Source organism: Streptomyces iranensis (assembly GCF_017874715.1).
Taxonomy (GTDB): Bacteria; Actinomycetota; Actinomycetes; order Streptomycetales; family Streptomycetaceae; genus Streptomyces; species Streptomyces iranensis.
Genome location: NZ_JAGGLR010000045.1, coordinates 1 through 55,265, shown reverse-complemented (window position 1 = coordinate 55,265; position 55,265 = coordinate 1). Strand labels below are relative to the sequence as shown.

At 71.1% G+C, this 55,265-nt stretch carries 10 protein-coding genes and 2 pseudogenes; 9 read left to right on the top strand and 3 right to left on the bottom strand.

Going from position 1 to position 55,265, the window contains the following annotated elements; all coding sequences use genetic code 11:
- Positions 1–18 precede the first annotated feature (18 nt).
- From J2Z30_RS52210 to J2Z30_RS47910, 8 genes and pseudogenes are all read left to right on the top strand, one after another.
- Positions 19–1,590: pseudogene (locus J2Z30_RS52210) on the top strand (acyltransferase domain-containing protein); the annotation flags it as partial.
- Positions 1,591–1,671: 81 nt separating this feature from the next.
- The gene (locus J2Z30_RS50585; protein ID WP_443732401.1) at positions 1,672–22,995 is read left to right on the top strand and encodes a type I polyketide synthase; all 21,324 of its coding nucleotides are present in this window, start codon (positions 1,672–1,674) and stop codon (positions 22,993–22,995) included.
- A gap of 17 nt (positions 22,996–23,012) precedes the next feature.
- Positions 23,013–40,037 (top strand): annotated as a pseudogene (locus J2Z30_RS50580) (SDR family NAD(P)-dependent oxidoreductase); the annotation flags it as partial.
- A 168-nt stretch (positions 40,038–40,205) separates the two neighbouring features.
- Entirely contained in the window at positions 40,206–46,115 is a 5,910-nt protein-coding gene (locus J2Z30_RS47930; protein ID WP_044566409.1) for a type I polyketide synthase, read from the top strand.
- Positions 46,116–46,146: 31 nt separating this feature from the next.
- Positions 46,147–46,956 (top strand): SAM-dependent methyltransferase, encoded by an 810-nt coding sequence (locus J2Z30_RS47925; protein WP_052701067.1) that lies wholly within the window; start codon positions 46,147–46,149, stop codon positions 46,954–46,956.
- The gene (gene ccrA, locus J2Z30_RS47920; protein WP_044566407.1) at positions 46,953–48,188 is read left to right on the top strand and encodes a crotonyl-CoA carboxylase/reductase; all 1,236 of its coding nucleotides are present in this window, start codon (positions 46,953–46,955) and stop codon (positions 48,186–48,188) included. The genes J2Z30_RS47925 and ccrA overlap by 4 nt, the downstream gene beginning before the upstream one ends.
- 35 nt (positions 48,189–48,223) lie before the next feature.
- Entirely contained in the window at positions 48,224–50,188 is a 1,965-nt protein-coding gene (locus tag J2Z30_RS47915; protein ID WP_209469159.1) for a hypothetical protein, read from the top strand.
- An 86-nt stretch (positions 50,189–50,274) separates the two neighbouring features.
- On the top strand, positions 50,275–51,291 hold the full coding sequence (locus J2Z30_RS47910) for a UbiD family decarboxylase (protein WP_044566403.1): 1,017 nt from the start codon (positions 50,275–50,277) through the stop codon (positions 51,289–51,291).
- A gap of 98 nt (positions 51,292–51,389) precedes the next feature.
- Here J2Z30_RS47910 and J2Z30_RS47905 read toward each other — a convergent pair whose 3' ends face one another.
- On the bottom strand, positions 51,390–52,574 hold the full coding sequence (locus J2Z30_RS47905) for a cytochrome P450 family protein (protein ID WP_044566401.1): 1,185 nt from the start codon (positions 52,572–52,574) through the stop codon (positions 51,390–51,392).
- A 421-nt stretch (positions 52,575–52,995) separates the two neighbouring features.
- Here J2Z30_RS47905 and J2Z30_RS47900 point away from each other — a divergent pair, with 421 nt between their 5' ends.
- Entirely contained in the window at positions 52,996–53,334 is a 339-nt protein-coding gene (locus J2Z30_RS47900; RefSeq protein WP_044566399.1) for a hypothetical protein, read from the top strand.
- 139 nt (positions 53,335–53,473) lie between these two features.
- Here the strand turns inward: J2Z30_RS47900 and J2Z30_RS47895 are convergent, their stop codons facing one another.
- Together J2Z30_RS47895 and J2Z30_RS47890 are read right to left on the bottom strand one after the other, a co-directional pair.
- Positions 53,474–54,700, bottom strand: a complete 1,227-nt coding sequence (locus J2Z30_RS47895; protein ID WP_044566398.1) for a cytochrome P450 — start codon at positions 54,698–54,700, stop codon at positions 53,474–53,476.
- Between the two features lie 75 nt (positions 54,701–54,775).
- Positions 54,776–55,102 carry a hypothetical protein gene (locus J2Z30_RS47890; protein WP_209469158.1) on the bottom strand — a complete coding sequence of 109 codons (327 nt, stop codon included), beginning with the start codon at positions 55,100–55,102 and terminating at the stop codon, positions 54,776–54,778.
- Positions 55,103–55,265: the final 163 nt, after the last annotated feature.

The following is a 55,265-nucleotide window of genomic DNA, read 5'->3' as shown; positions in this document are numbered from 1 at the left end:
GGGCCTGGCGAATCGGAAATGTTCGGCGAGCGGGATGGGTCGGTGGTGCCGTGGGTGGTGTCGGCGAAGACGGCGGCGGGGGTGCGGGCGCAGGCCGATCGGTTGAGGGCGTTTGTGGAGGAGCGGCCGGGGTTGGAGCCGGTGGATGTGGGGTGGTCGCTGGTGTCCCGGACTGCGTTCGATTATCGCGCGGTGGTGGTGGGCGCTGATCGGGAGTCGTTGCTGGCGGCCTTGGAAAGCGTGGATGTCGCGGTGGTCGTGCGTGGTGGGCTGGCGTTGATGTTTACCGGTCAGGGCAGTCAGATCTCGGGTATGGGCCGGGAGTTGTATGCGGCGTTTCCGGTGTTCGCGGCGGCGTTTGATGAGGTGTGTGCGGTCTTCGAGCCGGGTCTTGTGCGGGTCGATGGAGAGTCGCTGGATCAGACCGGGTTCGCGCAGCCGGCGTTGTTCGCGGTGGAGGTGGCGCTTTTCCGGCTTCTTGAGTCGTGGGGTGTGCAGCCGGATTACTTGCTGGGTCATTCCATCGGTGAGGTGGCGGCGGCGCATGTGGCCGGGGTGTTGTCTCTTGAGGACGCGGCGAAGCTGGTGTCCGCGAGGGGCCGGTTGATGCAGGCCCTTCCTTCGGGTGGGGCGATGGTGTCGATTCAGGCGTCTGAAGCCGAAGTCAGGCCGTGGTTGACGGATCGGGTGGGACTGGCGGCGGTCAATGGTCCGGCGTCGGTGGTGGTGTCCGGGGATGAGGACGCGGTGGTCGAGATCGCCGCACGGTTTGAGAAGTCGCGGCGTTTGCGGGTGAGTCACGCGTTCCATTCGCCGTTGATGGAGCCGATGTTGGGTGAGTTCCGGGAAGTGGTGTCCTCGCTGAGGTTCCACGCCCCGCAGATCCCGGTCGTGTCGACGGTGACCGGCGGGCTGCTGACTGCGGACGCCGAGTACTGGGTGGAGCAGGTGCGGGCGACGGTGCGGTTCGCGGATGGGGTGCGGGAGCTGGGTGAGAGGGGTGTGCGGACGTTTCTGGAGGTGGGGCCGGGCGGGGTGTTGGCGGCGATGGCCCAGGAGAGTTTGGGCGATGACGCGGCGGCGTTCGCGACCTTGCGCAAGGACGGTTCGGAGCCGTTGGCGGTGGTTGGGGCGGTGGGGAAGGCGTACGCGCGTGGTGTCGGGGTTGATTGGAAAGCGTTGCTGGCGGGCGGGCGCAGGGTCGAGCTGCCGACGTACGCGTTCCAACGGGAACGGTACTGGGTGGACGATGCACCCGCCGTGGGTGACGTCGGCTCGGCCGGGCTGGGGGCGGCCAACCATCCGTTGCTCGGGGCGGCGGTCTCCCTGGCCGACGCGGAAGGCATGCTGCTGACCGGCCGGGTGTCTCAGCGCACCCACCCGTGGCTGACCGGCAACGTGGCCGGCGGTCAGGTGGTCATGCCCGCCGCGGCCCTCGTCGAGCTGGCCTTGCGGGCGGGCGACGAGGTCGGGTACGAGCGCGTGGAAGAGCTTGCGGTCGAGGCGCCGCTGGTGGTGCCCGAGCGGGCGGGCGTGCAGGTTCAGGTCGCGGTCGGGGGGCCGGACGGGTCGGGGCATCGGGCTTTCAGTGTGCACGCCAGGGTCGAGGACGAGGAGTGGGTCCGGTACGCCGCCGGGGTGCTCGTCCGGGACGCGGCCCCGGAGCCGCCGATGATGGTCGCGTGGCCGCCTGCGGGGGCCGTGCCGATCGAGGTCGAGGGGTTGTACGACGAGCTCGCCGAGGCGGGGTACTCCCCGGGACCTGCGTTTCGAGGGCTGACCGGGGCCTGGCAGAGCGGGGACACGCTGTACGCCGAGGCCGCCCTGCCCGAGCCGACGACGAACGATGCCGCCGCATTCGGCCTGCATCCCGCGCTGTTCGAAGCGGCCCTGCACGTGCTCGGGGCCCGAGCGGCACAGTCGTTCGCGGGCGTCACGTTGCACGCCGCCGGCGCGACAGCGGTCCGCGTACGGATCAGGCCGCTGGACCCGGACACGGTGGCGCTCGACGTGGCCGACGGGCTCGGGCAGCCGGTCGCGTCGGTTGAACGAGTGGTGCTGGGCCCGGTGGCCGAACTGCTCGCGCCCGGTCGGCGGGACTCGGTCTTCCGGGTCGACTGGGTCCCTGCACCGGCCGGCCGGACCGCCGCGATGGCCGAACCAGAGATCACGACGGTACGGGCGGGCGACGGCCGGTCGGCCGAAGCCGTACACGATGCGGTCGCCGAAGGGCTGGAGACCCTGCAGTCCTGGCTGGCGGAGCCCCGGTCGGCCGGATCGCGCCTCGTGTTCGTGACTCGCGGGGCCGTGGCGACCGGCGCCGACGAGGACATCACCGACCTGGCCGCCGCCGCGGTCTGGGGCCTGGTCCGGTCCGCGCAGGCGGAGAACCCGGGCCGGTTCGTCCTGGTCGACCTCGACGGGGACGACACCTCGGCGCTCCCGACCGCGTTGGCGAGCGGCGAGCAGCAAGTGGCCGTCCGCGCTGGTTCCGTGCTCGTACCCCGACTCGTACGGCTCGGTACGGACGGAGCGGCCCCGCCGTTGCTCGAACCCGGGGGCACGGTGCTCGTCACCGGGGGCACGGGCACGCTCGGCGCCCTGATCGCGCGGCACCTGGTCGCCGAGCACGGCGCGCGGCACCTGCTGCTGACCAGCCGCCGGGGATCGGTGGCGGACGGCGCCTCCGAGCTGGTCGCCGAGCTGGCCGGGATGGGGGCCGAAGCCACGGTGGTGGCGTGCGACGCGGCCGACCGGGAAGCGCTCGCCGAGGTCCTGAGCGGCATCCCGGCCGAACACCCGCTGACCGCCGTCATCCACACCGCCGGCGTCGCCGACGACGGCCTGCTCACCTCGATGACCAGGCAGCGCGTGGACGCCGTCCTGCGCCCGAAGGTGGACGCGGTCCTCAACCTGCACGAGCTCACCGCCGGCGACGACCTCACATCCTTCGTGGTGTTCTCCTCGGCGGCCGCGGTCTTCGGCGGCGCCGGGCAAGCCAACTACGCGGCCGCCAACGCGTTCGCGGACGCCTTCGCTCAGCATCGGAAGGCTTCGGGGCGGCCCGCGTCCGCGCTGAGCTGGGGCCTGTGGGCGCAACGCAGCGGTGTGACCGGACACCTGGCGGACACGGACCTGAACCGGATGGCCCGGGCCGGTCTGGTACCCCTGAGCAACGACGAAGGTCTGGCGCTGTTCGACTCCGCCCGGTCCTCCGCGTACGCCCACACCGTCCCGATCCGCCTGAACGTTGCCGCCCTGCGCCGGGGCGGGGACGACGTGCCGCCACTGCTGAGCACCCTGGTCGGCCGTGCCCGTCGCTCCCGCACCGGCACCGGAACCCTGGCGCACCTGCCGGCCGCCGAGCGCGCCGAGTTCCTGATCGGCCTGGTCCGTTCGCACGCCGCGGTAGTGCTCGGACGGCCCGGATCCGGCCCGATCGATTCCGGAAAAGCCTTCCGGGACCTGGGGTTCGACTCGCTGACCGCGGTCGAACTGCGCAACCGATTGAGTACGGCCACCGGCCTGCCGTTGCCCGCCACGGTGGTGTTCGACTACCCGACGGCGCAGGCGCTGGCCGACCATCTCGAAACCGAACTGCTCGGCGTCCAGCCCGCCGCTCCGGTCGCCGCGGCCACGGCAACCGACACCGATCCGATCGTCGTCGTGTCGATGAGTTGCCGTTTCCCCGGCGGTGTGACGACCCCCGAGGAACTATGGCAGCTCCTCGAATCCGACGGCGACGTCATCTCCACGTTCCCTGTCGATCGCGGCTGGGAAATCGAAGGACTCTACGATCCAGATCCCGACGCAGTGGGCAAGACGTACTCGATCGCGGGTGGCTTTCTCGAGGCCGTGAGCGATTTCGACGCCGGTTTCTTCGGGATCAGCCCGCGCGAGGCTGTGGCGATGGATCCGCAGCAGCGTCTGCTGTTGGAGACGGCGTGGGAGGCGTTCGAGCAAGCGGGAATCGACCCGGAATCGTTGCGGGGGAGCCGAACCGGGGTTTTCGTCGGCAGCAACGGACAGGACTACGCGTTGCGGCTCGGCCGGGTGGCGTCGGGCGTCGAAGGCTATCTGGCCAGTGGCAGCTCGGCCAGCGTCGCATCGGGCCGCGTCTCGTACACGTTCGGCCTGGAGGGCCCGGCGGTGACGGTGGACACGGCCTGCTCGTCATCGCTGGTGGCGCTGCATCTGGCCGCCCAGGCGTTGCGGCAGGGCGAGTGTTCGATGGCGCTCGCGGGCGGGGTGACGGTGATGTCGTCGCCGTATTCGTTCGTGGAGTTCAGTCGTCAGCGCGGCCTCGCGGCCGATGGCCGGTGCAAATCCTTTTCGGGTGCGGCCGATGGGACGGGCTGGTCGGAGGGCGTCGGCTGGCTGTTGTTGGAGCGCCTGTCCGATGCGGAACGGCTCGGGCATGAAGTGCTTGCTGTGGTGCGGGGTTCGGCGGTGAATCAGGATGGTGCGTCGAATGGTTTGACGGCGCCGAATGGTCCTGCTCAGCAGCGGGTGATTCGTCAGGCGCTGGCCAATGCGGGGTTGTCTCCGGCTGATGTTGATGTGGTCGAGGCGCATGGCACGGGGACGCGTTTGGGTGACCCGATCGAGGCGCAGGCTTTGCTCGCGACCTATGGCCAGGATCGGGATCAGCCGCTGTTGCTCGGGTCGATCAAGTCGAATATCGGTCATACGCAGGCGGCTGCTGGTGTGGCTGGTGTGATCAAGATGGTGCTGGCGATGCGGCATGGGGTGGTGCCGCGGACGTTGCACGTGGATGAGCCGTCGCCGGAGGTGGACTGGTCTTCGGGTGCGGTGTCTTTGGCGACTTCGCAGGTTGCTTGGCCCGTTGTTGGTCGGGTGTGTCGGTCGGCGGTGTCGTCGTTCGGTGTGAGCGGTACCAATGCGCATGTGGTGCTCGAGGCTGCTCCGGGTAAGACGGATGAGTCGGAAGCGCGTCTCAGGGTGCCGGTGGTGCCGTGGGTGGTGTCGGCGAAGACGGCGGCGGGGGTGCGGGCGCAGGCGTTGCGGTTGAGGGCGTTTGTGGAGGAGCGGCCGGGGTTGGAGCCGGTGGATGTGGGTTGGTCGCTGGTGTCCCGGACTGCGTTCGATTATCGCGCGGTGGTGGTGGGTGAAGACCGGGAGTCGTTGCTGGCGGCCTTGGAAAACGTGGATGTCGCGGCGGTCGCGCGTGGTGGGCTGGCGTTGATGTTTACCGGTCAGGGCAGTCAGATCTCGGGTATGGGCCGGGAGTTGTATGCGGCGTTTCCGGTGTTCGCGGCGGCTTTTGATGAGGTGTGTGCGGTCTTCGAGCCGGGTCTTGTGCGGGTCGATGGAGAGTCGCTGGATCAGACCGGGTTCGCGCAGCCGGCGTTGTTCGCGGTGGAGGTGGCGCTTTTCCGGCTTCTTGAGTCGTGGGGTGTGCAGCCGGACTACCTCCTTGGCCATTCCATCGGTGAGGTGGCGGCGGCTCATGTGGCCGGGGTGTTGTCTCTTGAGGACGCGGCGAAGCTGGTGTCCGCGAGGGGCCGGTTGATGCAGGCCCTTCCTTCGGGTGGGGCGATGGTGTCGATTCAGGCGTCTGAAGCCGAAGTCAGGCCGTGGTTGACGGATCGGGTGGGACTGGCGGCGGTCAATGGTCCGGCGTCGGTGGTGGTGTCCGGGGATGAGGACGCGGTGGTCGAGATCGCCGCACGGTTTGAGAAGTCGCGGCGTTTGCGGGTGAGCCATGCGTTCCACTCGCCGTTGATGGAGCCGATGCTGGCGGAGTTGCGGGAAGTGGTGTCGTCGCTGACCTTCCGCACGCCCGAGATTCCCATCGTGTCGACGGTGACGGGCGGGCTGCTGACTGCGGATGCCGAGTACTGGGTGGAGCAGGTGCGGGCGACGGTGCGGTTCGCGGATGGGGTGCGGGAGCTGGGCAATCGGGGTGTGCGGACGTTGTTGGAGGTGGGGCCGGGCGGTGTGCTGGCGGCGATGGCCCAGGAGAGCCTGGACGATGACGCGGCGGCGTTCGCGATGTTGAGGAAGGACGTTGCCGAGCCCCGGGCGGCGGTCGCCGCGCTCGGGCGGCTCTACGAGCGTGGCGTACCGGTGGACGTGAAGGCGCTGGTGTCGGGCGGCCGCAGGGTTGAGCTGCCGACGTACGCGTTCCAACGGGAACGGTACTGGCTAGACGCGGCACCGCAGGCGAGCGAGGGTGAGGTCGGCCATCCGTTGCTGGCGACCGTCGTGTCGCTGCCGGATGCGGGTGGGGTGATCCTGACCGGGAAGGTGTCGACGCGGAGCCCTTCCTGGGCGGCGGATCACGTCGTACTCGGTATGCGGCTGCTGCCCTCGACGGCGTTCGTCGAGCTGGTGTTGCGGGCGGCGGACGAGGTCGGCTGCGAGCGAGTCGAGGAGCTGATCCTGCACCGGCCACTGGTCTTGCCCGAGCGGAGTGCGTGCCAGGTGCAGGTCGCCGTCACGGGAGCGGACGCCGCGGGTGGCCGGACGTTCACCGTGCACGCCCGTACGGATGAAGGCGAGTGGGCGCGGCACGCTTCCGGTGCCCTCACGACGGGTGCGTCGGCCGAGCCGAGCGGAATGGCCGAATGGCCGCCGGCCGGTGCGGTGCGCCTCGACGTCGACGAGTTGTCTGCGGAGTTGGTCGGCGCGGGACACGAATACGGACCGGCCGGGCAAGGTCTGAGCGGGGCCTGGCAGCGCGAGGACACGCTGTACGCGGAGGTCCGACTGCCGGGTGAGGACGCTTCTGGGTACGGCCTCCACCCGATGTTGTTCGACACCGCGCTGCAGGTGCTCGGGGCCGATGGGGGATTGCCGCATTCCTTCAGCGGAATCAGGCTGCACGCCGGTGAGGCGGCGGTGGGCCGGGTACGGCTGACCCGGCTCGGCCCGGACACGGTCACGGTGGAGTTCGCCGACGGGGCGGGTCGGCCGGTCGCCTCGGTGGAGCGTGTGACGGTACGACCGGTCTCCGAAGTCGAGTTCGGCGGCGGTCGGCCGGATTCGCTGTTCGAGGTGAGCTGGGTGCCCGTGTCGGCGGCTCCGGTGGACGGTGGGAAGACGGTTGTGCTCGGGGCGGGCGGCTTTGCCGATCTGGTGGACGCCGAGCCGGACGTGGTGCTGGTCGAGCGCTCCTGGGACACGTCCGACGGGGTCGCCGGGGTTGTACACGCGGCGGTACGCGAGGCGCTCGATCTGATCCAGGCGTGGCTGGCCGAACCGGGGTTGAGTGCGGCCCGGCTGGTGTTCGTGACCCGGGGCGCGGTGGCGGTCGGCGGCGGCGAGGAGGTCTCGGATCTGGCCGGTGCGGCCGTGTGGGGGCTGGTCCGGTCGGCTCAGTCCGAGCACCCGGGCCGGTTCGGGCTGGCCGACCGGGACGGGAACAGCACGGTCGCGCTCCCGGCCGGCGAGGCCCAGGTGGCGTTCCGGGGCGGCGAAGTGTTCGTGCCTCGGCTGGCCCGCGTCGCCGGCGTCGGCGACCGGCCTCGCTTGGACCCGGGCGGCACGGTTCTGGTCACCGGTGGCACGGGCACGCTCGGCGGGGTGATCGCCCGGCATCTCGTGTCGGCGTACGGGATCAAGAAGCTGGTGTTGATCGGCCGCAGCGGGCCGCAGGCACCCGGGGCCCGGCAACTGGCCGCCGATCTGGCCGAGTTGGGCGCCAACGCCGCCCTGGTCGCCTGCGACGCGGCCGACCGGGAAGCCCTGGCCGCGGTGCTGGCGGACATCCCGGCGGAGCATCCGCTGACCGCCGTGGTCCACGCCGCGGGCATCGTGGACGACGGCCTCCTCGCATCGATGACCGGGCCGCAGCTGGACGCCGTACTGCGGCCGAAGGTCGACGCAGTGGTCAACCTCCACGAACTGACCGCGGGGCTCCAACTCGCCGCGTTCGTCACCTTCTCCTCGTCCGCGGCGGTGTTCGGGGCGCCCGGACAGGGCAACTACGCCGCGGCGAACGCCTTCCTCGACGCGTTCGCCGGACATCGCCGGGCGCTCGGACTACCGGCCGCGTCGCTCGGCTGGGGGCTGTGGGCGCAACGCAGCGGGGTCAGCGGGCACCTGGACGCCGTCGGCACCGGGCGGCTGGCGCGCGCGGGCCTGGTGCCCCTGGCCGGCGAAGAGGCGCTGGCGTTGTTCGACGCGGCGTGTGCGGCCGGGCGGGCGCACACTGTCCCCGCGCGGCTGAACCTGGCCGCCCTACGAAGCGGCCACGACGATGTGCCACCGGTACTGCGCGGCCTCGTACCGCGTCGGCGGAAAGCCGATGCGGGGTCGGTCGAGCCGCTGGCGGTGATGAGCGGGGACGAGCGCACCGCCTTCCTGGTCGACCTGGTCCGTACCCACGCCGCCGTGGTGCTCGGGCGATCCGGGGCGGCCGCGGTCGACGCCGAGCGCGCGTTCCGCGAACTGGGGTTCGACTCGCTGACCGCGGTGGAGCTGCGCAACCGGCTGGCCAAGGCCACCGGCTTGCGGCTGCCGGCCACGGTGGTCTTCGACTATCCGAGCGCCCAGGCGCTCGCCGGTCACCTTGAGGCCGAACTGCTGGGCAACCGGGTCGACCTGAGCGCGCCGGTGGTTGTCGCCGGTGCCGTCGAGGACGACCCGATCGTCGTGGTTTCGATGAGTTGCCGCTTCCCCGGTGGGGTGAGCACGCCCGAGGAACTGTGGGAGCTGCTGTCCAGCGGAGGCGACGCGATCACCGGCTTCCCGACGGACCGGGGCTGGGACATCGAGGAGCTCTACGACCCCGATCCGGCGGCGGCGGGCAAGACGTACGCGATCGAGGGTGGTTTCCTGCACGACGCCGGCGATTTCGACGCGGCCTTCTTCGGCATCAGCTCGCGCGAAGCAGTCGCCATGGACCCGCAGCAACGGGTGCTGCTGGAGACCGCGTGGGAGGCATTCGAACGCGCCGGCTTCGCCCCCGAGTCGCTGCGCGGCAGCCGGACGGGCGTGTTCGTGGGCAGCAACGGGCAGGACTACGCCTCCCGGCTGACCGCGGTCCCGGAGAGTGTCGAGGGCTACCTCGGGATCGGCAACACCGGAAGCGTCGCCTCGGGCCGGATCTCGTACACCTTCGGCTTGGAAGGTCCGGCGGTGACGGTCGACACGGCCTGTTCGTCGTCGTTGGTGGCGTTGCATCTGGCAGCCCAGGCGCTGCGCCAAGGCGAGTGTTCGATGGCGCTCGCGGGTGGGGTCACGGTCATGTCGACGCCGTACACGTTCGTCGAGTTCAGCCGCCAGCGCGGCCTCTCGGCCGATGGCCGGTGCAAGGCCTTCGCGGCGGGCGCGGATGGTACGGGGTGGGGCGAGGGTGCGGGGTGGTTGCTCTTGGAGCGCTTGTCCGACGCCGAACGGCTCGGGCATGAAGTGCTTGCTCTGGTACGGGGTTCGGCGGTCAACCAGGACGGCGCGTCGAATGGTTTGACGGCTCCGAACGGTCCTTCGCAGCAGCGCGTGATCCGTCAGGCGCTGGCCAATGCGCGGTTGTCTCCGGCTGATGTGGATGTGGTGGAGGCGCACGGGACGGGTACCACGTTGGGTGACCCGATCGAGGCCCAGGCGCTGCTGGCGACGTACGGGCAGGACCGGGATCGGCCGCTGCTGTTGGGGTCGATCAAGTCGAATATCGGTCATACGCAGGCGGCTGCTGGTGTGGCTGGTGTGATCAAGATGGTGTTGGCGATGCGGCATGGGGTGGTGCCGCGGACGTTGCATGTGGATGAGCCGTCGCCGGAGGTGGATTGGTCTTCGGGTGCGGTGTCTTTGGCGACGTCGCAGGTGCCGTGGCCCGATGTGGACCGGGTGTGTCGGTCGGCGGTGTCGTCGTTCGGTGTGAGCGGTACGAACGCGCATGTGGTCCTGGAAGCAGCGCCGGACGGACCAGAAACATCCGAGAGGCGGTCTGAGGCCGCGGCGCCGTGGGTGGTGTCGGCGAAAACCGAAGAGGGCGTACGCGAACAGGTTGAGCGGTTGACGGCGTTCGTGGCCGAGCGTCCCGGTCTCGATCCGGTGGATGTGGGCTGGTCGCTGGCGTCGCGGTCGGTGTTTGAGTATCGGGCGGTGGTGGGTGAGGGTCTTGTGGTCCGGGCCGGTGGCGGGAAGGTGGTGTTCGTCTTTCCGGGGCAGGGTTCGCAGTGGGCCGGGATGGCGGTGGAGTTGCTGGACCAGTCGCCTGTGTTTGTGAAATCCATTGAGGACTGTGCGGCGGCGTTGTCGGAGTTTGTGGATTGGTCGCTGGTTGAGGTTCTGCGTGGTGGTGGGGGTGAGTTGGATCGGGTTGATGTGGTGCAGCCGGTGTTGTGGGCGGTGATGGTGTCGCTTGCCGAGCTGTGGCGTTCGTATGGTGTTTCGCCGGATGCGGTGGTGGGTCATTCGCAGGGTGAGATTGCGGCTGCGGTGGTGGCGGGTGCGTTGTCGTTGCGGGACGGCGCGCGGGTGGTGGCTTTGCGTAGTCGTGTTCTGCTGCGTATTGCGGGTGTGGGCGGGATGGTGTCGGTTGGGTTGTCGGCGGATGAGGTGCGGGCGCGGCTTGAGGGGCGGCCGTTGGGGATCGCGGCTTATAACGGCCCGAGTTCTGTGGTGGTGTCGGGTCCGGCGGATGCGTTGGATGAGTGGCGGGTGGAGCTGGAGTCGTCGGGTGTGCGTGCTCGGCGGATACCGGTGGATTACGCGTCGCATTCGGCGGATGTGGATGGTTTGCGTGAGGAGATCCTGGAGCTGCTTGCGCCGGTGGCCCCGCGATCCGGTCAAGTCCCGTTCTATTCGGCGCTGACGGGTGAGTTGTTCGATACGAGTGGGTTGGATTGTGGGTATTGGTTTGAGAGCTTGCGTCGGCCGGTGTTGTTTGAGCAGGCGACCCGGGCGTTGGTGGGGGATGGGCATGGGGTGTTGATCGAGTGCAGTCCGCATCCGGTGCTGACTGTTGGTGTGCAGGAAGTTGCTGTGGGGTCGTTGCGGCGTGATGACGGCGGGCTGCAACGGTTCCTGACGTCGGTGGCCGAGGCGTGGACGCATGGGGTCGAGGTCGACTGGAAGGCGGTTTATCCGCGGGGAAAGCAGGTTCAGCTACCGACTTATGCGTTCCAGCGGGAGCGGTATTGGCTGGACGTGGCGCCGCTGGGTGAGGCGGGGCATCCGTTGGGGACGGCGGTCTCGCTGGCGCGTGACGGCGGCCTGGTGATGACCGGGCGGGTGTCGTTGCGTACGCATCAATGGCTGGCCGGGCATCGGCTGGGAGAGCGCGTCCTGCTGCCGGGGACGGCGTTCGTGGAGCTGGCGTTGCGAGCGAGCGACGAGGTGGGCTGCGACCGTCTCGACGAACTGGTCATCCAGGCGCCGGTAGTGGTGCCGGAGCGCGGGACCGTGCAGGTGCAGATCGCTGTGGCGGGAACGGAGGAGAACGGCCGGCGCGACTTCACCGTGTACGCGCGGGCCGACGAGCAATCGCCGTGGACGCAGCACGCCACCGGAACCCTCTCGCAGGCCATTCCGGTCGACGCGGTGGTGCTTTCGCCGTGGCCGCCGGCCGGGGCGCGAGCAGTGGACGGGGCCGGTGAGGTCCTGGCCGGGGTGTGGCAGCTCGACGACACCGTGTACGCCGAGGCGCGCCTGCCTCAGGGAATCACGGGGGAGGCTTCGGCGTACGGGCTGCATCCGGTGCTGTTCGACGCGGCCCTGACCGCCTTGCGGGCCACCGGCGCGGAATCCGACACTCTGCCGTTCTCGTTCTCCGGGGTGACCCTGCACGCGACCGGAGCCACCGAGGTACGGCTGCGGCTCTCCCCGGCCGGCCCGGACGCCGTAGCCGTGGACATCGCCGACGGCGTGGGACAACCCGTGGCCTCCGTCGAACGACTTGTGCTCCGCCCGGCTCCCGACGACGCGACGACCGCGTCCGGCACGGCGACGGAGGCGATACGACCGCGGGTAGAGCGGCGGAAAGCACGCTCCTCCACCGGCGGCGGCTCGGGACTGGCGGCGATGCCCGAACCGGAGCGGCTCACCTACCTGGCCGACCTGGTGCGCTCGCACGCGGCTGCGGTCCTCGGCCAGGCCGGCGTCGCGGCGGTCGAAACCGGCCGGGCCTTCAAGGACCTGGGCCTCGACTCCCTGACCGCCGTCGAGCTGCGGACCCGGCTAGCCGAGGCGATCGGCCGGCGGCTGCCCGCGACGGTGGTGTTTGACCACCCGACACCGGCCGCGCTGGTCGAGTTCCTCAACGCGGAAGTGCTCGGCGAACGCCTTGAGGTCGCCGAACCGGTCGTCGCCGCGGCGGTCGACGGCGACCCGATCGTCGTCGTGTCGATGAGCTGCCGCTACCCGGGCGGAGTGACCACGCCGGAAGAACTCTGGCGGCTCGTGGTCGACGGCACCGACGCCATCACCGGCTTCCCGCCGGACCGCGGCTGGGACGTCGACGGCCTCTACGACCCCGACCCCGAGACGCCCGGCAAGAGCTACGTCGTCGAGGGTGGCTTCCTGGACGACGTGAGCGGCTTCGACGCGGCCTTCTTCGGCATCAGCGCCCGCGAGGCGGTGGCGATGGACCCGCAACAGCGGCTCCTGCTCGAAACCGCCTGGGAAGCGTTCGAGCGGGCCGGTCTCGACCCGGGCTCTCTGCATGGCAGCCGCACCGGAGTGTTCGTCGGAACCAGCGGCCAGGACTACATTTCCCGCCTGCACACGGTTCCGGAGGGCGCCGAGGGCTATCTCGTCAGTGGCAGCTCCGCCAGCGTGGCCTCCGGCCGGGTGTCGTACACCTTCGGTCTCGAAGGCCCGGCGGTCACGGTGGACACGGCCTGCTCGTCGTCGTTGGTTGCTTTGCATTTGGCCGCGCAGGCGTTGCGCCAGGGCGAATGCTCGATGGCCCTTGCGGGTGGCGTCATGGTGATGTCGACGCCCGACGTCTTTGTCGAGTTCAGCCGCCAGCGCGGCCTCGCGGCCGACGGCCGGTGCAAATCCTTCTCCGGTACGGCCGATGGAACCGGCTGGTCGGAGGGCGTCGGCTGGCTCCTGCTGGAGCGCCAGTCGGATGCGGAACGTCAAGGACACGAAATCCTTGCTTTCGTGCGGGGTTCGGCGGTGAATCAGGATGGTGCGTCGAATGGTTTGACGGCGCCGAATGGTCCTGCTCAGCAGCGGGTGATCCGTCAGGCGCTGGCCAACGCGGGGTTGTCTCCGGCTGACGTTGATGTGGTCGAGGCGCACGGAACCGGAACCCGGTTGGGCGACCCGATCGAGGCCCAGGCTCTGCTCGCGACCTACGGGCAAGATCGGGTGCAGCCGTTGTTGCTGGGGTCGATCAAGTCGAACATCGGTCATACGCAGGCGGCTGCTGGTGTGGCCGGTGTCATCAAGATGGTCCTCGCCATGCGCCATGGGGTGGTGCCGCAGACGTTGCACGTGGACTCGCCGTCGCCGGAGGTGGACTGGGCTTCCGGTGCCGTTTCGCTGGCGACTTCGCGATTGGAGTGGCCTGCTGTTGGTCGGGTGTGTCGGTCGGCGGTGTCGTCGTTCGGTGTGAGCGGCACCAATGCGCACGTGGTGCTCGAGGCCGCTCCTGGCAAGACGGATGAGTCGGAAACGCGTCCCAGGGTGCCGGTGGTGCCGGTGGTGCCGTGGGTGGTGTCGGCGAAGACGGCGGCGGGGGTGCGGGCGCAGGCGTTGCGGTTGAGGGCGTTTGTGGAGGAGCGGCCGGGGTTGGAGCCGGTGGATGTGGGTTGGTCGCTGGCATCGCGGCCTCTGTTCGATCATCGCGCGGTGGTGGTGGGCGCCGATCGGGATGAGCTGTTGGCGCGCTTGGCGGACGTGGAAGCCGAAGCGGTCGCCCGGGGTGCTCTGGCGTTGATGTTCACCGGTCAGGGCAGTCAGACCCCGGGCATGGGTCGTGGTTTGTATGAGGTGTTCCCGGTGTTCGCGGCGGCGTTTGATGAGGTGTGCGCGGTGTTCGAGCCGGGTCTGCTCCTGGCCGATGTCGAAGCTCTGGATCGGACGGAGCACGCGCAGCCCGCGTTGTTCGCGCTCGAAGTGGCGCTTTTCCGGCTTCTTGAGTCGTGGGGGATCGCCCCCGACTACCTGCTGGGTCATTCGATCGGTGAGGTGGCGGCGGCGCATGTGGCCGGGGTGTTGTCTCTTGAGGACGCGGCGAAGCTGGTGTCCGCGAGGGGCCGGTTGATGCAGGCGCTCCCGTCTGGTGGGGCGATGGTGTCGATTCAGGCGTCTGAAGCTGAAGTCAGGCCGTGGTTGACGGATCGGGTTGCCATCGCGGCGGTGAACGGTCCGGTGTCGGTGGTGGTGTCCGGGGATGAGGACGTGGTCCTGGCGGTTGCGGCGCGGTTTGCCAAGTCGCGGCGTTTGCGGGTGAGTCACGCGTTCCATTCGCCGTTGATGGAGCCGATGTTGGGTGAGTTCCGGGAAGTGGTGTCCTCGCTGAGGTTCCACGCTCCGCAGATCCCGGTCGTGTCGACGGTGACCGGCGGGCTGCTGACTGCGGACGCCGAGTACTGGGTGGAGCAGGTGCGGGCGACGGTGCGGTTCGCGGATGGGGTGCGGGAGCTGGGTGATAGGGGTGTGCGGACGTTTCTGGAGGTGGGGCCGGGCGGGGTGTTGGCGGCGATGGCCCAGGAGAGTTTGGGCGATGACGCGGCGGCGTTCGCGACCTTGCGCAAGGACGTTGCGGAGCCACGAGCGGTCGTCGGCGCGGCCGGGAGGCTGCATGTCCGGGGCATCCGGCTCGACTGGAAGGCTCTGATGCCGGGCGGGAGGCGGGTTGACCTGCCGGTCTATGCCTTCCAGCATGAGCGGTACTGGTTGGAGGCCACCTCGTCGGCTGCGGACGTCACCTCGGTCGGGCTCGGGGCGGCGAACCATCCGCTGCTTGGTGCGGCGGTGTTCCGGGCGGACGGTGAGGGCGTCCTGCTGACCGGCCGGATCTCGTTGCGTACGCATTCCTGGCTGGCCGACCACACTGTGGTCGGGCGGGTGCTCCTGCCGGGTACCGCGTTCGTGGAGCTGGCTCTGCGCGCGGGTGACGAGGTCGGTTGCGGGCGCGTCGACGAGTTGATCGTGCAGGCGCCGTTGGTGCTGCCGGAGCGCGACGGTGTCCAGGTCCAGGTCGCGGTGGCCGGACCGGACGAAGCCGGGCGGTGCGCATTCACCGTGTACGCGCGCCCGGACGGGGCCACGGAATGGGTCCGTCACGCCTCGGGCACCCTGGGAGGGGCGCAGCCGGGGCAGGCGGTGGACCTGAGTCAGTGGCCGCCGGCCGGGGCCGAGCCGGTCGACGTGAGCGAGGTGTATCCGCGGCTGGTCGACGCGGGCTATGCGTACGGGCCGGTGTTCCAGGGGCTCGCGGCGGCCTGGCGGGGCGACGGGGTGATGTACGCCGAGGTACGCCTGCCCGGCGAGGCGACCCGCGACGCCAGTACGTTCGGCGTCCACCCGGCCCTGCTCGACGCGGCCCAGCACGTGATGAGCGTCGGTGACTTCGGGGACGGTTCCCGGCAGACGGGGCTCCCGTTCTCGTTCAGCGGCGTGACCCTGCACGCGTCCGGGGCCACCGCGGCCCGGGTACGGATGGCGCCGGCCGGAACCGACGCGCTCGCACTGGAGATCGCCGACCCGGCGGGCCGGCCGGTGGTCTCGATCGAGCGGCTGGTGCTGCGGCCGGTGTCCGGCGCGATGGCAGCCGTGGCCCGGCCCGCGCACCACGACTCTCTGTTCCGCGTCGGCTGGGTGCCGGTGGAAACGGGGACCGTCGCGCCGGTCGGGAAATGGGCCGTCCTCGAGGATCGGGAATTCGCCGCGGAACTGACCGCGGCGGGCGTCACGGCGAGCGCGCACAACGACCTCGCCGACGTCGATCCCGCGGCGGGCACCGTGGTGGCACTCATCGGCACCTCGGGCAGCTCGGCGGCCGCGGTTCACGATACGGCCGGACGAGCGCTGGAACTGGTGCGGGCATGGCTGGCGGACGCTCGGCTGAGCGACGCGCGGCTGGTCGTGGTCACCCATGGGGCGGCCGGCGACGACATCACCGACCCGGCCGGCGCGGCGGTGTGGGGGCTGCTGCGATCGGCGCAGGCGGAGAACCCGGGGCGGTTCGTCCTGGCCGACCTCGACGACGGGGGAGCGGCCGCCCTGCCCGGGGCGATGGCGACGGGTGAATCGCAGCTCCTCGTGCGCGACGGCAGCGTGCTGGTGCCCCGGCTGACCCGCCTCGCGGAGGACGCGGGGCTGATCCCGCCGCCTGGACCGGCGTGGCGGCTGGACGTCACCGGCGCCTCGGGGACCGTCGACAACCTGGCCCTGGTGGAGGCGCCGGAGGCCCTGCGCGAGCTCGGCGCCGGTGAGGTACGGCTCGCCGTACGCGCCGCGGGGGTCAATTTCCGGGACGTCCTCGTGGTGCTCGGCCTCTATCCGGGCGACGCGGTCATCGGCGGTGAGGGCGCGGGCGTGGTCCTCGAGACCGGCCCCGGCGTCAGCTCCGTACGCCCGGGCGATGAGGTGTTCGGCATCCTCCCCGACGCCTTCGGCCCGGTGACGGTGACCGACGCCCGGCTGCTGGCCCGCAAACCGGCAGGTTGGTCGTGGGAGCAGGCGGCCGCGGTGCCGATCGTGTACCTGACCGCCTACTACGGACTGGTCGACCTGGCCGCCGCGAGGGCGGGCGAGCGCATCGTCATCCACGCCGCGGCCGGTGGCGTGGGCTTCGCGGCGACGCAACTCGCCCGGCACCTCGGGCTCGAAGTCTTCGGTACGGCGAGCGCGGGCAAGTGGGACGCGTTGCGCGCAGGCGGATTCGACGACGAACACATCGCCGGCTCGCGAACTCTGGACTTCGAACGGCAGTTCCTGGACGCGACCGGGGGCGCCGGCGTGGACGTGGTGCTGGACTGCCTTGCTGGTGAGTTCGTGGACGCCTCGCTGCGCCTGCTGCCGCACGGGGGCCGCTTCCTGGAGCTCGGCAAGACCGACATCCGTGACCCGCGGGCCGTCGCCGAGCGGTATCCGGGCGTCTCCTATCGGGCGTACGACCTGATCGAGGCGGCCGGCGCCGAACGCATCCGGGAGATGCTGGCCGAACTGCTCGAACTGTTCGACCGGGGCGTGCTGGCGCCGCTACCGGTCACGACCTGGGACGTGCGCCGGGGCCGGGACGCCGTCCGGAACCTGAGCCAGGCCAAGCTGGTCGGCAAAGCGGTGCTCACCATCCCGCGCGGGCTCGACCCGGACGGCACCACGCTGATCACCGGCGGCACGGGAGCCCTGGGCGCCCTCGTGGCCCGGCATCTGGTGACCGCGTACCAGGTCAAGCACCTGCTGCTCGCCGGTCGCCGGGGAGCGGATGCGCCCGGCGCAGCGGAGCTTCTCGCCGAGCTGACCGGGCTCGGGGCCCAGGTGACGATGGTGGCTTGCGACGTAGCCGACCGGGACGCCGTCGCGGCGACGCTGGCGAGCATCCCGGCCGCGCACCCGTTGACCGCGGTGGTGCACACCGCCGGAGTGGTCGACGACGGCCTGCTCCCCGCGATGACCACCGACCGGCTCGACGCGGTGCTGCGGCCGAAGGTGGACGCGGTCCTCAACCTGCACGAGCTGACCCGGGAGCTGGACCTTGCGGCCTTCGTGCTGTTCTCGTCCTCCGCCTCCGTCGTGGGGGCGGCAGGCCAGGGCAACTATGCGGCCGCCAACGCCTTCGTGGACGCGTTCGCCCAGCACCGGCAGGCCCAGGGCCTTCCGGCGACCGCGGTGGCCTGGGGCCTGTGGGCCGAGCCGGGCGGCATGACCGGAAACCTGACCGCCATCGACCGCAGCCGGATGGCCCGCGCCGGACTGCTGCCGCTGACCGCCGGCGAAGGACTGGCCCTGTTCGACGCGGCCCGGCGGTCGGACCAGGCCCGAACGGTGGCCATGCGGGTGGATCTCGCGACCTTGCGTACCAACGGCGACAGCGTTCCACCCCTGCTGAGCGCCCTCGTGCCCCGGACCGGACGCCGTACGGCCCGCTCGACCGTGGACTCCGCCGGCCCCGGCCTGGCCGGGCAGCTCGCGGCGATGGACGCGGCCGAACAGGCGACCTTCCTGACCGGCCTGGTGCGCTCGAACATCGCCACCGTGCTGGGCGAGGCCGACGCGGACACAGTCGACCTCGGCAAGCCTTTCCGGGACCTCGGATTCGACTCCCTGACCGCCGTGGAACTGCGCAACCGGCTCGGCGCGGCGACCGGACTACGTCTGCCGGCGACCGTGGTGTTCGATCACCCGACCCCGACGGCCCTGGTCGAGCACCTGCGTCAGGAACTGCTCGGCGAACATGCCTTGGTGGCCACACCGGCCGCCGCCTCGCCGGCCACCGACGACGACCCGATCGTCGTGGTGTCGATGAGCTGCCGCTTCCCGGGCGGTGTGGCGACGCCGGAGGACCTGTGGCGGCTGGTGGCCGACGGCACCGACGCCGTCTCCCGGTTCCCCGACGACCGCGGCTGGGACACCGACGGCCTCTACGACCCGGACCCGGACGCGGTGGGCAAGACGTACGCGATCGAGGGCGGCTTCCTGCACGACGCCGGCGATTTCGACGCCGCGTTCTTCGGCATCAGCCCGCGCGAGGCCGTCGCGATGGACCCGCAACAGCGCCTGCTGCTGGAAACGGCGTGGGAGGCGTTCGAGGCGGCCGGTCTCGACCCGACGTCGTTGCGGGGCAGCCAGACCGGTGTCTTCGCCGGGATCATGCTGAACGACTACGCCTCCCGGCTGCAGTCGGTCCCGGAGGGCGTCGAGGGCTACCTGTCCAGCGGCAGCTCGGCCAGCGTCGCGTCGGGCCGCGTCTCCTATGCGTTCGGCCTCGAGGGCCCGGCGGTCAGCGTGGACACGGCCTGCTCGTCGTCGCTGGTGGCGCTGCACCTGGCCGCCCAGGCGCTGCGGCAGGGCGAATGCTCGCTGGCCCTGGCCGGCGGCGTCACGGTCATGTCGACGCCCTACACCTTCGTGGAGTTCAGCCGTCAGCGCGGCCTCGCGGCCGACGGCCGGTGCAAATCCTTCTCCGGTACGGCCGACGGGACGGGCTGGTCGGAGGGCGTCGGCTGGCTCTTGCTGGAGCGGCAGTCGGATGCGGAACGTCAAGGACATCAAATCCTTGCTTTCGTACGTAGTTCGGCGATCAACCAGGATGGTGCGTCGAATGGTTTGACGGCGCCGAATGGTCCTGCTCAGCAGCGGGTGATTCGTCAGGCGCTGGCCAATGCGGGGTTGTCTCCGGCTGATGTTGATGTGGTCGAGGCGCATGGCACGGGGACGCGTTTGGGTGACCCGATCGAGGCCCAGGCTTTGCTCGCGACCTATGGCCAGGATCGGGATCAGCCGCTGTTGCTCGGGTCGATCAAGTCGAATATCGGTCATACGCAGGCGGCTGCTGGTGTGGCTGGTGTCATCAAGATGGTCCTCGCCATGCGCCATGGGGTGGTGCCGCGGACGTTGCATGTGGATTCGCCGACTCCCGAGGTCGACTGGGCGTCGGGTGGCGTTTCGCTGGTGCTGTCGCAGGTGTCGTGGCCTGCTGTGGACCGGGCTCGACGTGCTGCTGTGTCGTCGTTCGGCGTGAGCGGCACGAACGCGCATGTGGTGCTCGAGGCCGGGCCTGGCGAATCGGAAATGTTCGGCGAGCGGGATGGGTCGGTGGTGCCGTGGGTGGTGTCGGCGAAGACGGCGGCGGGGGTGCGGGCGCAGGCGTTGCGGTTGAGGGCGTTTGTGGAGGAGCGGCCGGGGTTGGAGCCGGTGGATGTGGGTTGGTCGCTGGTGTCCCGGACTGCGTTCGATTATCGCGCGGTGGTGGTGGGTGAAGACCGGGAGTCGTTGCTGGCGGCCTTGGAAAACGTGGATGTCGCGGCGGTCGTGCGTGGTGGGCTGGCGTTGATGTTTACCGGTCAGGGCAGTCAGATCTCGGGTATGGGCCGGGAGTTGTATGCGGCGTTTCCGGTGTTCGCGGCGGCGTTTGATGAGGTGTGTGCGGTCTTCGAGCCGGGTCTTGTGCGGGTCGATGGAGAGTCGCTGGATCAGACCGGGTTCGCGCAGCCGGCGTTGTTCGCGGTGGAGGTGGCGCTTTTCCGGCTTCTTGAGTCGTGGGGTGTGCAGCCGGATTACTTGCTGGGTCATTCGATCGGTGAGGTGGCGGCGGCTCATGTGGCCGGGGTGTTGTCTCTTGAGGACGCGGCGAAGCTGGTGTCCGCGAGGGGGCGGTTGATGCAGGCGCTCCCGTCTGGTGGGGCGATGGTGTCGATCCAGGCGTCTGAAGCTGAAGTCAGGCCGTGGTTGACGGATCGGGTGGGACTGGCGGCGGTCAATGGTCCGGCGTCGGTGGTGGTGTCCGGGGATGAGGACGCGGTGGTTGAGATCGCCGCACGGTTTGAGAAGTCGCGGCGTTTGCGGGTGAGCCATGCGTTCCACTCGCAGTTGATGGAGCCGATGCTGGCGGAGTTGCGGGAAGTGGTGTCGTCGCTGACCTTCCGCACGCCCGAGATTCCCATCGTGTCGACGGTGACCGGTTCGCTTCTGGTCGCCGACCCGGAGTACTGGGTGGAGCAGGTGCGGGCGACGGTGCGGTTCGCGGATGGGGTGCGGGAGCTGGGTGATAGGGGTGTGCGGACGTTGTTGGAGGTGGGGCCGGGCGGTGTGCTGGCGGCGATGGCCCAGGAGAGCCTGGACGATGACGCGGCGGCGTTCGCGATGTTGAGGAAGGACGTTGCCGAGCCCCGGGCGGCGGTCGCCGCGCTCGGGCGGCTCTACGAGCGTGGCGTACCGGTGGACGTGAAGGCGCTGGTGCCGGGCGGCCGCAGGGTTGAGCTGCCGACGTACGCGTTCCAGCGCGAGCGGTACTGGCTGGATGTCACGCCCGCGAACGGCGGCACGACGGTCGACCCGGAGGACGCCCGGTTCTGGGAGGTCGTGGACAACGCCGACCTCGACTCGTTCACGGCGAAACTGGCCGTCGGCCCGGATCAGCCGCTCAGCGACGTGCTCCCGGCTCTGGCCGAGTGGCGACGACGACGCCGGGAACGCTCGGCGGTCCAGGACTGGTTCTACCGTGTGACCTGGCAGCCCGCGGCCATGCCGGAGAACGCCGGGCCCGAAGGCCGCTGGCTGGCGCTGCTGCCCCGCGACGGGGCGGGCGAAGTGCTGCTCGACGGGCTGGTCGCCCAGGGCATGCGGATCAGCCGGATCACCGTGGGGGACATCGACGGGCTGGCGGAGCGACTGGCCGGATCCGCCCCGCAGGGCGTGCTGTCGTTGCTGGCCCTGGACGAGACGCCGGATCCTGACCACCCCGCGATGGCCCGGGGCACGCTGCTGACCGCCGCGACCATCCGCGTACTCGGGGAAGCCGGGATCGAGGCACCGCTGTGGTGCGTCACCGCCGGTGCGGTCGCGACGGGCGACGCCGATCCCGTCCGTAACCCGGTGCAGTCGCAGGTCTGGGGCCTCGGCCGGGTGGCGGCCCTGGAGCACCCGGAGCGCTGGGGCGGCCTGGTCGACCTGCCGGGGATGCCCGACGAGCAGACGTTCGTCCGGATGGCCGCGGTGCTGAGCGGAGGCGGTGACGAGGACCAGATCGCTCTGCGTAACCCGGGGGTTCTGGTCCGGCGGCTGGTGCGGGCGGAGCCCGTCAGTGGACGAGCCGGCGGTGGCTGGCGACCACGGGGAACCGTACTGATCACCGGCGGGACGGGAGCGCTGGGCCGCCAGGTGGCGCACTGGCTGGCCGGCAACGGGGCCGGGCACATCGTTCTGACCAGCCGGAGCGGCAAGAACGCTCCCGGCGCCATGGAGCTGGCGGACGCGCTGATCGGCCGGGGAGTCAAGGTGACGGTCGCGGCCTGCGACGTGACCGATCGGCAAGCGGTGTCCGAACTGGTCGCCGGGCTGCCGGAGCTGACCGCCGTCGTGCACGCGGCCGGTGTGGGCGCGTACCGGTCGCTGGCCGAGAGCAGCGCGGCCGACATCGCCGGGGTCATGGCGGCCAAGGTGGCCGGCGCCGCCCATCTGGACGAGATTCTCGGTGACCGGGAGCTGGATGCGTTCGTCCTGTTCTCGTCGGTCGCGGGAATCTGGGGCAGCGGCCGGCAGAGCGCCTACGCGGCGGCCAACGCGTACCTGGACGCACTGGCGCAGAACCGGCGCTCCCGCGGCCTGGCCGGTACGGCTGTGGCGTGGGGGCCGTGGGGCGGCGGTGGCCTGGTGTCCGACCGGGACGTGGCGGGCCGGCTGAGCCGCCTCGGGCTGGACCAGCTCGCCCCCGGTCAAGCGCTTACCGCCCTGGGCATGGCACTCGAGCGCGACGAGCCGACGGTGACGGTCGCCGACGTCGACTGGGCACGGTTCGCGCCCGCCTTCACCGCGAACCGGGCCCGGCCCCTCATCGGGGAGCTGCCCGAGGTGAGACAGGCCCTCGCGGACGACGAGCCGGCCGAGGTGTCACTGCGGGACGAGCTCGCCGGGATGCCCCGGGAGCAAGCCGCCGGTGTGCTGCTCGACATGGTGCGGACCAACGCCGCGACGGTGCTCGGCCTCGCCGGAGGCGCGACGGTCGAGCCGGACCGGCCCTTCCGGGAGCTGGGCTTCGACTCGCTGACGGCCGTCGAGCTGCGGACCCGGCTGGGGGCGGCCACCGGCCTGCGGCTGCCGGCCACGGTGGTGTTCGACTACCCCACCCCGGTCGCGCTCGCCGGTCATCTCGGCGCCGGATTGCTGGGCGGCGAGCGGGTGGAGGCGTTGCCCGTACTCGCTGAGATCGACCGGTTGGAACGGGCGCTGGAGGCGGCCGCGCAGGGCGGAACCGACCGCGCGCTCGTCACCGCCCGCATGGAGAAGCTGCTGCTCAAGTGGAACACGATCGAGAGTGAGGCCGCCGGTGACGACGACAACGGGTTGGACGCGGCGACGGCCGACGACCTCTTCGACATCATCAACAACGAATTCGGAAGGTCCTGAGCGTGGCGGGCGATTCCGTGGCTAGCGCGAACGAGGAGAAGCTCCTCGAAAACCTGAAGTGGGTCACCACCGAGCTGCGGCGCGCCCGCCGGCGCCTGCAGGAGGCCGAGGAAGCCCGCAGCGAGCCGATCGCGATCGTCGGCATGAGCTGCCGCTATCCCGGCGGGGTGACCACGCCCGAGGAGCTGTGGCGGCTCGTGGCCGACGGGACGGACGCCATCTCGGAGTTCCCCACCGACCGCGGCTGGGACATCGACGGGATCTACGACCCGGATCCGGAGGTGCCCGCGCGGACGTACTCGATCGAGGGCGGCTTCCTGGACGATGTGAGCGGCTTCGACGCGGGCTTCTTCGGGATCAATCCCCGCGAGGCGCTCGCCACCGACCCGCAGCAGCGGTTGCTCCTGGAGACCGCGTGGGAGGCGTTCGAGCGGGCCGGCCTGGACCCGGCTTCGCTGCGGGGCAGCCGTACCGGGGTGTTCGCCGGAGTCACCACCCACGACTACTTCTCCCGCCTGTCGAGCGTGCCCGAGGACGTCGAGGGCTACCTGGCCAGCGGCAGCTCCGGCAGCGTCCTGTCGGGCCGGATCTCTTACACGTTCGGCCTTGAGGGCCCGGCGGTCACCGTGGACACGGCGTGCTCGTCGTCGCTGGTGGCCCTGCACCTGGCGGCCCAGGCACTGCGGCAGGGCGAATGCTCGCTCGCGCTGGCCGGCGGGGTGACAGTCATGGCCACCCCGTTCGGGTTCGTTGAGTTCAGCCGCCAGCGCGGGCTGGCCCGCGACGGCCGGTGCAAGTCGTTCGCCGCGGCGGCCGACGGTACGGGCTGGGGTGAGGGTGCCGGCTGGCTGCTGCTCGAGCGCCTGTCCGAGGCCCGCCGCAACGGGCACGAGGTTCTGGCGGTGGTCCGGGGCTCGGCGGTCAACCAGGACGGCGCGTCGAACGGGCTGACCGCGCCGAACGGTCCCTCGCAGCAACGGGTGATCCGGGACGCTCTGGCCAATGCCCGGCTGTCCGTGGCCGACGTGGATGTGGTCGAGGCGCACGGCACGGGTACTCGCCTGGGTGACCCGATCGAGGCCCAGGCGCTGCTGGCGACGTATGGGCAGGACCGGGATCGGCCGCTGCTGTTGGGGTCGATCAAGTCGAATATCGGTCATACGCAGGCGGCTGCTGGTGTGGCTGGTGTGATCAAGATGGTGTTGGCGATGCGGCATGGGGTGGTGCCGCGGACGTTGCATGTGGATGAGCCGTCGCCGGAGGTGGACTGGTCTTCGGGTGCGGTGTCTTTGGCGACGTCGCAGGTGCCGTGGCCCGATGTGGACCGGGTGTGTCGGTCGGCGGTGTCGTCGTTCGGTGTGAGCGGTACGAACGCGCACGTGGTCCTGGAAGCATCGCCTGACCAACCAGAAACATCCGAAAGGCGGACCGAGGCCGCGGCGCCGTGGGTGGTGTCGGCGAAAACCGAAGAGGGCGTACGCGAACAGGTTGAGCGGTTGACGGCGTTCGTGTCCGAGCGTCCCGGTCTCGATCCGGTGGATGTGGGCTGGACACTGGCGTCCCGGTCGGCTTTCGAGTACCGGGCATTGGTGGGCGATGGTCTTGTGGTCCGGGCCGGTGGCGGGAAGGTGGTGTTCGTCTTCCCGGGTCAGGGTTCGCAGTGGGCTGGCATGGCGGTGGAGTTGCTGGATCAGTCGCCGGTGTTCGCGAAATCCATTGAGGACTGTGCGGCGGCGTTGTCGGAGTTTGTGGATTGGTCGCTGGTTGGGGTTCTGCGTGGTGGTGGGGGTGAGTTGGATCGGGTTGATGTGGTGCAGCCGGTGTTGTGGGCGGTGATGGTGTCGCTTGCCGAGCTGTGGCGTTCGTATGGTGTTTCGCCGGATGCGGTGGTGGGTCATTCGCAGGGTGAGATTGCGGCTGCGGTGGTGGCGGGTGCGTTGTCGCTGCGGGACGGCGCGCGGGTGGTGGCTTTGCGCAGTCGTGTTCTGCTGCGTATTGCGGGTGCGGGCGGGATGGTGTCGGTTGGGTTGTCGGCGGATGAGGTTGTGGCGCGGCTTGAGGGGCGGCCGTTGGGGATCGCGGCTTACAACGGTCCGAGTTCTGTGGTGGTGTCGGGTCCGGCGGATGCGTTGGATGAGTGGCGGGTGGAGCTGGAGTCGTCGGGTGTGCGGGCTCGGCGGATACCGGTGGATTACGCGTCGCATTCGGCGGATGTGGATGGTTTGCGTGAGGAGATCCTGGAGCTGCTTGCGCCGGTGGCCCCGCGATCTGGTCAGGTTCCGTTTTATTCGGCGTTGACGGGTGAGTTGTTCGGCACGAACGGGCTGGACGCCGGGTACTGGTTTGAGAGTCTGCGTCAGCCGGTGTTGTTCGAGCAGGCGACCCGGGCGTTGACGGCGGACGGGCACGGGGTGCTGATCGAGTGCAGTGCGCATCCGGTGCTGACTGTTGGTGTGCAGGAAGTCGCTGTGGGGTCCTTGCGGCGTGACGACGGTGGGCTGCAACGGTTCCTGACGTCGGTGGCCGAGGCCTGGACGCATGGCGTCGAGGTCGACTGGAAGGCGGTCTATCCGCAGGGGCGAAGGGTTGACCTGCCGACGTATCCGTTTCGGCATCAGCGGTACTGGCTGGACGCGACGCCTTCCGCGGCGCTGGGCGAAACCGGGCACCCGCTGCTGACGGCGACGGTCCCGCTGGCCGGCGAGGACGGCGTGGTGATGACGGGCCGACTGTCGTCGCGTACGCATCCCTGGCTGGCCGACCACACGGTGCAGGGCCGGATTCTTCTGCCGGGAACGGCGTTCGTGGAGCTGGCGTTGCGAGCGGGGGACGAGGTCGGCTGCGACCACCTCGACGAGATCGTCATCCACACGCCGCTCCCGCTGCACGACCGCACCGGATGCCAGGTACAGGTCGCCGTGGCCGGTCCGGACGAGGACGGTCGCCGCGGATTCACCGTCCATGCCCGTACGGATGAGGAGGGCGAATGGGCGCAGCATGCCGCCGGTGTCCTCACCACCGGAACGCGGCACCAACCCCCGGCGCTCGAAGCCTGGCCGCCCGCCGGGGCCGTCGGGGTGGACCTCGACGGCCTGTATTCGAAGCTGGCCGACGCCGGATACGGCTACGGGCCGGCGTTCCAGGGGCTGACGTCGGCCTGGCGCACCGGTGACGCCGTCTATGCCGAGGCCGGACCCGCAGAGGACGCCGCCGGGTACGGCCTGCACCCCGCCCTCTTCGACGCGGCGCTGCACGCCCTCGGCATCGCCGGCTTCGACGCCCGTACGGAGGGCCTGCCCTTCTCGTTCGCCGGAGTGACCCTGCACGCGGCCGGTGCGACGGCCGTGCGGGTACGGCTGGCGTCGGCCGGGCCGGACGCCGTCTCGGTGGAGCTGGCCGATCCGGCGGGACGGCCCGTGGCCTCGGTGGAACGCCTGGTGCTGCGCCCGGTCAACCTCGCCCGGCCACACCATGACTCGCTCTTCCGGCTCGATTGGACGCCCTGGGCGCACACCACGCCGGAAGCGGACGCGCGGGCGGCCGGGAAGTGGGTCATCCTGGGCGATCCCGGGCTTGCCGCCGAGCTGGACGGTCCCGTGGAGGTGATCGCGGGAGAAGGAGACGTCGCCGCCGCGGTGCACGCCGCGACCGGAAAAGTGCTCGAGCTGGTGCGGTCGTGGCCGACTGATGATCGTACCCAAGAAGGTCCGCTCGTGGTCGTGACCCGCGGGGCCGTGGCCGCCGCGGAAAGCGACGAGGTCACCGATCTGGCCGGCGCGGCGGTGTGGGGACTCGTCCGCTCCGCGCAGGCCGAGAACCCCGGGCTGTTCGTCCTCATCGACGTCGACGGGCCGGGAACCGCCATGCTGCCGGACGCGGTGGCCGGCGGCGAGCCGCAGCTGGTGATCCGCGACGGCGTGATCCGGGTTCCCCGGCTGGCCCGGCTCGGCACCGACGAAACCCTGCTCCCGCCGCCGGTACCGGCCTGGCGGCTGGACGCGATCGGCGGCACGGGAACGGTCGAGAGCCTGGCGCTGATCGAGGCCCCGGCGACCCTGGGCGGGTTGGGCCCGGGCGAGATCCGGGTCGCGATGCGGGCCGCCGGCCTCAACTTCCGCGACGTCGTGGTCACCCTCGGGCTGGTTCCCGGTCTGGAAGGCGTCGGCGGCGAGGGCGCCGGTGTCGTCCTGGAGACCGGACCCGAGGTTGGTTCGGTCCGGCCGGGGGACGAGGTCTGGGGCATCTTCCCCGCGACCCTCGGGCCCGTCGTGGTCACCGACGCGCGCCTGGTCGCCCGCAAGCCCGCCGGCTGGTCGTGGGAGGAGGCCGCGGCCACCCCTGTCGCTTTCCTCACCGCGTACTTCGGCCTGGTCGACCTGGCCGGGGCGCGTCCCGGCGCGCGCGTTCTGATCCACGCCGCCGCCGGTGGTGTCGGCTCGGCCGCCACCCAGCTCGCCCACCACCTCGGCCTCGAGGTCTTCGGCACGGCGAGCACCGGCAAGTGGGACGCGCTGCGCGCCAACGGGTACGACGACGCCCACATCGCCGACTCCCGGACGCTCGGGTTCGAGCGCGCCTTCCTGGACGCCACCGGCGGCGAGGGCGTGGATGTGGTGCTGGACTGCCTGGCGGGCGAGTTCGTGGACGCCTCGCTGCGCCTGTTGCCCCACGGGGGCCACTTCCTGGAGATGGGCAAGACCGACATCCGCGATCCCGATACGGTCGCCGCCGCGCACCCGGGCGTCCGCTACCAGGCGTACGACCTGATGGAGACGGCCGGCACCGAGCGGATCCGGGAGATGCTGGCCGAGCTGCTCGTCCTCTTCGAACGCGGCGACCTGCGCCCGATTCCGGTCACCACCTACGACGTCCGCCGGGCCCGTACGGCCGTACGCGATCTGAGCCAGGCCAAGCTCGTCGGCAAGGCGGTGCTGACCATTCCCGCACCGCTGGACCCGGACGGGACGGTTCTCGTCACCGGCGGCACCGGCACGCTCGGAGCGCTCGTCGCCCGGCACCTGGTGACCGCACACGGCGCCCGACACCTGGTGCTGACCAGCCGCCGTGGCCCGGCCGCCTCCGGAGCCGCCGAACTGGTCGCCGAGCTGGCCGCGCTGGGGGCCGAGGCCCGGGTGCTGGCCGGCGACGCGGCCGACCGGGAGTCCCTGGCCGGTGTTCTGGCGGGCATCGCGCCGGAGCATCCCCTGACGGCCGTGATCCACACCGCCGGGGTCATGGACGACGGACTGCTCGCCACGATGACCACCGAGCGGCTGGACGCCGTCCTGCGGCCGAAGGTGGACGCGGTGGTCAACCTGCACGAGCTGACCCGGGGGAGCGACCTGGCGGCGTTCGTGCTCTTCTCCGCCGCGGCGGGCGTCTTCGGCGGCGCCGGACAGGGCAACTACGCCGCCGCCAACGCCTTCCTCGACGGGTTCGCCCGACACCGGCGCGACCAGGGCCTCCCCGCTTCCTCGGTGAGCTGGGGACTGTGGGCGCACCGCAGCGGCCTGACCGGCCACCTGGCCGACACCGACCTGAACCGGATGGCCCGGGCGGGACTCGTGCCATTGTCCGACGACGAGGGACTGGCGCTGTTCGACTCGGCGCGGCTCGCCCTCGCGGCGCACACCGTGGCCGTCAGGCTCGACCTCGCGGCCCTGCGCGGCGGCCGACAGGAGATTCCGCCGCTGCTTCGCGGGCTGGTAACGCGTACGGGGCGGCGGACCACGCGTGCGGTGGCCGCAACGAGCGGCGGGACCGGGTTCGCGGCCCGCCTGGCGACGATGGGCGAACGGGAACGAACCGCCTTCCTGACCGACCTGGTCCGCTCGCACGCCGCCACGGTGCTCGGCCTGAGCGACGGCGACCCGATCGAGGAACACCGGCCCTTCCGCGATCTGGGCTTCGACTCGCTGACCGCCGTGGAACTGCGCAACCGGCTCGGTGCCGCCACCGGGCTGCGGCTGCCCGCCACCGCGGTGTTCGACTACCCGACACCGGCCGCGCTCGCCGGGCAGCTGCGCGGTGAACTCCTCGGGAAGCAGGACGGGACCGTCGTACCGGTCGCGACGGTGGCCGCGACCGACGACGACCCGATCGCCATCGTCTCGATGAGCTGCCGCTTCCCGGGCGGCGTCAGCACGCCGGAAGAACTGTGGCAGCTGCTCGACTCCGGCGGCGACGCCATCGAGGGCTTCCCCACCGACCGGGGCTGGGACATCGACGCCCTGTACGACCCCGACCCGGAGGCGGCCGGCAAGACGTATGCGATCGAGGGCGGCTTCCTGCGGGACGTGAGCGGCTTCGACGCCGGTTTCTTCGGGATCAGCCCGCGCGAGGCCGTGGCGATGGACCCGCAGCAGCGGCTGCTGCTGGAGACCGCGTGGGAACTGTTCGAGCGGGCCGGTCTCGACCCGGCGACGCTGCGGGGCAGCCGGACCGGTGTCTTCGCCGGCAGCTACGGGCAGGACTACCTGTCGCGCCTGCACACGTTGCCGGAGGGCGTGGAGGGCTACGCGGTCAGCGGCGGGGCGGGCAGTGTGGCCTCGGGTCGGGTGTCGTACACGTTCGGTCTGGAGGGCCCGGCCGTGACGGTGGATACGGCCTGCTCGTCGTCGCTGGTGGCGCTGCATCTGGCCGCCCAGGCGCTGCGGCAGGGGGAGTGCACGATGGCCCTGGCCGGCGGCGCGATGGTGATGTCCACGCCCTACGTGTTCATGGAGTTCAGCCGCCAGCGAGGGCTCGCGGCGGATGGGCGGTGCAAGTCGTTCTCCGGTGCCGCGGACGGCACTGGCTGGGGCGAGGGTGTGGGGTGGTTGCTCTTGGAGCGTCTGTCCGACGCCGAACGGCTCGGGCATGAGGTGCTTGCTGTGGTGCGGGGTTCGGCGGTGAATCAGGATGGTGCGTCGAATGGTTTGACGGCGCCGAATGGTCCTGCTCAGCAGCGGGTGATCCGTCAGGCGCTGGCCAATGCGGGGTTGTCTCCGGCTGATGTTGATGTGGTCGAGGCGCACGGGACCGGGACCCGGTTGGGTGACCCGATCGAGGCCCAGGCTCTGCTCGCGACCTACGGGCAGGATCGGGTGCAGCCGTTGTTGCTGGGGTCGATCAAGTCGAACATCGGTCATACGCAGGCGGCTGCCGGTGTGGCCGGTGTCATCAAGATGGTCCTCGCCATGCGCCATGGGGTGGTGCCGCAGACGTTGCACGTGGACTCGCCGTCGCCCGAGGTGGACTGGGCTTCCGGTGCCGTTTCGCTGGCGACTTCGCGATTGGAGTGGCCTGCTGTTGGTCGGGTGTGTCGGTCGGCGGTGTCGTCGTTCGGTGTGAGCGGTACCAATGCGCACGTGGTGCTCGAGGCCGCTCCGGGTAAGACGGATGAGTCGGAAACGCGTCCCAGGGTGCCGGTGGTGCCGGTGGTGCCGTGGGTGGTGTCGGCGAAGACGGCGGCGGGGGTGCGGGCGCAGGCGTTGCGGTTGAGGGCGTTTGTGGAGGAGCGGCCGGGGTTGGAGCCGGTGGATGTGGGTTGGTCGCTGGCATCGCGGCCTCTGTTCGATCATCGCGCGGTGGTGGTGGGCGCCGATCGGGATGAGCTGTTGGCGCGCTTGGCGGACGTGGAAGCCGAAGTGGTCGCCCGGGGTGCTCTGGCGTTGATGTTCACCGGTCAGGGCAGTCAGACCCCGGGCATGGGTCGTGGTTTGTATGAGGTGTTCCCGGTGTTCGCGGCGGCGTTTGATGAGGTGTGCGCGGTCTTCGAGCCGGGTCTGCTCCTGGCCGATGCCGAAGCTCTGGATCGGACGGAGCACGCGCAGCCCGCGTTGTTCGCGCTCGAAGTGGCGCTTTTCCGGCTTCTTGAGTCGTGGGGGATCGCCCCCGACTACCTGCTGGGTCATTCGATCGGTGAGGTGGCGGCGGCGCATGTGGCCGGGGTGTTGTCTCTTGAGGACGCGGCGAAGCTGGTGGCGGCGAGGGGCCGGTTGATGCAGGCGCTCCCGTCTGGTGGGGCGATGGTGTCGATTCAGGCGTCTGAAGCCGAAGTCAGGCCGTGGTTGACGGATCGGGTTGCCATCGCGGCGGTCAACGGTCCGGTGTCGGTGGTGGTGTCCGGGGATGAGGACGTGGTCCTGGCGGTTGCCGCTCGGTTTGCCAAGTCGCGGCGTTTGCGGGTGAGTCACGCGTTTCACTCGCCGTTGATGGAGCCGATGTTGGGTGAGTTCCGGGAAGTGGTGTCCTCGCTGAGGTTCCACGCTCCGCAGATCCCGGTCGTGTCGACGGTGACGGGCGGGCTGCTGACTGCGGACGCCGAGTACTGGGTGGAGCAGGTGCGGGCGACGGTGCGGTTCGCGGATGGGGTGCGGGAGCTGGGTGATAGGGGTGTGCGGACGTTCCTGGAGGTGGGGCCGGGCGGTGTGCTGGCGGCGATGGCCCAGGAGAGCCTGGACGACGAGGCGGCGGCGTTCGCGACCTTGCGCAAGGACGTTGCGGAGCCACGAGCGGTCGTCGGCGCGGCCGGGAGGCTGCATGTCCGGGGCATCCGGCTCGACTGGAAGGCTCTGATGCCGGGCGGGAGGCGGGTTGACCTGCCGGTCTATGCCTTCCAGCATGAGCGGTACTGGTTGGAGGCCACCTCGTCGGCTGCGGACGTCACCTCGGTTGGGCTCGGGGCGGCGAATCACCCGCTGCTTGGTGCGGCGGTGTTCCGGGCGGACGGTGAGGGCGTCCTGCTGACCGGCCGGATCTCGTTGCGTACGCATTCCTGGCTGGCCGACCACACTGTGGTCGGGCGGGTGCTCCTGCCGGGTACCGCGTTCGTGGAGCTGGCTCTGCGCGCGGGTGACGAGGTCGGTTGCGGGCGCGTCGACGAGCTGATCGTCCGGGCGCCGTTGGTGCTGCCGGAGCGCGACGGTGTCCAGATCCAGGTCGCGGTGGCCGGACCGGACGAAGCCGGGCGGTGCGCATTCACCGTGTACGCGCGCCCGGACGGCGACCCGGAGTGGTCCCAGCATGCCACCGGCGTGCTGGCCGTGGAGACGCCGACGGAACCCGTGACGCTCGCCGCATGGCCGCCACCCGGCGCCGCCGCGATCGACGTCGGTGACCTGTATCCCCGGCTCGCCGGTTCCGGATACGGCTACGGACCGGTCTTCCAAGGCTTGCGGGCGGCCTGGCACGGCGACGGAGAGGCCTACGCCGAGGTGCGGCTGCCCTCGCCCGCCACCGGGAGCGCCGCCGCCTTCGGGCTGCACCCGGCCTTGTCCGATGCCGCGCTGCATGCCCTGGGCATGGCCGACCTCGGCATCGCCGCAACCGGCCTGCCGTTCTCGTTCACCGGCGTGACCCTGCACGCGGCCGCCGCCACCGAGTTAAGGGCCCGCCTGAAGCCGGCCGGGCCGGACGCGATTTCGGTGGACCTGGCCGACGCCGCCGGGCGGCCGGTGGCCACGATCGAGCGCCTGGCGCTGCGGCCGATGTCCGACGGGCCCCGGCCACACCACGACGCCCTGTTCCGGCTGGACTGGGTGCCCGTACCGCCCGACGCGACCGAGGCCGCGGGCGAGGACGCCCAGGTCGTGGAGGTGGTCGGCCGACGGCCGAGCGGTGACCTGGCCGCAGATGTCCACCGCGCGACCGCCGAGGCCCTCGACCTGATCCAGGGCCGGCCCTTGGACGCACCCGGGCGGCTGGTGTTCGTGACCCGGGGCGCGGTGGCGGCGGCGGACGGCGAGGACGTCACCGATCTGGCCGGTGCGGCGGTGTGGGGCCTGGTCCGCTCGGCTCAGGCGGAGAACCCGGGACGGTTCGCGCTGATCGACCTCGACCCCGAGGGCGCGGCCGCCCCGCCCGCCGCCGTGGCGAGCGGCGAGCCGCAGATCGCGGTGCGGGGCGGCGTGGCGCACGTACCCCGGCTGGCCCGCCTGGCCACGGCCGGGACGCTGATCCCCCCGCCGGTCCCGTCCTGGAGGCTGGAAGCCACCGGTACGGGCACGGTCGACGGCCTCGACCTGGTCGACGATCCGGCGGCCACCCGCGACCTGGGCCCGGGTGAGGTCCGCGTCGCGATGCGGGCCGCGGGCCTCAACTTCCGGGACGTCGTGGTCACCCTGGGCCTGGTGCCGGGTCTCAACGGCGTCGGCGGCGAGGGGGCGGGCGTCGTCCTCGAGACCGGCCCCGGTGTCACCTCCATGCGCCCGGGCGACGAGGTGCTCGGCCTGATCCCGGGCTCCGGCGGCCCGGTCGCGGTGACCGACGCCCGCTTCCTGACCCGCAAGCCGGCCGGCTGGTCGTGGGAGCGGGCGGCCGCGGTGCCGATCGTCTATCTCACCGCCTACTACGGGCTGGTCGACCTCGCGGGGGCCACCGCCGGTGAACGGGTCCTGATCCACGCCGCCGCCGGTGGCGTCGGTTTCGCGGCCACGCAGCTCGCCCGGCACCTCGGTCTTGAGGTCTTCGGTACGGCCAGCGCCGGCAAGTGGGACGCGCTGCGGGCCAACGGGTACGACGACATCCACATCGCCGGGTCCCGCACGCTGGACTTCGAGCGCGAGTTCCTCGGCGTGACCGGCGGCGACGGCGTGGACGTGGTGCTGGACTGCCTTGCGGGTGAGTTCGTGGACGCCTCGCTGCGCCTGCTGCCGCACGGGGGCCGGTTCCTGGAACTCGGCAAGACCGACATCCGCGACCCGCGTGCGGTCGCCGAGCGGTATCCGGGCGTCTCCTATCGCGCGTACGACCTGGTGGAGGCGGCCGGCCCCGACCGGGTCCAGGAGATGCTGGGCGAGATCGTCACCCTCTTCGAGCGGGGCGAACTGAGCCCGCCCCCGGTCACGACGTGGGATGTGCGCCGGGCCCGGGAAGCCGTCCGGAGCCTGAGCCAGGCGAAGCTGGTCGGCAAGGCCGTGCTGACGATGCCGGCCCGGCTGGACCCGCGCGGAACCGTACTCGTGACCGGCGGCACCGGGACGCTCGGAGCGCTCGCCGCTCGGCATCTGGTGACCACGCACGGCGCGCGGCGCCTGGTTTTGACGAGCCGCCGGGGAGCGGCGGCGCCCGGGGCGGGCGACCTGGCCGCGGAACTGTCGGGAATGGGCGCCGAGGTCACGGTGGTGGCGTGCGACGTGGCCGACCGGGAGTCCCTGGCGGCGGTGCTGGCGGGCATCCCGGCCGCGCACCCGTTGACCGCCGTCGTGCACACCGCCGGTGTCGTGGACGACGGCCTGCTCGCCTCGCTGACGCCCGAGCGGCTGGCGGCGGTGCTGCGGCCGAAGGTGGACGCGGTGGTCAACCTGCACGAGCTGACGTGCGACGACGAGTTGGCGGAGTTCGTCGTATTCTCCTCGTCCGCGTCCGTCATCGGCGCGGCGGGCCAGGGCAACTACGCCGCCGCCAACGCCTTCCTCGACGCCTTCGCCCGGCACCGGCATGCGCTGGGCCGGCCGGCGACGGCCGTGGGCTGGGGCCTGTGGGACGAGCGCAGCGGCATGACCGGCCACCTGACCGGTACCGACCGCGACCGGATGGCAAGGGCCGGGCTGCTGCCGCTGAGCAGCGACGAGGGTCTCGCCCTGTTTGACGCGGCGCGATCCTCGGTGCAGGCGCACGCCTTGGCGATGCGGCTGGACCTCGCGGCTCTGCACACCGCGGGAGACAGCGTTCCGCCGCTGTTGAGCGGCCTGGTCGCCGCCCCGGGCCGGCGCGCCGCACGGGCGGTCGCGGGCACCGCGGACCGTACGGGGTTCGCGGCGCGCCTGGCGGCGATGAGCGAGACGGAGCAGTCGGCCCTCCTGACCGACCTGGTGTGCTCGAACGCCGCCACCGTGCTCGGACTCGGCCCGACGGCAACGGTGGACGTGCACCGGCCCTTCCGAGACCAGGGCTTCGACTCGCTGACCGCGGTGGAACTGCGCAACCGGCTCGGCGGGGCGACCGGTCTGCGGCTGGCGGCCACGGCGGTGTTCGACCATCCGACCCCGGCCGCGCTGGTCGACCACCTGCGCGCCGAGTTGCTGGGCGGACCAGCCGGGGCCGCCGCGCTGCCGGCCGCCGTGGTGGCCGACGACGACCCGATCGTCATCGTGAGCATGAGCTGCCGGTATCCGGGCGGCGTCCACACTCCGGAAGACCTCTGGCAGGTCGTGGCCGGGGAGACGGACGCAGTCTCGGACTTCCCCACCGACCGGGGCTGGGACGTCGAGGCCCTGTACGACCCCGACCCCGGCGTGGCCGGGCGTACGTACGCGATCGAGGGTGGCTTCCTGGACGACGTGAGCGGCTTCGACGCCGAGTTCTTCGGCATCAGCCCCCGCGAGGCCGTGGCCATGGACCCGCAGCAGCGGCTGCTCCTGGAAACCGCGTGGGAGGCATTCGAACGGGCCGGCATCGACCCGGTCGCGTTGCGCGGCAGCCAGACCGGGGTGTTCGCCGGCGTCATGCTCAACGACTACGCGACCCGGCTGTCGTCGGTGCCGGAGGGCGTCGAAGGCTATCTGGCCAGCGGCAGCTCCGCCAGCGTGGCCTCGGGCCGTATCTCCTACACCTTCGGGCTCGTCGGCCCGGCGGTCACCGTCGACACCGCTTGCTCCTCGTCGCTCGTGGCCCTGCACCTGGCGGCGCAGGCGCTGCGGCAGGGCGAATGCTCCCTCGCGCTGGCCGGCGGCGTCACCGTCATGGCGACGCCGTTCGCGTTCGTGGAGTTCAGCCGCCAGCGCGGCCTGGCCGCCGACGGTCGCTGCAAATCCTTTTCGAGTACGGCCGACGGCACCGGCTGGTCCGAAGGCGCGGGCTGGTTGCTGCTCGAACGCCGCTCCGACGCCGAACGCCACGGGCACGAGATCCTTGCTGTGGTACGGGGTTCGGTGGTCAACCAGGACGGAGCGTCGAACGGCCTCACCGCGCCCAACGGTCCTTCGCAGCAGCGGGTGATCCGTCAGGCGCTCGCCAACGCACGGTTGGCTCCGGCCGACGTGGACGTGGTCGAGGCGCACGGCACCGGCACCACGTTGGGCGACCCGATCGAGGCCCAGGCGGTGCTGGCGACGTACGGGCAGGACCGGGATCAGCCGCTGCTGCTGGGTTCGATCAAGTCGAACATCGGCCACACGCAGGCGGCCGCCGGTGTCGCCGGGATCATCAAGATGGTCCTCGCCATGCGGCACGGCGTCGTGCCCCGGACCCTGCATGTCGACAAGCCGACGCCGGAAGTGGACTGGTCCTCGGGCGCCGTCGAACTGGCAACCGCCCAGGTGCCCTGGCCGGCCGTTGAGCGGGCTCGGCGGGCCGCTGTGTCCTCGTTCGGGGTCAGCGGCACGAACGCGCACGTGATCCTGGAGGCACTGCCGGAAAAACCGGAGATGCCGAAAAAGCCGACCGGGGTACTGGTGCCGTGGGTGGTGTCGGCGAAGACCGAAGAAGGGGTACGGGCGCAGGCCGAGCGACTGACGGCGTTCGTCGCCGAGCGTCCGGGCCTCGACCCGGTGGATGTGGGCTGGACGCTGGCCTCCCGCTCGCCGTTCGAATACCGCGCGGTGGTCGGCGACGATCTGGTGGCTCGGGCCCAGGACGTGAAAGTGGTCTTCGTCTTCCCGGGTCAGGGCTCCCAGTGGGTCGGCATGGCGGTCGAACTACTGGATCAGTCGCCGGTGTTCGCGAAATCGATTGAGGACTGTGCCGCCGCGTTGTCGGAGTTCGTGGACTGGTCGCTGGTCGAGGTTCTGCGTGGTGGTGGAAGCGAGTTCGAGCGGGTTGATGTGGTGCAGCCGGCGTTGTGGGCCGTGATGGTGTCGCTCGCCGAACTGTGGCGGTCCTACGGTGTCGCACCGGACGCGGTCGTGGGTCACTCGCAGGGTGAGATAGCGGCGGCGGTGGTGGCGGGCGCGCTGTCGCATCAGGACGGCGCACGGGTTGTGGCCCTGCGCAGTCGCGCTCTCCTTCGCATCGCGGGCGCGGGCGGCATGTTGTCGATCGCCCTGCCGGCGGATGAGGTCGGGGGGCGCCTTGGGGGAGGGCCCGTGGGCATCGCCGCCTACAACGGCCCGAATTCCGTGGTGGTGTCGGGTCCGGCGGATGCGTTGGACGAGTGGCAGGTGGAGCTGGAGTCGTCGGGCGTGCGTGCCCGGCGCGTGCCGGTGGACTACGCGTCCCACTCGGCCGACGTCGAGATACTGCGCGAGGAGATCCTGGACTCGCTCGCGGCGGTGGTACCGCAGCCGGGTCGGATCCCGTTCTATTCGGCGTTGACGGGTGAGTTGTTCGACACGAGCGGGCTGGACGCCGGGTACTGGTTCGAGAGTTTGCGTCAGCCGGTCCTGTTCGAGCAGGCGACCCGGGCGTTGACGGCGGACGGGCACGGGGTGCTGATCGAGTGCAGTGCGCATCCGGTGCTGACGATCGGTGTGCCGGAAATTGCTGTGGGGTCGTTGCGGCGTGATGACGGTGGCCTGCAACGGTTCCTGACGTCGGTGGCCGAGGCGTGGACGCATGGTGTCGAGGTCGACTGGAAACAGGTATATCCGCAGGGGCGCCGGGTCGAGCTGCCCACATATGCGTTCCGGCATCAGCGGTACTGGCTCGACGCGACGCCACCGGCCGCCGCCGGCGAGGCGGGGCATCCGTTGCTGGGTACGGCGGTGACCCTCGCCGGGGACGGCGGCGTGGTGATGACGGGCACGCTGTCGTTGCGTACGCATCCCTGGCTGGCCGACCACACGGTGCTGGACCGGGTGCTGCTGCCGGGAACGGCGTTCGTGGAGCTGGCGTTGCGGGCGGCCGAGGAGGCCGGCTGCGACCGTCTCGACGAGATCGTCATCCACGCCCCGCTGCCGTTGCCCGAGCGGGGTTCGGTCCACCTGCAGGTCGTGGTCGCGGCACCGGACGAGTCCGGCGGCCGGGCACTCACCGTGTACGCCCGCGAGGACGAGAACGACGAGTGGACCCGGCACGCCACCGGCCACCTCACCTCGGGAACACCGGCGGAACCCCCGGCGCTGGTCACGTGGCCGCCGCCGGGAGCGGAAGCCGTCGCCGTCGCGGATCTGTATCCGCGACTGGCCGAGGCTGGCTACGGGTACGGGCCGGTGTTCCAGGGGCTGACGTCGGTGTGGCGGGCCGTCGACGCGGTCTACGCCGAGGTCCGGCTCCCGCTGGAGGCAGCGGACAGCGCGGCGGAGTTCGGCCTGCATCCGGCCCTCTTCGACGCCGCTCTGCACGCCCTCGGCCGATCCGGCTTCGGCCCCGGGACGGCCGGCCTGCCGTTCTCGTTCTCCGGCGTGGCACTGCACGCCACGGGCGCCCCGGCGGTCCGCGTACGGATGGCGCCCGCCGGCTCGGACGCGGTGTCGGTGGAGCTGGCCGACGGCGCCGGCCGGCCGGTCGCGTCGGTGGAACGGCTCGTGGTGCGGCCGGTGTCCGAGGCGGCCCTCGCGCCGTCGCCGCACGAGTCGCTGTTCCGGGTGACCTGGGTGCCCGTACCGGAAACGGGGGACGACGGCGCGGAGACCGTTCTCGTGGAACGCAGCTGGGGTTCGTCCGTCGAGGACGTGCACACGGCCACCGCCGAAGCTCTCGGCCTGGTGCAGTCGTGGCTGGCGGAGACCAAGCCCGGCCGGCTGGTGTTCGTGACCCGGGGCGCGGTGGCGGCCGTGGACGGCGACGACGTCACCGATCCGGCCGGTGCGGCGGTGTGGGGTCTCGTCCGGTCGGCCGAGGCGGAGAATCCGGGCCGGTTCGCGCTGGTCGACCTGGACGGGGACGGCACGGTGCGGCTGCCGGTCGGCGAGCCCCAGGTGGCGGTCCGCCGCGGGAAAGTGCTCGCACCCCGGCTGGCCCGGACGGCGGCCGACGGCGAACCGGTCCGGCTGGATCCCCGGGGCACGGTTCTGGTCACCGGGGGCACCGGAATGCTCGGCGGGCTCATCGCCCGGCATCTGGTCTCGGCGTACGGCGTGCGGAACCTGATGCTGATCAGCCGCCGCGGGCCGCACGGGCCCGGCGTCGACGACCTGGTCGCGGATCTGGCCGAGCGGGGCGCCCGGGCGACCGTGGTGGCCTGCGACGCGGCCGACCGGGAGGCGCTGGCGGCGACGCTGGCGACGATCCCGGCGGAGCACCCGCTGACCGCGATCGTCCACACCGCCGGTGTGCTCGACGACGCGCTCCTGGAATCGACGACCCGGCAACGCCTGGCCGCGGTGCTGCGGCCGAAGGTGGACGCCGCCGTCAACCTGGCCGAGCTCACCGAGGACGAGCGGCTGGCGGCCTTCGTGCTGTTCTCCTCGGCCGCGGCGGTGCTCGGCGGCGCCGGCCAGGGCGCGTACGCGGCGGCGAACGCCTTCCTGGACGCGTTCGCGCAGCAACGACAGGCGCGGGGTGCGATCGTCTCCTCACTCGGCTGGGGCCTGTGGGCGCCGCCCAGCGAGATGACCGGCCACCTCGACCAGGCTCAGGCGGCCCGGCTGGCCCGCGCCGCAATGGTGCCGCTGACCGGCGAAGAGGGCCTGGCCCTGTTCGACGCGGCCCTGGCCACCGGGGCCGCCCACACCGTCCCGGCCCGGGTGAACCTGGCCACGCTGCGCCGGGACGGAGCGATACCGCCGCTGCTGAGCGGACTGGTGGCCCGTACCGGCCGGCGGGCAGCCTCGGCGTCCGGGACGGCGGACCCCGGACTGGCCGAGCGGCTGGCCGGTATGCCCGAGGCGGAGGGCAGCGCCTACCTCCTCGGCCTGGTTCGCTCACACGTCGCCACCGTGCTCGGCCGGGTGACCCCGGACGACGTGGACGCCGGCCGGGCCTTCAAGGACCTGGGCTTCGACTCCCTGACCGCGGTCGACTTGCGCAACCGCCTCGGCGCCGCCACCGGCCTGCGGCTTCCGGCGACCGTCGTGTTCGACCACCCGAACGCGACCGGGCTGGCCGGGTTCCTGCGCGCCGAGCTGCTGGCCGAGGCCACGGGAGTGGAACCGCTGCTGGCCGAGCTCGACCGGCTGGGCCGCTCGCTCGGCGCGGTCACCGCCGACCCGGCCGAACGGACCCGGATCACCCTGCGGCTGCGGTCGCTGATGACCGCCTGGGCCGGTACCGACGACGGCACCCCGGCCGACGACGACGATCTCAGTGCCGCGACCGACGACGAACTGTTCCAGCTCGCCGACCAGCAGCTGGGTCTCTCCTGACCCGGCCGGCGGACACCACGAGCGACACCGAGGAGCTGATGGGCAATGGCCGACGACGACAAATTTCGCGACTACCTCAAGCGGGTACTCGCCGATTCCCGCAAGATGCAGCGGCGGCTGCAGCAGTTGGAGGACGCCGCGCCCGAACCGGTCGCCATCGTCGGCATGAGCTGCCGGTTCCCGGGCGGCGTGAGCAGCCCGGAGGACCTCTGGGAGCTGCTCGGCGCCGGCCGCGACGTCATCTCGGGCTTCCCGGACGACCGGGGCTGGGACAACGGGAACCTGTACCACCCCGACCCCGGCCACCCCGGCAAGAGCTACGTCGTCGAGGGCGGCTTCCTGAGCGACGCCGCCGGCTTCGACGCCGCGTTCTTCGGCATCAGCCCACGTGAGGCGGCGGCGATGGACCCGCAGCAGCGCCTGCTGCTGGAGACCGCCTGGGAAGCGGTCGAGCAGGGCGGCATCGATCCCACCTCGCTGCGCGGCAGCCGGACGGGCGTGTTCGCCGGGATCATGCTGCACGACTACGTCACCCGGCTGCAGACGGTGCCGGAGGGCGTCGAGGACTACCTCGCCAGCGGCAGCGCGTCCAGCGTCGCCTCCGGCCGCGTCTCGTACACCCTGGGGCTGGAGGGACCGGCGGTCACGGTGGACACGGCGTGCTCGTCCTCGCTGGTCGCATTGCACCTGGCCGCCCAGTCCCTGCGGCAGGACGAATGCACGCTGGCACTGGCCGGCGGGGTGACGGTCATGGCCACGCCGTGGTCCATCGTCGAGGCCAGCCGCCAGCGTGCGCTCGCCGCCGACGGCCGCTGCAAGTCGTTCGCGGCCGCGGCGGACGGCACCGGATACGGCGAGGGGGCCGGCTGGCTGCTGCTGGAGAAGCTCTCGGACGCTCAGCGCAACGGCCACCGGGTCCTCGCCGTCGTCCGGGGTTCGGCGGTGAACCAGGACGGGGCGTCGAACGGCCTGACCGCTCCGAACAGTCCTTCGCAGCAGCGGGCGATCCGTCAGGCGCTCGCCAACGCCCGTCTGTCGGCGGCCGACGTCGATGTGGTGGAGGCGCACGGGACGGGGACCCGGCTGGGCGACCCGATCGAGGCGCAGGCGGTGCTGGCGACGTACGGGCAGGACCGGGAGCAGCCGCTGCTGCTGGGGTCGATCAAGTCGAATATCGGGCACACGCAGGCGGCCGCCGGGGTTGCCGGGGTCATCAAGATGGTGCTCGCCATGCGCCACGGGATGGTGCCGCAGACCCTGCACGTGGATGAGCCGACGCCGCAGGTCGACTGGTCCTCCGGCGCGGTGTCCCTGGTGACCTCGCAGGTTTCGTGGCCCGCGGTCGACCGGGCCCGGCGGGCCGGTGTCTCGTCGTTCGGCGTCAGCGGCACCAATGCGCACGTCGTGCTGGAGGCCGCGCCCGAGGACCGGGAAACGCCGACAGTGTCCCCACGGGCGACCGTGCCCTGGGCATTGTCGGCGAAGACCGAGGAGGGCGTACGGGACCAGGCCCGGAGGCTGACAGCCTTCGTGGAAAGCGACCCCCGACTCGACCCCGCCGATGTGGGCCTGACCCTGGCGAAGGGCCGCGCGGCCTTCGGCCGGCGCGCCGTAGTCGCCGGGGAGGACCGGCGAGAACTGCTGGACGGCCTGACCGCGGTGGCCGAGGGCAGTCATCCCGTACGCGTGGCGAGCGGCACACCCCGCAAACCGGTGTTCCTCTTCTCCGGCCACGGCTCCCAGTGGCCCGGCATGGCCGTGGAATTGCTGGACCAGTCCCCGGTTTTCGCGCGGTCCATCGAGGACTGCGCGGCGGCGCTGTCGGAGTTCGTCGACTGGTCGTTGATCGACGTCCTGCGCGCCGGGCGGGACTTCGACCGGGTCGAGGTGGTCCAGCCGGTGCTCTGGGCGACGACGGTCTCCCTGGCGGCCCTGTGGCGGGCCCACGGCATCGAGCCGGCCGCGGTGATGGGGCACTCACAGGGCGAGATAGCCGCCGCGGCGGTGGCCGGCGCGCTGTCGCTGAAGGACGCGGCCCGGGTGATCGCGCTGCGCAGCCGGTTGATGCCGAACATCGAGGGCGAGGGCGGCATGATGTGGGTCGCTCTGAGCGCCGAGCAGGTGCGCGAACGGCTCACCAAGTGGGGCGACCGCATCGTGATCTCGGCCGTCAACGCCCCCGGCTCGGTGGTGGTCTCCGGCGACCGGACGGCGATGGACGAGTTCCAGGGCGTCCTCGAGGCGGCCGGGACGAGGATCCGGCGCCTGGGCGGCTCCATCGCCTCCCACTCCCCGGCGGTCGAGGCACTGCGCGACGAGCTGCTGGAGCTGCTCGCCCCGGTCGCGCCCCAGCCGGTCGACATCCCGTTCTACTCCACCGTCACCGGCGAGCTCATCGACACTTCGACCCTCGACGCCGCCTACTGGTACGAGGACATGCGCCGGCCCGTGGTCTTCGAGCAGGCCACCCGCAAGCTGCTGGCCGACGGGTACGACCTGCTGATTGAGTGCAGTCCGCATCCGGTGCTCACGGTCGCCGTCCAGGGGACTCTCGAGGACGCCGGCAGCACCGCCGTCGTGCTCCCCACGTTGCGCCGCGACGAGGGCAGCTTCCGGGGGTTCGTGGCGGCCTTCGGCGAGGCGTGGTCGTACGGCGCCGCCCCGGACTGGGACAAGACGTTCCCCGGTGCGCGCCGCGCCGAGCTGCCCACCTACGCGTTCCAGCGCGAGCGGTACTGGCTGGACGTGGTGCCGTCCGCCGGCGACGTGGCCTCGGCGGGACTGGGCCCGGCCAACCACCCGCTGCTGGGCGCCGCGGTGCCCCTGGCCGGCGGCGACAGCGTCCTGCTGACCGGCAGCCTCTCCCTGCCGGCCCAGCCGTGGCTGGCCGGTCACCGCGTGCACGGGAGCGTCCTGGTGCCGCCGACGACCTTCGCCGAGCTGGCGCTGCGCGCCGGTGACGAGGTCGGCCGCGACCGGATCGAGGAACTCGTCGTCGAGGCCCCGCTGCTGGTGCCCGAGACCGGCGCCGTGCAACTGCAGGTCTCGGTTTCCGGCCCCGACGGCGCCTTTTCGGTGTACGGGCGCACCGAGGGCAGCGAGTGGCTCCGGCACGCGACCGGCACCCTGACCCTTCGCGGAGCGCAACCGCCGGGCGACCTGACCGCCTGGCCGCCGCCCGGGTCCGAGCCGGTGGACCTCGACGCCCTGTACGAGGACCACGCCGACGCCGGCCGCGAGTACGGCCCGGCCTTCCAGGGCCTGACCGGGGCCTGGCGGCGCGAGGGCGAAGTCTTCGCCGAGGTACGGCTCCCGCCGGCCGACGCGGCCGCCTACGCGTTGCATCCGGCCCTGCTCGAGACGGCCCTGCACGCCCAGGGGGCCGGGGCCGGGATGCCGCACACCCTCGGCGGCCTGACCGTGCACTCCCGGGGCGCCACGGCGACGCGGATCCGCATGTCACCGATCGATGCGGAAGCCGTGCAGGTGGAGCTGGCCGACGACACCGGGCGGCCGGTGGCCTCGATCGACCGGCTGACCCTGCGCCCCGTCTCGGGAACCGCCCACCACGATTCGCTGTTCCGCCTCGACTGGGTGCCGGTGGCCGCCGGCGAGGCCCCGGACGCGGTGGTGGTGGACCGTACGTGGGGCTCGTCGGCGGAGGCGGTCCACGCGGCCACCGCCGAGGTCCTCGACCTGATGCAGTCCTGGCTGGCGGAGATGAAGCCCGGCCGGCTGGTGTTCGTGACCCACGGAGCCGTGGCCACCGCCGACGACGAGGACGTCACCGATCTGGCCGGTGCGGCGGTGTGGGGCCTCGTCCGGTCGGCCCAGTCGGAGAACCCGGGCCGGTTCGCCCTGGTCGACGTGGAGGACGGCGGGACGACCGTGGTCAGCGGCGAACCCCAGGCGGCCGTCCGCGGCGGCACGGTGCTCGTACCCCGGCTGGCCCGGGTGACCCCGGAGGGGGATCGGGACCGTCCCGAGCTCGATCCACGGGGCACGGTCCTGGTCACCGGGGGCACGGGCGCGCTCGGCGCGTTGGTCGCCCGGCATCTCGTCACCTCGTACGGCGTGAAAAGGCTGTTGCTGACCAGCCGGCGCGGGCCGCACGCGCCCGGCGCCGACGCCCTGATCGCCGAGCTGACCGGCCTGGGGGCCGAGGTCGCGGTGGTGGCCGGCGACGCCACCGACCGGGACGCGATGGCCGGCGCGCTGGCCGGCATCCCCGCCGAGCACCCGCTGACCGCGGTGATCCACACCGCCGGGACGCTGGAGGACGGCCTGGTCGACACGATGACCGGCGAACGGCTGGCCGCGGTGCTGCGCCCCAAGGTGGACGCGGTACTGCTGCTCGCGGAGCTGACCGAGGGCGAGGACCTGGCGGCCTTCGTGCTGTTCTCCTCGGCGGCGTCGGTGTTCGGTGCCGCCGGACAGGGCAACTACGCGGCGGCCAACGCCTTCCTGGACGCGTTCGCGCAGCATCGGCGGGCCCGGGGCCTACCGGGGTCGTCGCTCGGCTGGGGCCTGTGGGCGCGGGAGAACGGCGTCACCGACCGGCTCGCCCGCGCCGACCTCGGCCGGATGGCCCGGACCGGTCTGGTGCCGCTGACCGGCGAGCGGGGCCTGGCGCTGTTCGACGCGGCGCTGTCGGTCGGGCACGCGCACACGGTTCCGGCCCGGCTGGACCTCGCGGCGGTGCGCCGAACCGGTGAGGACGTGCCCGCCCTGCTCGCCGGTCTTGTCACCCGTACGGCCCGCAGCCGCTCCCAGGTGGAGTCACCCGAGCAGCAGTTGCGGAGCCTGGCCCGGATGACCGAGCCGGAGCGGGAGGCGGCGCTGACCGAACTGCTCCGAGTGGAGGTCGCGACCGTCCTGGGCCACGCCTCGGCTTCGGCCATTCCGGTCGACGCGACCTTCCGCGAGGTCGGCTTCGACTCGCTCACCGCCGTCGAGCTGCGCAACCGGATCACCGCGTTCACCGGGCTGCGGCTGCCGCTGACGACCGTCTTCGACTATCCCACGGTCGAGGAACTGGCCCGCTTCCTCGCCGGCCGCATCAACCTGCACGAGCCCGAAGCGGCCCAGCCGGAGCCGGCCACGCGGAGCGAGGACAGCGAGGACACCATCGTCACGCTCTACCTGGCCGCGGTCGACGCGGGCGATCCGAAAGCGGCGGGGCCCATGCTGACCGGCGCGGCCCGGATGATGCCCCGGTACGACAGCGCCGAGTCGGCCGGGGCGCCGAAGATCCGGCAGCTCGCGCAGGGGGACCGGCGGCCCGCGCTGATGTGCATGATCCCGCCGACCGCCCCGGTGATCAGTACGGCGTACTCGCTGTTCGCGAGCGTGCTGCCGGAGCCCCGGGACGTCTTCTCGTTGCGGCCGCTCGGTTTCGTCCGCGACGAGCGGGTTCCCGCCGACCTCGAGGCGCTCTTCCAGGTGCACGGCGAGGCCGTCCTGGCCGAGGGCGGGCTCGACCCGATGGTGCTCGTCGGCTACTCCTCCGGCGGGTGGATCGCCCACGGCACCGCCGCCTACCTGGCCGGCATCGGCCGCCCGCCGGCCGCGGTGGTGCTGTTCGACACCATCTGGCCGCACGAGACGCTGGGCGAGCAGCAGTTGCCGGGATTCGCCCGCGCCCAGGCGCAGCGGCACACGCTGGCGGCCGAGGAGGACCTGATCGGCCCGCTGGGCTACCAACTGGTCGCGATGGACGTCTACCAGGGCATGTTCCGCGGCGGCTGGGGTCCGAAGCGGCTGGCCGTGCCCACCTTGCAGTTGCGGGCGGCGGAGTTCATCTCCGGCGAGGCGAAGACGCCGGAGATGCTCGAGGCGGCCGACGGGATCTGCGACCGGTTCGTCACGATCCCCGGCAATCACTTCACGATGATGTCGATCCACCGGCAGCTGATCGCCGACGCCGTGCACCAGTTCCTCGAAGAGACCTTGTGACCGTCCTTTCCCATGCCACAGGAGGTAACCGATGTCATCAGCACCACCGAGCAACGCCGGGCAGGTCGGGGAGGTTTACGACAAGGCGGCCGTCGCCGAGACCCCGGCCAACCTGCACCTCGGCTACTGGACCGACGAAGCCGACGACGCCGACCTGGCGACGGCCACCGAGCAGCTCACCGCGCAACTGATCGAGCGCCTCGCACCCCGGGCGGGCCAGCGGATCCTGGACGTGGGGTGCGGTGTGGGCGGGCCCGCGATCAGCCTGGCCCGCTCGGCGGCCGTCGAGGTTCTGGGCATCACGGTCAGCCACGCCCAGGTGGAGCAGGCGACCGCTCGGGCGTACGCGGCGGGCCTGGCCGACCGGGTGCGATTCGAGTACGCCGACGCCCTCGAGCTGCCGTACGAGGACGCGGCCTTCGACGGGGCCTGGTTCGTCGAATCCCTGATCCACATGCCGGACAAGGAACGCGTGCTCGCCGAGGTGGCTCGCGTGCTCAAGCCGGGGGCCCGGGTGGCGGTGGCCGACATGTTCCGGCGCCCCGGCCACGACTGGCCCACCGAGGGCAGCACGCTGGTCACCGCCGTCGGCCTCGACGACTACCCGAAGCTGTTCGAGCAGGCCGGGCTGGAACCGGTGGAGATCCGCGACGTCTCGGACCGGGCGACGTACCCGCCGGCCATCCAGACGCAGCTGCGGGACGCGATCCGGCCGCAGCGCGAGGCCGCCGCCCGGGGCCTCGGCGAGAGCCTCGTCAACTGGCTGTTCCGCGACGAGGACCAGCCGCCCGCCCGGGGCGGATTCCCCGGATACGTTCTGATGACAGGAGAGCGCATATGACACGGACCGTGTACGAACTGGGCGAGCGCCCGCCGATGGGTGTCGTCCCCGAGCAGATGTACGCCTCGGTCATCCGTCCCTCCCGCTACGGTCCGCCGGAGAAGGCATTCCAGGTCGAGCGGGTCGACACACCGCGCGTGGGCCGGGGCCAGGTGCTGGTGATGGTGATGGCGGCCGGCATCAACTACAACAACGTCTGGTCGGCCCTGGGATCGCCGCTGGACGTGGTGGCGATGCGAGGCAAGCGGGGCGACACGACCGGCTTCCACATCGGCGGCACCGAGGGTTCGGGCATCGTCTGGGCGCTCGGCGAGGACGTGCGGGGAGTCAAGGTCGGCGACGAGATCGTCATCTCCGGCGTCGTGTGGGACGAGCACGCCTGGGACGTCCGGCTCGGCATCGACCCGATGTCGTCGGCCAGCCAGGAGGTCTTCGGGTACGAGACCAACTACGGCTCCTTCGCCCAGTTCTGTGTGCTCGAGGACTACCAGTGCCATCCGAAGCCGCCCGACCTCACGTGGGAGCAGGCCGCCTGTTACGTGCTCACCGGCGCCACCGCCTACCGGCAGTTGTGTGGCTGGGAGCCGCACGTGGTGCGTCCCGGCGATCCCGTACTCATCTGGGGTGGCTCCGGGGGTCTGGGGTCGATGGCCATCCAGATCGTCCGGATCCGCGGCGGCGTGCCCGTGGCCGTGGTCTCCAGCGCGGAGCGGGCCGAGTACTGCCGGAAGCTCGGCGCCGCCGGGGTCATCAACCGCAGGGAGTTCGACCACTGGGGCCGTCTGCCGGACGTGACCGACGCCGAGGCATCGGCCCGGTGGATGCAGGGTGTGCGCGGGTTCGGCCGCAAGTTCTGGGAGATCGTGGGCGAACGCCGGGGACCGAGGATCGTACTGGAGCACTCGGGCCAGGACACCATCCCGACGTCGATGTACGTGTGCGACCCCGGCGGCATGGTGGCGCTCTGCGGCGGGACCACCGGCTACAACGGCGACCTGGACCTGCGCCACCTGTGGATGCGGCAGAAGCGCCTGCAGGGCTCGCACTGCGCCGACCTGCGGGAGGCCCGCGAGGTCAGCGCCCTGGTCAACGCCGGCCTGCTGGATCCGTGCCTGGTGCCCTGCGGGGACCTGTCCGACGTGGGCACGACCCATCAGCTGATGTACGAGAACGCGAACCCGCCCGGCAACATGGCGGTCGTCGTGAACGCTGAACCCGGATCCAGGAACTAGACAAGATTTCTCGACGAATTGGAGTTAGAACACTGATGTTGCGACTACTAGCCAGGATGCTCCTCGCCGGTGTCACCATCGCCGGCACTGTCATCGCGGTAAACCCGGCTGCCGGCCATTCCGCCTCCGCACCGAGCCCCGAGAAGCCGGGCGGCGGGGTGATGACCCTGGCCACCGGAGACCGGGTCGCCCCCGCCGGCGGAGGCTTCGCGGTGCTGCCGACCGGTCGCGGCGGCGCGTACATCAATTACCGTGACGCCGCCGGTGACCAGTACATCGTTCCCCGCACCGCCCGCGGTACGGACCCCTCGCAGTTCAATGTGTCGGCCCTGTCCGGCCAGGGACACCCGGCCGCGGCGCCCCGGGCTGCCGCCGCCGACGACGACCTGCACCCGCTGACCGTGAAGACGAACGACATGGAGGGCGCCCCGCCCGTCGGCGCCTACGTCTGGCTCATGAACACCGACTCGGTGAGCCGCCACCTGTCGTTCCAGGAGATCACCAACGACGACGGAACCGTGCAGTACAAGGTACCGGCGGGCAACTACGCCGCCTCCGTGGTGTTCTTCGACATGGACGCCCAGGGCAAGTACACGGCGTCGCGGATGGTGACCATCAACGACTTCGTGGTCTCCGACGACAAGCCGTCCACCGAGCTCACCATCGACGAGCGCAAGGCCACCACCCTGCTGGACGCCAAGACGCCGCGAGCGTCCGTCCAGGACGGTGTCAGCGCCGGTTTCGCCCGGACCGACGCCAAGGGCAAGGTCGCCAACTGGGGCATCGCCGACACCTCCAACCCGACCTACGTGAACCCGCAGCCGGCGCCGAAGGTCGGCACCATGCACTACGTCGCGCAGTGGGATGGCGTCTCCACGAACCCCGACGCCGGGTACCGCTACGACCTGGCCCACGACTCGGACGCCGGGATCCCCGAGAACCAGACCTTCAGCGTACGGGCGAAGGACCTGGCCACCGTGCGGCACAAGTTCTCCGCCGACCCGGCCAACCAGGGCCTGGGCGCCCTGATGAGCGTGTCGGTCGACCCGACCTACCCGTTCCCGCTGGCCTTCAACGGCTCCCCGGACGCCCGCATGCCCGGCACCCTGACCGACTACCTGAGCACGGGGAACGGCGGTGAGTGGCAGCAGATGGTCCTCACCCCGGGCAACACCGTCGCGACGTACGCCGACACCCTCGCCGTCGAACCCGGCCGCAAGTACACCGCGACCTGGGGGCACGGCCCGCTGGCACCGAACCTCCCGCAGAGCACCGCGCCGACGGTCTGCACCATGTGCGCCACCGGTTCCGTGCTGCAGGCCGAGCTTCCGATCTACGCTGACAGCGAGCCGGACCACCACGGCGACTTTGGCACCCCGAAGACGGCGGCCACCTCGCACTACGTCCTCTACCGCGGCGACACCGTCGTCGCCGACAAGAAGAACGTCAAGGGAGTCACCCTGACCGACGTCCCGCAGCAGCCGGGCGACTACCGGCTCGTGATGGACGTCGACAACACGGCCCTGCCCAAGTTCAGCCAGTCGACGCGTACCCACACCGACCTGACCTTCCACCACACGCCGGCGATCGACCCGGCCAGCAAGCTGCCGGGCACCTACCGGTGCACCGACAAGGCGCTGACCACCCCGTGCCAGGTCCTGCCGGTGCTCAGCCTGCACTACGACCTCGCGACCGACGCCACCAACACCAGCGGCGCCCGGGTGCAGACACTGAAGCTCTCCGTCGGGCACCAGAGCTACGGCGGCGCCGGTTCGAAGAGTCCGATCAGGAAGGTGACGCTGGCACTGTCCTACGACGACGGCAAGACCTGGAAGCAGGTCCCGGTGACCGGCCACGCCGGTCAGTACGTCGCCGCCTGGCCGAACCCCCGGGGGCACAACGCCACCGCGCCGTCGCTGAAGGTCGCCGCCGCTGACGCCGACGGCAACAAGATCACCCAGACGGTGACAAGGCCCTACAGTCTCCGCGGGGCCAAGTAGCCGCGAAGTCTCCGACCCGCAGTAGGTGGCTGCCGCCGGACCCCGGCGGCAGCCACCTGCTATCCCGATAGACACCCACCCGTAGTGTGCGCCACACCGACCTGCGCGGATTCATCGCGGCCCTGGAGAAGATGGGTGGTCTGACGGTCGTCGACCGAGAGATCGACGGCGACATGGAGGCCGCCGCCGTCACCCCGCGCAGCTACGAACTGCGTTCCCGCGCGCCCCTGTTCACCACCATCACGAGTGCACCCGGGTTCCGGATCCTCGGCGCCCCGGCCGGGGTGTCGACGGTCGAGGGCGCACCCTACGCCCGCCTGGCCCTGTCGCCCGGCCTGCCCCCCGAATGCACCGCCCAGCACATCCTGGCCCCGGGCCAGCACATTGGACACGTCCGCAAGCTGTGGTCGGAGCTCGGTCAGCCGATGCCGTACGCCCTGGCGCAGGGCCCGGAACCGGCCGTGTCGGTGGTCTCCGGGGCTGCCGCCGACCGACGGCGTCGAGGAATCCGGTGGCTGATGGTGACCGTACCGGCGGACTGGCGTACGGGCCGACCCGGCGTCACGCCGGAGGAGCTGGCCCGGTTGACCGGCGAGAAGGCGTTCTTGAGCAAGCCCGGCTTCATCTACCCCACGATCTTCGTCTTCGACGACGACACCGACCCGAGCGACCCGGCTGAAGCTCACCTGGGCGATCGCCACCCGGGTCCACCCCACCGGGCGCCGCGCCGTCTTCGAGAAGTCCCCGATCATGTGGATGGCGATGTGCTGTTCGCCGGCCGAGCAGCGCTCGATGACCGGCCCGCGAGTCCGTCTACGACTGCCTGCGGCCCGCGCCCGGCGAGGGCCGTCTCACGAGAGCTCCTGCTGCCCAAGCTGGAGGGCAAGCCGCTCGGGGCGATGCGCGCCTACCTGGACGCGATGGACGCCGCCCCGATCCACGTCACCCGGCCCGGCCGAGCCGCCGCGACGGGTACTCGCCGCCCTCCAGGCCGTCGTGTTCGGCCAGGACCGATCGGTCGCCCGGCAGCCAGGACACCATCGTCCAGCGGGTACGCGACCAGCTTGCGGCGGGCGCCGACCACGTCCGCATCCACGTGCTGACCGACAACCCTGCCGAGATCCCGCTGCCCCTGTGGCGCGAGCTGGCCCACGCCCTCGAGGACGTCATCCACTCGTCCTCGTCCTGACCGGCTCGCGCATCAGTCCCGGCGTACCGGCAGCGCCTCGAGCTTGTTGAAGATCAGGGAGGGCTCCAGGCGCAGGGCATCCGGCTCCACGGCCAGCCGTACGTCCGGGAAGCGCTCGGCGAACGCGCCCATCGCGATCCGGCCCTGGAGCCGGGCCAGTGGCGCACCGATGCAGTGGTGGATGCCGTGCCCGAACGAGAGATGCCCGGCGGTCTCCCGGGTCAGCTGCAGAGTCGCCGGATCGTCGAAGCGGGCGCCGTCGTGGTTCGCCGCGAGCACGGAGATCAGGACGATGTCGCCCGCGGCGATCTGCCGGCCCGCGATCTCCATCGGCTCGGCGGCGAACCGGGGCAGCGCGGTGACGACGGGACCGTCGAAGCGGAGTACCTCCTCGACGGCCTCGCCCCAGCGGGACGGGTCGTCGCGGACGGTGACGAACTGGTCCGGGTTGGTCAGCTGGGCGAAGATGCCGTTGGCGAGCAGGCTGACGGTGGTCTCGTGGCCGGCGACGAAGAGCAGCTGGACCATCGAGGTCAGCTCGCCCTCGGTCAGCTGCTCGCCGTCGTCACGGGCCTGGATCAGGGCGCTGAGCAGGTCGTCGGCGGGCTCGGCGCGCTTGTCGGCGACCAGTTCGCGGATGCAGGCGAGAACGTCGCGGGCCTGGGCGGCGTTGTCCTTGCCCGGGCTGTCCGTCGTGCTGTACTTCGCCATCCGGGCGCGGGCCTCTTCCGGGATGCCGAGCAGGTCGCAGATCACCGTGAACGGCAGCGGCCGGGCGAACAGGCTGATCATGTCGGCCTCGCCGGTCGCCGCGAGCTGCTTCTCGACGTCGTCGAGCAAGGAAGCGGTCAGGGCCCGGATGGCGGGCTCGAGCAGGTCGACCCGGCGCCGGGTGAACGCCATGTTGACCAGTTTGCGCAGCCGGGTGTGCCGGGGCGGGTCCATGCTCAGCATGTCCTGCGCGAGTCCGTCTTCGAGGTCGGGGTCCATCGGCGGTCCGGGAATCCCGCCGTTCGGCGAGTTCTTGACCAGCCGGGAGTCGGCCAGGGCGGCGCGTGTCTCGGCGTAGCCGGTGACGACCCAAGCCGGCATCGGCGCGAACGGGAGCCGTACCTGGTGCAGCGGACCGGCCGCGGCCAGCGCGGCAAGGGCTTCCCGGCGCAGCGTCGGCGAGGTGGCGAAGAATAAACTCTCCATACCACGGAAAACTATCGATCATTGTTCTGACTGTCTACCGTTGGGTGAGAGACATCACCGCCGGTCGATGGGTGGTGCGGCACTCGACTTTGAGATGATCTTGAGCTGTGGGTTCCAGGATTGCCCGAGGACGTGCCCCTTGAGGATGTCCTGGCCGAGTTGGCCGAGTTGAGGCGCGTGGTCGCTGCCCAAGCCGAACGGATCGTCGAGTCGGAACGGCACCGGTGCGGATCGGCCCGGAAACCGTGGCTCGTGCCGCGTTGTTGACCTGTGGTCATCTCCTGCCGGTCGGACGAGCGCGGGCACTGCTGGAAGCGTTGACCGGCATGGATGTCTCGACGGGATGTTGCGCACGTCGCCTGCACCGAGTGCCTGACCTTGATGCACGTCGGTGGCAGGTCCATGGACGATATCGACGCCGGTGGAGTACTGCCGGAGTTCACCGGGGTGCTGGTGCGCGACGGTCGGCCACGAGCATCTGACCGGCGCGGTGCACGCGTGGTGCGGCGCGCAGCTGTTACGTGACCTGCGATCGATCTCCGAGGCCGACCCGACCGGTCAACTCCGGGCGCTGGCGATGGCCAACACCTTGCTCGAGGCGCATCATGCCGCCCGCATGGCCCGGGAGCAGGGCGTCACCGTGCTGAACGCCGGGGATCTGGCTCGGATCCGCAACCTCAACCGTGGGGGACGTGTCCGGGGACAGGACGATAACCAGCGTCAACGCGATCAACGCTCGCGGCAGACGCGCGAGCGTTGATCCGCCGGTTTCGTCGGTACGAGGACATGATCCTCAGATTTGTCACCGATCTGGTCAGGCCGTCCACCGTGCCGTTCACCAATAACGAGGCGGAGCGCGCGGTCACGGCGGACGGGGAAAGAAGGCTGGCAACCCGTGCTCACCAACTTACCGGGAACTCCCAGAGTCCGTAGAAGGGTGAAGTCTTTTTGAAGGGGAGTTCGTCGAGAGCGGCGGCTGAGTGCAGTGTCGGAACTCGGGTGAACAAGGTGCGGTAGACGACTTCGAGTTCGATGCGGGCCAGGTTTTGGCCTATGCACTGGTGGATGCCGTAGCCGAAAGACATGTGGTGGGGGCGGGGGCGGGCGGTGTCCAGTTTTTCCGGGGAGTCGAACTCGGCCGGGTCCCAGTTGGCCGCGCCGACCAGTGCGATCACGCCCTCGCCGGCGCGGATGGTCGTTTCGCCGAGCTTGATGTCCGCTGTGGTCACCCGGTAGACGGCCGACACGATCGTCAGGTAGCGCAGCAGTTCTTCCACCGCGTTGGGGGCCAGTTCCGGGTCGCCGGTGAAGGCGGCCTGTTGCTCCGGGTTCTCCAGTAGGGCCAGGGTGCCCAGCGCGATCATGCTCGCGGTGGTCTCGAAGCCGGCCAGGAGTAGCTGCTGGGTGATGCCGACCAGAAGCTGCGGAGTGAAGACGCCGGTCTCCTCGTTGCGGGTGACCAGCCGGCTGAGCAGATCCTCGCCGGGTGCCGCCTGCTTCGACGCGACCAGTGACGCGAAGTATTCGCCCAGCTCACGGTTGGCCCGGACGCTGTCCTGGGGGGTGCTGGTGGGGTGGGCCATCAGCCTGGTGTTGTCCTGGAAGGACTTGCGGTCGGCGGCCGGCACGCCGAGCAGCTCGGAGATGACCATCGAGGCCACCGGGACGGCCAGGTCGGCCACCAGGTCGGCCGGTTGGGGCCCGGCCAGCATTGCGTCGAGGTGGTCGTCGACGATCTCCTGGATGCGCGAGCGTAACTCCCGCATCCGGCGCGAGGTGAACTCGGCCTGCACCATCTGGCGGCGCTCGGTGTGCTCGGGCGGGTCCGCGTTGATCAGTGCCTGCCCGAACTCCTGCTGCTTGACCAGGACTTCGGGGGGCAGCTGAAGGATCATCGGATAGTTCGGGTGGGCGAGGTTGGAGCTGAGCCCGCGGTCGACCATGAGCTGCCGGACCAGGTCGTGTCTCGCGACCAGCCATGCCTTGCGTCCGCCGGGCAGGGTGACCTGGCTGATCGGCTCGTGCTCGAGCAGCTCGGCGTAGCGGGGCGGCGGCGCGAACGGACACTCCCGCGGGATCGGGAAGTCGTGCTCCGTGGCCGACGGAGACATTGTGGATGGATCCATTAGCGAAAACTAGCAAAGCATTCACGTTGCCGGGAGAGCCGGAATCCGATAACTCTCCGCGACGGGTACGCAGGGTCATTGCGTTGTCGGGTAACTGCTGGTCACGGTGGTGATGAGGTCGTGTGAGCGGCGGTTGGCGCGGGCGATGTTGGTCGCGCCGGTGGTCCGATGCCAGCCGCCGCGGGCGCCGGTGTTGGTGATGGTGAGGGCGACGGTGACGGAGGCGCGGGCCGAGTCGTCCCCGGTGGCTCGCACGGACAGGTCGCGCACCGCGAAGGTGGTGTAGGACAGGCCGTGGCCGAACGGGTAGCGCACCGGCGGACGGGTGGTCCCGTACCAGCGGTAGCCCACCATGACGCCCTCGTCGTAGCGGACGTGCCCCTGCTCTCCGGGGAAGTTCACGAAGCTCGGGTTGTCCTCCACCGCATCGCGCGACCGAGGAGAAAGAACCCGTGATCGACCTGAAGCCGGTCTGCCGCCAGATGATCGACGTGTTGGCAGGTGTGAGCAATGAGCAACTCACCAGTCCTACGCGCTGTACCGAATACACCGTCCATGACCTCAT

Coding starts and splice junctions, on each gene's coding strand:
- J2Z30_RS50585 (WP_443732401.1), top strand. CDS start 1,672: ATGATGGTCGCGTGGCCGCCTGCGGGGGCCGTGCCGATCGAGGTCGAG.
- J2Z30_RS47930 (WP_044566409.1), top strand. CDS start 40,206: ATGGCCGACGACGACAAATTTCGCGACTACCTCAAGCGGGTACTCGCC.
- J2Z30_RS47925 (WP_052701067.1), top strand. CDS start 46,147: ATGTCATCAGCACCACCGAGCAACGCCGGGCAGGTCGGGGAGGTTTAC.
- ccrA (WP_044566407.1), top strand. CDS start 46,953: ATGACACGGACCGTGTACGAACTGGGCGAGCGCCCGCCGATGGGTGTC.
- J2Z30_RS47915 (WP_209469159.1), top strand. CDS start 48,224: ATGTTGCGACTACTAGCCAGGATGCTCCTCGCCGGTGTCACCATCGCC.
- J2Z30_RS47905 (WP_044566401.1), bottom strand. CDS start 52,574: ATGGAGAGTTTATTCTTCGCCACCTCGCCGACGCTGCGCCGGGAAGCC.
- J2Z30_RS47895 (WP_044566398.1), bottom strand. CDS start 54,700: ATGGATCCATCCACAATGTCTCCGTCGGCCACGGAGCACGACTTCCCG.